We start from the raw sequence: 56460 nt of genomic DNA on the forward strand, positions 1-56460 counted from the left end.
AGTCACCAAGACCTACGACACCGCCGCGACCCCGCTGACCCGCCTCCTACGCGACCACCCCAACCTGGTCGACCCCCACGACGAGCGCGCCCTACACGCCGCGCTGAGCACCGCCAACCCGGCCCAGCTCCGACGCGACATCGACCTCATCCAAGCCAACCTGCTCGAGCTCGCCAAACGCCGAGGCATCGTCGCGACCCGACGCAAAGCCAACGCCACCTACCTCAACAAGACCAAGGTCAAAAGCACCCGACACACGCGGGCATTCACCGATGAGTCAACGACTCACCCCTCGCGGGCATCTTGACGTGAGTCAACATGAATCGAGGCCGGAGCGGGCGGCATACCCCCGCCCGTGGCGCGTCGCGCGCCACTCCCCCGCACACGACGACGCCCTCGCGGTCCGTGGTCCGCGAGGGCGTCGCCTCCTTGTCCGTATGCCGCGCGCGGCCTGGTCAGTGCGGCCCGCCGCCGAGGGCGCCGGCGTCGAACGCCTTGAGCACGGACGCCTTGTCCGCCGCGGTCAGGTCGCCGGAGGAGACGGCCTCGTCCAGGCGCTCGCTCAGCTCGGTCCTGCGCTCGGTCTCCCGGTCACCCCTGATCTCGTCGAGGGCGGTCGTCAGCTTCTCCTCGGAGACGTCGAGCTCCTTGGCGAGGGCCGTGGCGTATGCCGTCTGGCGCGCCTCGCGCTCGGCCGCGGTCGGCTTCTGGCCCTCGGTGGGCGGGGTGGCCGGCTTGGTCGCCGCGCGCACCTTCTCGATGGCGGCCTCGACCTTCGACTCGTCGAGGCCGAGCTTCTCGGCGAGGGCCTCGGCGTCCACGCCCGGGCCCCCGGGACCACGGCCGTGGTGGCCGCCGGGTGCGCCGGGTCCGTGCTCGTCGTCGGCGGACGGGGCGCTCTTGCCGGGGCTTGCGCCGCTGCCGCTCGTGCTGGGCGTCGCGGACGACGAGCTGCTCGACGTCGGCGTACTCGAGTCCGCGAACGCCTGGGAGGCGCCGAAGCCGGCGACGACGATCGCCGTCGCTCCGGCGACACCCGCGAGCGCGGAGGTGGTGGTGATCCTGGCCATGGTGGTTCCTCTCGTCCGCGCCCGCCCGGGTGGCCGGCGCCATGGAAGAAACAGTGCTGCGCTGCGCTGTCGCGACGCCGTGGCGACCCTGTCCCCCACCTGTCAGGTCAGGGCTCGGCCCGGATCTGCGGCGCTGACCCAGGTCTGCGCCGGTGGCGCGACCGGCGCAGAAGCTGACGAGCGGCGCCCCCATGGCGACGCCCCTGGTCCGGACCTGCGCCGGTGGCGCGAAGGGCGCAGGAACTGCGCGCCCTCAGACGTCCCCGAGGAGAGTCCGCTCGTCCCACCGGTCGAGCCCGTCACCGGGCTCCACGGCCTCGGCTCCCGGCACGTCGGCGAGCACTCGCTCGACGAGCTCACGACCGCCGCCCACCACCGTCGCGACGATGTCGGTGTCCGACCCGACGAGCCAACCCTGCGAGTCCGGCCAGAACAGGTCCGGTGGCATCGACCACAGAGGTTCGGCGGACAGCGGAGCGAGGTCGTCCAGGACGGCCTCAAAGAGGACGTACCCGCGATGCGGCAGCTCGAGGCGCGGGGCCTGCTCCACCTCGACCGAGAGCACTCGCGGCACCGGCCCACTCCCGCCGTCGTGGAGATCGAGGTACACCGCGCCCTGACCGAAGAGACCGCCGTAGCCCTCCCACAGCCCCGCGCGACAGGACCCGACCGGATCGAGGCCGGCCACCACCTCTCGCAGTGCGGCCAGCGGCCGCGTGCGCGGATCGTCGCTCGCGGCCGACCCACGCTCGGTCGACACCACGGGATCGGGAAGGACGGCATACGCCTCCCACGTGGCGCCGACGAGACCACCGGCCGTGCCGAACTCACCCAGGAGCGGGCGGATCCATGCCCCGTCCGTCGCCGGCGCGGGCGTGAGGTCAGCCCAGCCACGAGGTGTCACGCCCCCATTGGACCAGACGGTCGCCTCGCACCCGCCCGCCGCGACACAGGCGGGCGGACGGCATACCCCCGACGACGCGCGCACGGCATACGGAAGGGCCCCGCCTGCCGAAGCAGACGGGGCCCTTCTCGGGGCGTCAGTGACGCGACCGAAGCGTCAGATCACTTGGTGATCTTGGTGACGCGGCCGGCGCCGACGGTCCGGCCACCCTCGCGGATGGCGAACTTGAGGCCCTCCTCCATGGCGATCGGCTGGATGAGCTCGACCGACATCTCGGTGTTGTCGCCGGGCATGACCATCTCGGTGCCCTCGGGCAGCTTGACGACGCCGGTGACGTCCGTGGTGCGGAAGTAGAACTGCGGACGGTAGTTGTCGTAGAACGGCGTGTGCCGGCCACCCTCGTCCTTGGAGAGGATGTAGACGTTCGCGTCGAAGTTCGTGTGCGGCGTGATCGAGCCGGGCTTGACGACGACCTGACCGCGCTCGACGTCCTCGCGCTTGGTACCGCGCAGGAGCAGACCGACGTTCTCGCCCGCGCGACCCTCGTCGAGGAGCTTGCGGAACATCTCGATGCCGGTGACGGTGGTGCGCGCCGCCGGGCCCTCGTGGATGCCGACGATCTCGACGTCCTCGTTCACGTTGAGGACACCGCGCTCGATGCGGCCGGTGACGACGGTGCCACGACCGGTGATCGTGAAGACGTCCTCGACGGGCATGAGGAACGGCTTGTCGATCTCGCGCTCCGGCTCCGGGATGGACTCGTCGACGGCGTTCATGAGCTCGAGAACCGTCTCGCCCCACTCGGCGTCGCCCTCGAGGGCCTTGAGCGCCGAGACCTTGACGACGGGCAGGTCGTCACCGGGGAACTCGTAGTCGGACAGCAGCTCGCGGACCTCCATCTCGACGAGCTCGAGGATCTCCTCGTCGTCGACCATGTCGGCCTTGTTGAGCGCCACGACGATGTAGGGGACGCCGACCTGGCGGGCCAGGAGGACGTGCTCCTTCGTCTGCGGCATCGGGCCGTCGGTGGCGGCGACCACGAGGATCGCGCCGTCCATCTGCGCCGCACCCGTGATCATGTTCTTCACGTAGTCGGCGTGACCGGGGCAGTCGACGTGCGCGTAGTGACGCTTCTCGGTCTGGTACTCGATGTGCGCGATGGAGATGGTGATACCGCGCTGCTTCTCCTCGGGCGCCTTGTCGATGTCCTCGAACGCGAACTGCGGGTTCAGGTCCGGGTACTTGTCGTGCAGGACCTTGGAGATCGCAGCCGTCAGCGTCGTCTTACCGTGGTCGATGTGACCAATGGTGCCGATGTTGACGTGCGGCTTGGTCCGCTCGAACTTTGCCTTCGCCACTTGATGTCCTCCTCAGGACTCTTCTTGGTGTTACGCCGTACGACCGGGCAGGACGTGGCGCGTCTTGGGGGGTTGGTGTTGTTCTGGGGTTTCGGCGGTATGCCGTGTGCTCACCAGATCCGGACCAGCGACCAGTCTAGCGGTCACTCGCCTCGGGTCTTGGCGATGATCTCCTCGGCCACCGACTTGGGAACCTCGGCGTAGGAGTCGAACTCCATCGAGTAGTTCGCCCGGCCCTGGGTCTTCGACCGCAGGTCGCCGACGTAGCCGAACATCTCCGACAGCGGGACGAGGCCGCGGACGACCTTGGCACCGCTGATGTCCTCCATGGACTGGATCTGCCCACGGCGCGCGTTGATGTCGCCGATGACGTCACCCATGTAGTCCTCGGGGGTACGGACCTCGACGGCCATCATCGGCTCGAGGAGCACGGGGTCGGCCTTGCGGACCGACTCCTTGAGCGCCATCGAACCGGCGATCTTGAACGCCATCTCGGACGAGTCGACGTCGTGGTACGCACCGTCGAGGAGCGTCGCCTTGATGCCGACGAGCGGGTAGCCCGCGAGCACGCCGTACTGCATGGCGTCCTGGATACCGGCGTCGACCGACGGGATGTACTCGCGCGGGACGCGACCACCGGTGACGGCGTTCTCGAACTCGTACAGCTCACCGGACTCGGTGGTGTCGAGCGGCTCGAGACGGATCTGGATCTTGGCGAACTGGCCGGAGCCACCCGTCTGCTTCTTGTGGGTGTAGTCGTACTTGTCCACGGTGCGACGGATCGTCTCGCGGTAGGCAACCTGCGGCTTGCCGACGTTGGCCTCGACCTTGAACTCGCGCTTCATGCGGTCGACGAGGATGTCGAGGTGGAGCTCGCCCATGCCGGCGATGATCGTCTGGCCGGTCTCCTCGTCGAGGTGGACCTGGAAGGTCGGGTCCTCGGCGGAGAGCTTCTGGATGGCCGTCGACAGCTTCTCCTGGTCGCCCTTGGTCTTGGGCTCGATGGCCACCTGGATGACCGGCTCGGGGAAGGTCATCGACTCGAGCACGATCTGCTCGTTCGGGTCGCTCAGCGTGTCACCGGTCGTCGTGTCCTTCAGACCGATGGCGGCGTAGATGTGGCCGGCGAGAGCCTCCTCGACGGGGTTCTCCTTGTTGGCGTGCATCTGGAAGAGCTTGCCGATGCGCTCCTTCTTGCCCTTGGTCGTGTTGATGACCTGCGAGCCCGCGGCGACGCGGCCGGAGTAGACCCGGATGAAGGTGAGCGTGCCGAAGAACGGGTGCGCGGCCACCTTGAACGCGAGCGCGGAGAACGGGGCCTCCTTGCTCGGCTCACGGGTCATCTCCGTGCTCTCGTCACCCGGCTTGTGACCGACCATGGCGGCCACGTCGACCGGCGACGGGAGGTAGTCGACGACCGCGTCGAGCATCGGCTGGACGCCGCGGTTCTTGAACGCGGAGCCGCACAGCACCGGGTAGAGCTCGGAGTTGACGGTGAGCTTGCGGATGCCGGCCTTGAGCTCGGCGACCGTGAGGTCCTCGCCACCGAGGTACTTCTCCATGAGGTCGTCGTCGGACTCCGCGACGCGCTCGACGAGGGCGTTGCGGTACTCCTCGGCCTTGGCCTGGAGGTCGGCGGGGATCTCCTGGACCTCGTACTTGGCGCCCATGGTCACGTCGCCCTTGGCGTCGCCGGGCCACACGAGGGCACGCATCTCGAGGAGGTCGACGACCCCGATGAAGTCGTTCTCGGAACCGATCGGCAGCTGGAGCACGAGCGGCTCCGCGCCGAGGCGGTCCTTGATGGTGTCGACGGTGAAGTAGAAGTCCGCGCCGAGCTTGTCCATCTTGTTGACGAACGCGATGCGGGGGACGTCGTACTTGTCGGCCTGACGCCACACCGTCTCGGACTGGGGCTCGACGCCCTCCTTGCCGTCGAAGACGGCGACGGCGCCGTCGAGGACGCGCAGCGAGCGCTCGACCTCGACCGTGAAGTCGACGTGGCCGGGGGTGTCGATGATGTTGATCTGGGTGCCGTTCCAGAAGGAGGTGACGGCAGCGGAGGTGATGGTGATGCCCCGCTCCTTCTCCTGCTCCATCCAGTCGGTCGTCGACGCACCGTCGTGCGTCTCACCGATCTTGTGGTTGACACCGGTGTAGAAGAGGATGCGCTCCGTCGTCGTCGTCTTGCCGGCGTCGATGTGCGCCATGATGCCGATGTTGCGGACCTTCGTGAGGTCCGTCAGGACGTCGAGTGCCACTCGTGTATCTCGTCTCGCTCGTTGCGGATAGTGCTCTGGGGTAACGCTGTTCGTTCAACGCCAGGAGCCTGGTCGGTATGCCGGCCGCGCGAGGCGCGCGGCCGGCATACCGGAAGGTCACCAGCGGTAGTGCGCGAAGGCCCGGTTGGACTCGGCCATCTTGTGGGTGTCCTCGCGACGCTTCACCGCGGCGCCGAGGCCGTTGGACGCGTCGAGGATCTCGTTCATGAGGCGCTCGGTCATCGTCTTCTCACGACGCTGACGCGAGTAGCCGACGAGCCAGCGCAGCGACAGCGTCGTGGCGCGGTTCGGCTTGACCTCGATCGGGACCTGGTAGGTCGCGCCACCGACGCGGCGGGACTTGACCTCGAGCGTCGGCTTGATGTTGTCGAGCGCGCGCTTGAGGGTCTGCACGGGGTCGGTGCCGGTCTTCTCGCGGCAGCCCTCGAGGGCGCCGTAGACGATCGTCTCGGCGATGGACTTCTTGCCGTCGAGGAGGATCTTGTTGACCAGCTGCGTGACGAGCGGGCTCTGGTAGACCGGGTCGACGACGAGGGGGCGCTTCGGAGCGGGGCCCTTGCGAGGCATTACTTCTTCTCCTTCTTGGCGCCGTAGCGGCTGCGAGCCTGCTTGCGGTTCTTGACACCCTGGGTGTCGAGCGAGCCGCGGATGATCTTGTAGCGGACACCCGGGAGGTCCTTCACACGACCGCCACGGACGAGCACGATCGAGTGCTCCTGGAGGTTGTGGCCCTCACCGGGGATGTACGCGGTGACCTCGATGCCCGAGGTCAGCTTGACGCGCGCGACCTTGCGCAGCGCGGAGTTCGGCTTCTTCGGGGTGGTGGTGTACACACGCGTGCACACGCCACGGCGCTGCGGGGAGCCCTTGAGCGCAGGAGTGGAGACCTTGGTGGTCTTGTCCTGCCGGCCCTTGCGCACCAGCTGGTTGATGGTAGGCAACCTGGTTCCTGTTCTGTCTGGTCGATGTCGGCGGCGGGTGCCGCGCGACTCCTTGTGCTGACCGGCTCGACCCCCGCGCTCGGGTGTGTCGCACCGGTTGCTCTTCCCTGCACTCCCCGCTCACAGCCCGCATCGACGTGGTCGACGATGGTGTGGGTGGGGCGCCCGGCAAGAGGTGGGCGGCCGCGCGCTCCCGCGCGCAGCACATGTCGTCCGGTCCTAGCCAGACACGGTTCTCCACGATACCGGTATGCCGTGTGCGCACCAAATCGCGCGTGCTCGGCTTTCGTCCCCCGTCACACCTGCCTCAGCATTATCGGGTCACCCGATAATGCTCACCTCGACCCGAGAAGCCTTCTCGGGTCGAGCGGGACGAGCTCGCCGGGGTCAGGGCAGGGCCGGGGAATCCCTCGGCTCGTCGCAGAAGATCGGCTTCCAGGGGTGACAGCCGAGCGGCATGACCTCGCGATCCGCGGTCGCGGTGACGACGACGAGGTCGCCATCGGGCAGGGCGGCGCCCGCGGGACGTGGCTCGGTGCTGGCGGTGGCGCCGAACGCCCAGCGTGACGACGGCGTCCGCGGCGCCGGCCCGAGGTCGGCGCAGGCGTCACCGCTGCACTCCTGCACCTCGAGCACGACTGCGCTCTCCCGCGTCGGGTCGAGCCGCTCGGCCGTCGCGCTCGCGCGTTCGGCGAGGCCGGGAGCGGCACGATAGGCGTCGACGGCCGTGGTCTCGCACCGTTGCACCCAGTTCTGGACCATCCAGCCGGCGTCCTGGGAGGTCAGTTCGCACACGACCTGGGTCCACGACGCCACCGGCTCACCGAGGCCCGGTCGGACGGCGTCGCGGCGCTCGACCGCGGCGGCCGGGTCCTCGGCCATCCGGGCGACCCACTCCCGCGCTGCGTCCGCGTCACGCGAGTTCTGCACGCTCTTCCACGCCCCCATCGCGAGGTAGGCGAACAGGACAAGGGCCACGGCACCGACGACAAGGCGACCTAGCCACCGCAGGACGCGGCTGCCTGTCCCCTCGCGCGCCGTCATACGGACAGCGTGTCAGACCGGGCGCCCAGCCAGCGAGCCGCCGTGCGGACCGCGCGCCCGACGTCCTAGGTTGGCGGAACCGCAACCAACCTCGAAGGATCATCGATGCTCGTTCGACCACACCGTTCCCGAGCCGTGACTGCGGCCGTCGCCGCCGGCGCGGCAGCCCTCGTCGGCTTCTCCTCCCCGACCGCGACCGCGGCGCCCGTCCCCGGCACGACCGTTGCCACCACCACGACCGCGGTGGCCGCGCCGGTGACAGCCCAGGCCGACATCCTCGACCGCGTCCGGGCTGTTCCCGGCGTCACCAAGGTGACCGAGGCGACCGCCCCTGAGGGTTATCGCTTCTTCCTCATCGACTTCACGCAGTACCGCGACCAGCGGCACCCCAAGGAGGGCACGTTCACGCAGCGCCTCAGCCTGCTGCACAAGAGTGACGACCGCCCGATGGTGATGTACACGAGCGGCTACGGCCTCTCGACGCGCGCCAGCCGCAGCGAGCCGACCCAGATCGTCGACGGCAACCAGCTGAGCATGGAGTACCGCTTCTTCAACACCTCGATCCCGACGACGCCCGACTGGGACGAGGAGCTGACGATCTGGCAGGCGGCCACGGACCAGCACCGGATCATCGAGGCGTTCAAGAGCATCTACACCGAGAACTGGCTCACGACCGGCGGTTCCAAGGGCGGCATGACCGCGACCTACCACCGTCGCTTCTACCCCAAGGACGTCTCGGGGACGATCCCGTACGTCGCCCCGAACGACGTCGTGGATGGTCAGGACGTCTACGACGAGTTCCTCGCGAACGTCGGCAACGACGCCTCCTGCCGGGACGCCCTCACCGCCGTGCAGCGGCGCGCGCTCGGCACCGACCGGCAGTGGTTCCTCGACCGCCTGGCCCAGCTGACCAAGGAGGAGAAGCTCACCTGGACGATCACCGGCGGGATGGAGCAGGCCTTCGAGGCGGCCGTCGTCGACTACTACTTCGCGTTCTGGCAGTACTCGCTCCAGTCCGACTGCGCCGACGTCCCGGACGCCGCGACGGCGACGAACGAGCAGCTGTGGGAACACCTCGATGCCGTCGCGGGCATGAGCTTCTACGCCGACCAGACGCTGTCGAACTACGTGCCGTACTACTACCAGGCGGCCTACCAGATGGGCTCGCCCGAGCCCTACGAGGACCGGATCGCCGACCTGCTGAAGTACCCCGGTTTCAACACGGCCGAGAGCTTCGTGCCGTCGGCGCTGCGCCCCGTCGTCGACGACACCAAGGCCATGCCGGACGTCGACCGCTGGGTGCGCCTGCGCTCCACCGAGATGCTCTACGTCTACGGCAGCAACGACCCGTGGAGTGCGGAGCCGTTCACCTGCGGTCGCGAGGCGTCGGCGGAGCGCCGGGAGTGCTACCGGTTCTACGTCGATGGCGGCAACCATGGCGCGAAGATCGCGCAGCTGCCCGCCCCCGAGCGGACCTTCGCGACGCAGAAGGTGCTCGAGTGGGCCGGTCTGACCGACGCCGACCCGGTGGCGAAGAAGGTCAAGAAGAACGGCCGTTGGTCGACCAACAACCAGCTCGACCGTCCTGAGATCCGCGGCCGCGCACTGGGGCGCCGCTGACGCCCTGGGCTCGGACGCTCTGATCTTGCGTCGTCCTTCGGGCCACGGTGGCCCAGAGGACGACGCAAGATCAGAGCACGCAGGAGGGTCACTCGGCGTGCGGCTCGCTGAGCGTGCCCGCCCTTGCCGAACGCCGGATGCCGGCCGGCAGCCGCCAGCAGCCGCCGGCCGGCGAATCAATCCTCGAGGCGCTCGAAGGCCGGCGCATACCGGAACGCACCCGCCCGCTCCGGCCGCCAGGCACGCAGCGTCTTGACCTGGAAGTAGCGGTCCTCCCACGGCCCTGGCGACTCGATCCCCAACCCGGACGCGGGGACAAAGCCGAAGTGTCCGTAGTACTCGGGGTCGCCGAGCAGGACGATCTCGGCGTCCCCACGCTGGTCGGCCGAGGCGATGACCGAGGCCATGAGCGCAGCCCCGATCCCCTGCTGCTGTAGGTCGGATCGCACCGCGATCGGCCCGAGACCGACCGATGGCGCCTCCCCCAACGTCGCGCGCGAGCACGTCACCTGACCGACGATCTCACCGTCGAGCTCGGCGACGAAGCTCAGCTCGTCGATGACGTCGCCGTCCCCGCGCAGCTCGTCGACGAGGCCGGACTCCACCGAGCGGGCGGCCCCCTCGACCCGTGGGAACGCGTCGTCGATGACGGCCGCGATGGAGGCATGGTCCTCGGCGCGCTCGCGCCGGATGATGAGGTCGTCACGCATGCCGCCAGCCTCTCATCCGCGGGCAAGATACGACGAAGGGCGGGTATGCCGCGTGGTGACCACGCGGCATACCCGCCCTTGTCGTTCTGGCGGCTCAGCCCAGAGCGTCAGATCCGGTCGAGGCCGAGCTCGCTGTCGTCGAGGCGGACCGCCTCGCCGCTGCCGCCGCCGAAGGACGGGTAGTCGAACTCGTCGTACGTCGGCATGCTGTATGCCGCCGCCTTGGCCTCTTCGGTCGGCTCCACCGCGATGTTGCGGTAGCGCGTCAGGCCCGTCCCCGCGGGGATGAGCTTGCCGAGGATGACGTTCTCCTTGAGGCCGAGCAGCGGGTCGGACTTGCCCTCCATCGCGGCCTCGGTGAGGACGCGGGTCGTCTCCTGGAACGACGCGGCGGACAGCCACGACTCGGTCGCGAGCGACGCCTTGGTGATACCCATCAGCTCGGGACGACCCGAGGCCGGGGTGCCGCCCTCGGCGACGACGCGACGGTTCTCCTCCTCGAAGCGACCGCGCTCGGCGAGCATGCCCGGGAGCAGGTCCGCGTTGCCCGACTCGATGATCGTGATCCGGCGCAGCATCTGCCGGACGATGACCTCGATGTGCTTGTCGTGGATCGACACACCCTGCTGGCGGTAGACGTGCTGGACCTCGTCGACGAGGTGCTTCTGCGCGGCCCGCGGGCCGAGGATGCGGAGCACCTGCTTGGGGTCGATCGAGCCCTGGGTCAGCTGGGTGCCGACCTCGACGCTCTGGCCGTCGCTGACGAGCAGGCGGGCCCGCTTCGTCACCGGGTAGGCGTGCTCGTCGGAGCCGTCGTCCGGCGTGAGCAGGATGCGCCGCGCCTTGTCGGTCTCCTCGATGGTGATCCGGCCACTGGCCTCGGCGATCGGGGCGACACCCTTGGGGGTGCGCGCCTCGAAGAGCTCGACGACACGCGGCAGACCCTGCGTGATGTCGTCACCGGCCACACCACCGGTGTGGAAGGTCCGCATCGTCAGCTGGGTACCGGGCTCACCGATCGACTGGGCCGCGATGATGCCGACGGCCTCGCCGATGTCGACGAGCTTGCCGGTCGCGAGCGAACGGCCGTAGCACTTCGCGCACGTCCCGACCTTGCTGTCGCAGGTGAGGACCGACCGGACCTTCACCGAGTCGACACCGGCGGCGAAGAGCGCGCCGATGACGAGGTCACCGAGGTCGATACCGGCCTTCGCGAGGACCTCGCCGTCGACGACGACGTCCTCGGCCAGGGTGCGGGCGTAGACCGAGGTCTCGACGTCGTCGTGCACCGCACGGGTGCCGGTGCGCTCGTCGGTCGTGGCGATCGGCATCGTCAGGCCGCGGTCGGTGCCGCAGTCGTCCTCACGGATGATGACGTCCTGCGACACGTCGACGAGGCGACGCGTGAGGTAGCCCGAGTCGGCCGTCCGCAGAGCGGTGTCAGCCAGACCCTTGCGGGAGCCGTGCGTCGAGATGAAGAACTCGAGGACGGACAGACCCTCGCGGAAGTTCGCGCGGATCGGTCGCGGGATGATGTCGCCCTTCGGGTTCGACACGAGGCCTCGCATACCGGCGATCTGGCGCAGCTGCATCCAGTTACCACGAGCACCGGAGTTGACCATCCGGAAGATCGTGTTCGTCGCCGGGATGTTGGACTCCATCTCCTTGGCGACCTCGTTCGTCGCCTGGGTCCAGATCTCGATGAGCTCCTGACGGCGCTCGTCGTCGGTGATGAGACCACGCTCGTACTGCGTCTGGACCTTCGTCGCCTTCTCCTCGTAGCCCTCGAGGATCTCGCCCTTGCGGGGCGGGGTGACGACGTCCGAGATCGCGACGGTCGTGCCGGAGCGGGTGGCCCAGTGGAAGCCGTACTCCTTGAGCGCGTCGAGGCTCGCGGCGACCTGCACCTTGCTGTAGCGCTCGGCGAGGTCGTTGACGATCGTCGACAGGCGCTTCTTGTCGACCTGGTCGTTGACGTACGGGTAGTCCTCCGGGAGCGTCTCGTTGAAGAGCGCGCGACCAAGGGTCGTCTCCGGCGTCCACGTGGCGAGGAAGCCCTCGTCATCGACCTCGACACCCTCGGGCAGGTCGGTCCCCGGCGAGGGGACGACGTGCGTGAGGCGAATCCGGGCCGGCGTGCCGAGCTTGATCTCGCCCGCGTCGAAGGCCATGCGGGCCTCGGCGACGGTCGAGAACGTGCGCAGCCCGTCACCCTCGGAGTCGTCCTTCTTGGCCTTCTTGCCCTTGGGCTCGTCCGCCGCCACCTCGGTGGTGAGGTGGTAGAGGCCGATGATCATGTCCTGGGTGGGCATGGTCACGGGACGGCCGTCGGCCGGCTTGAGGATGTTGTTCGAGGACAGCATGAGGATGCGGGCCTCGGCCTGCGCCTCCGCGGACAGCGGCACGTGCACGGCCATCTGGTCACCGTCGAAGTCGGCGTTGAACGCCGTGCAGACGAGCGGGTGGATCTGGATGGCCTTGCCCTCGACGAGCTGCGGCTCGAAGGCCTGGATGCCGAGGCGGTGCAGCGTGGGTGCGCGGTTGAGCAGCACCGGGTGCTCGGTGATGACCTCTTCGAGGACGTCCCACACGACCGAGCGGTGACGCTCGACCATGCGCTTGGCCGACTTGATGTTCTGCGCGTGGTCGAGGTCGACGAGGCGCTTCATCACGAACGGCTTGAACAGCTCGAGGGCCATCTGCTTCGGCAGACCGCACTGGTGCAGCTTGAGCTGCGGGCCGACGACGATGACCGAACGGCCGGAGTAGTCGACGCGCTTGCCGAGCAGGTTCTGGCGGAACCGCCCCTGCTTGCCCTTGAGCATGTCGGACAGCGACTTCAGCGGACGGTTGCCGGGGCCCGTGACCGGGCGGCCGCGACGGCCGTTGTCGAAGAGGCTGTCGACGGCCTCCTGGAGCATCCGCTTCTCGTTGTTGACGATGATCTCGGGCGCGCCGAGGTCGAGCAGTCGCTTGAGGCGGTTGTTGCGGTTGATGACGCGACGGTAGAGGTCGTTGAGGTCCGACGTCGCGAACCGGCCACCGTCGAGCTGCACCATCGGGCGCAGGTCCGGCGGGATGACCGGGACGGCGTCGAGCACCATGCCGGCCGGCTTGTTGCTCGTCATCTGGAAGGCGTTGACGACCTTGAGGCGCTTGAGGGCGCGGGTCTTCTTCTGACCCTTGCCGGTCGCGATGATCTCGCGCAGCGCCTCGGCCTCGGCGTCGAGGTCGAAGGTCTCGAGACGCTTCTGGATCGCCGCGGCACCCATGCCGCCCTCGAAGTAGAGGCCGAACCGGTCCCGCATCTCGCGGTAGAGGATCTCGTCGCCCTCGAGGTCCTGGACCTTGAGGTTCTTGAAGCGGTCCCAGACCTGCTCGAGGCGCTCGACCTGCTGGTCGGCCCGCTTGCGGATCTGGTTCATCTCGCGCTCGGCCGAGTCGCGCACCTTGCGCTTCGCGTCGGACTTGGCACCCTCGGCCTCGAGGGCGGCGATGTCCTCCTCGAGCTTCTTGGCGCGGGTCTCGACGTCGGCGTCGCGACGGTTCTCGAGCTCCTTCTTCTCGGCACCGATCTGGGCCTCGAGCGAGGGCAGGTCGGCGTGCCGCTGCTCCTCGTCGACGCTCGTGATCATGTAGGCCGCGAAGTAGATGACCTTCTCGAGGTCCTTCGGCGCGAGGTCGAGCAGGTACCCGAGGCGCGACGGGACGCCCTTGAAGTACCAGATGTGGGTGACGGGGGCGGCGAGCTCGATGTGGCCCATCCGCTCACGACGCACCGCCGCACGGGTCACCTCGACGCCGCAGCGCTCACAGATGATGCCCTTGAAGCGGACGCGCTTGTACTTGCCGCAGGCGCACTCCCAGTCGCGGGTCGGGCCGAAGATCTTCTCGCAGAAGAGCCCGTCCTTCTCCGGCTTGAGGGTGCGGTAGTTGATGGTCTCGGGCTTCTTCACCTCGCCGTGGCTCCACTCGCGGATGTCCTCCGCGGTGGCCAGGCCGATACGCAGTTCGTCGAAGAAGTTGACGTCGAGCACGTGGTTCCTTCTCTCGTGTCTCTTGCTGTAAGTCGTGTCTGTGGGTCGTCAGGGGTTCGTGGTCTCGTATGCCGGCCGCGCGAGGCGCGCGGTCCGCGTCGGCGCGCGGCCGGCATACGGATCAGACCTCTTCGACCGAACTGGGCTCGCGGCGGGACAGGTCGATGCCGAGCTCCTCCGCGGCGCGGAAGACGTCGTCCTCGGCCTCACGCATCTCGATGGCCTGGCCGTCACTGGACAGGACCTCGACGTTGAGGCAGAGCGACTGCATCTCCTTGATGAGCACCTTGAAGGACTCGGGGATGCCCGGCTCCGGGATGTTGTCGCCCTTGACGATCGCCTCGTAGACCTTGACGCGGCCGTTGACGTCGTCGGACTTGATCGTGAGCAGCTCCTGCAGCGCGTAAGCGGCGCCGTACGCCTCGAGGGCCCAGACCTCCATCTCACCGAAGCGCTGGCCACCGAACTGGGCCTTACCGCCGAGCGGCTGCTGGGTGATCATCGAGTACGGACCCGTGCTGCGCGCGTGGATCTTGTCGTCCACGAGGTGGTGCAGCTTGAGGATGTACATGTAGCCCACCGACACCGGCTCCGGGTACGGCTCGCCGGAGCGGCCGTCGAAGAGCTGGGTCTTGCCGGAGCCGTCGATGAGACGGACACCGTCACGGGTCTCGCGGGTGCTGTCGAGCAGGCCGACGATCTCGTTCTCACGGACACCGTCGAACACCGGCGAGGCGACGCGGGTGCCCGGCTCGGCGCTGCGCGCGTCCGCCGGGATGAGCTCGGCCCACTCCGGGTTGCCCTCGATGTCCCAGCCGCGGCTCGCGGCCCAGCCGAGGTGCAGCTCGAGGATCTGGCCGATGTTCATACGACCGGGGACGCCGAGCGGGTTGAGCACGACGTCGACCGGCGTGCCGTCCTCGAGGAAGGGCATGTCCTCGACCGGAAGGATCTTGGAGATGACGCCCTTGTTGCCGTGGCGGCCGGCGAGCTTGTCGCCGTCGGTGATCTTGCGCTTGTTGGCGACGTAGACGCGCACGAGCTGGTTGACGCCCGGGGGCAGCTCGTCGCCGTCGTCCTTGTCGAAGACCTTGACCGCGATGACCGTGCCGGTCTCGCCGTGCGGCACCTTGAGGGAGGTGTCGCGGACCTCGCGCGCCTTCTCACCGAAGATCGCGCGGAGCAGACGCTCCTCCGGCGTCAGCTCGGTCTCACCCTTGGGCGTGACCTTGCCGACGAGGAGGTCGCCGTCGCGGACCTCGGCGCCGATACGGATGATCCCGCGCTCGTCGAGGTCGGCGAGGACCTCGTCGGAGACGTTGGGGATGTCGCGGGTGATCTCCTCGGGGCCGAGCTTGGTGTCGCGGGCGTCGACCTCGTGCTCCTCGATGTGGATCGAGGAGAGGACGTCGTCCTGGACGAGCCGCTGGCTGAGGATGATCGCGTCCTCGTAGTTGTGGCCCTCCCACGGCATGAACGCCACGAGGAGGTTGCGGCCCAGGGCCATCTCGCCACCGTCGGTCGCGGGACCGTCGGCGATGAGGGCGCCCTGCTCGACACGGTCACCCTCGGAGACCACGACGCGCTGGTTGTAGCTGTTGCCCTGGTTGGACCGGGTGAACTTGTCGATCCGGTAGGTGCGGCTCGTGCCGTCGTCACCGGCGACCGTGACGAGATCCGCGGAGACCTCGGTCACCACGCCGGCCTTCTCGGCCACGACGACGTCACCGGAGTCGACCGCCGCGCGGAACTCCATGCCGGTGCCGACGAGCGGGGCCTCGGCCTTGACCAGCGGCACCGCCTGACGCTGCATGTTCGAGCCCATGAGCGCACGGTTGGCGTCGTCGTGCTCGAGGAACGGGATGAGCGCGGTCGCGGCCGAGACCATCTGGCGCGCGGAGACGTCGATGTAGTCGACCTCCTCGGCCGGGACGTACTCGACCTCACCACCCTTGACGCGCACGAGGACGCGCTCGTGGGCGAAGCGCTCGCCGCTCTCGTCGAGGGTCGCGTTCGCCTGGGCGATGACGTGCTCGTCCTCCTCGTCCGCCGAGAGGTAGTGGACCTCGTCGGTGATGCGACCCTTGGTGACCTTGCGGTACGGGGTCTCGATGAAGCCGAACGCGTTGATGCGGCCGTAGGACGCGAGCGAACCGATGAGACCGATGTTCGGGCCTTCCGGCGTCTCGATCGGGCACATGCGGCCGTAGTGCGACGGGTGGACGTCACGGACCTCCATGCCGGCACGGTCACGGGAGAGACCACCCGGGCCCAGCGCGGACAGACGACGCTTGTGCGTCAGCCCCGAGAGCGGGTTGTTCTGGTCCATGAACTGCGACAGCTGCGAGGTGCCGAAGAACTCCTTGATCGACGCCACGACGGGGCGGATGTTGATCAGGGTCTGCGGCGTGATGGCCTCGACGTCCTGGGTCGTCATGCGCTCGCGGACGACGCGCTCCATCCGGGACAGGCCGGTGCGGACCTGGTTCTGGATGAGCTCGCCGACGTTGCGCAGGCGACGGTTGCCGAAGTGGTCGATGTCGTCGGTCTCGACGCGGATCTCGACCGGCTCGCCCTTGCGGGTGCCCGCGATCGTCTCGTCACCGTTGTGCAGGGCGACGAGGTACTTGATCGTCGCGACGATGTCGTCGATCGACAGGGTCGAGTTCGACAGCTCGCCGTCGATGCCGAGCTTCTTGCCCAGCTTGTAGCGGCCGACCTTGGCGAGGTCGTAGCGCTTGCCGTTGAAGTAGAGGTTGTCGAGCAGGTTCTGCGCGGCCTCACGGGTCGGCGGCTCGCCCGGGCGGAGCTTGCGGTAGATGTCGAGGAGGGCCTCGTCCTGGGTGGTCGGGCCGTCCTTCTCGAGGGTGAGCTCGATGGACTCGTAACCGGCGAACTCCTCGCGGATCTGCGCCTCGGTCATGCCGAGCGCCTTGAGGAGGATCGTCACGGACTGCTTGCGCTTGCGGTCGACGCGCACGCCGACCATGTCGCGCTTGTCGACCTCGAACTCGAGCCAGGCACCGCGGCTCGGGATGATTTTCGCGGTGTAGATGTCCTTGTCGGACGTCTTGTCGGGCGTGCGCTCGAAGTAGACGCCCGGGCTGCGGACGAGCTGCGAGACGACGACGCGCTCGGTGCCGTTGATGATGAAGGTGCCGCGCTCGGTCATGAGCGGGAAGTCGCCCATGAAGACGGTCTGGCTCTTGATCTCACCGGTGGTGTTGTTCATGAACTCCGCGGTGACGAACAGGGGCGCGGAGTAGGTCTGGTCGCGCTCCTTGCAGTCCTCGATGGAGTACTTGACGTCCTCGAAGCGGTGGTCGCGGAACGAGAGCGACATCGAGCCGCTGAAGTCCTCGATCGGGGAGATCTCCTCGAAGATCTCCTCGAGGCCGGACCGCTCCGGCACGTCGTCACGGCCGTCTTCGAGCGCCTCGGCGACGCGCTCCTGCCAGCGCTCGTTGCCGAGCAGCCAGTCGAAGCTCTCGGTCTGAAGGGCGAGGAGGTCAGGGACCTCCAGGGGCTCACGGATCTTGCCGAAGGAGAGACGGCCCGACGCCGTCTTTGCGGTGGTCACGGTCTTGGACGCGGTGCGCGAGGCAGCCAAGGATGGTCCTTCCACTGGCCATGTGTCGTAAACGGAGGTCGCACGGCCCATGCCGCCGCACGTGCTCGACGGACCAGCGGAGCATCGTGCAGGAGCCGGGATGCGGCGGGGACACGACAGAGAGCCACTGAGACGAGCAGACGACAGGACATGGACAGGGCAAAGCACAAGTCTAGGTCATGGAGGGCATGCCTGTCCAACCCTGTCCAATCGAAGGCGCTGGCCTCGATGCGGGTCCGGTCAGCCGTCGCATGCGGCAGGCACGCGGTGTGACCCGGAAAGGATGACTGGCGAGGGCGCCCACGTCAAGCGGGCGGACGGCATACGACGGCGTGTCGCGGTGCCGGAGCAGAGGAACGGGCGAGCCCGGCGCACTGCGGGGGCCGACGCGAACGGGCGGGGCGGACCGTGGTCCACCCCGCCCGATCGGCTGGGAATCACGCCCCTGACGGGGCGAGGCTCACTTGAGCTCGACGGTGGCGCCGGCGCCCTCGAGCTGCTCCTTGGCCTTCTCGGCCGCAGCCTTGTCGACCTTCTCGAGGACGGGCTTGGGGGCGCCGTCGACGAGGTCCTTGGCCTCCTTGAGGCCGAGGGAGGTCAGCGCGCGGACCTCCTTGATGACGGCGATCTTCTTGTCGCCGGCAGCGGTGAGGATGACGTCGAACTCGTCCTGCTCCTCCGCGCCGCCAGCGGCGTCGCCGCCACCGGCCGGGGCAGCGGCACCGGCGACCGCGACGGGCGCGGCGGCGGTGACGTTGAAGGTCTCCTCGAACTGCTTGACGAACTCGGAGAGCTCGATGAGGGTCATCTCCTTGAAGGCCTCAAGGAGCTCGTCGGTGCTGAGCTTGGCCATGATGGCGTCCTTTCGTGTTCTTTCGTATGCCGTGAGTGGCGGTGTGGTGGTGGAGCCGGGTCCGGGACGGACTCAGCTCTGCTCGTCGCCACCCGTGGCGACGTCTTCGGTGGCCTCGGCCGCGGGCGCGGCGTCGGCGGGGGCCTCCTCGGCAGCCGGCGTCTCGTCGGCAGCGGCCTCGGGGGCAGCGGCGACGGGGCCCTCGGCCTCGACCTTCGCACGCAGCGCGTCGACGACCCGAGCGGTCTGCGACAGCGGCGCGGCGAAGAGGTAGACGGCCTTGCTGAGCGAGGCGTTCATGGCGCCGGCCAGCTTGGCCAGGAGAACCTCGCGGGACTCGAGGTCCGCGAGCTTGGTGATCTCCTCGGCCGAGAGCGCCTTGCCGTCGAGCAGGCCGCTCTTGATCACGAGGAGGGGGTTTGCCTTGGCGAAGTCACGCAGGCCCTTGGCGGCCTCGACCGGGTCGCCGTCGACGAAGGCGATGGCGGACGGACCGACGAGCTGACCGTCGAAGGCCGTGACTCCGGCCTCCTTCGCGGCGAGCTCGGTCAGCGTGTTCTTGACCACGGCATAGGTCGCGTTGCCACGCAGGGCTCCACGAAGCTCGGTGATCTGGGCCACCGAGAGTCCGCGGTACTCCGTGAGAACGGTGGCGTTCGAGCTCTTGAACTTCTCGGCGAGCTCGGCGATCGCCGCCTGCTTGTCAGCACGGGACATTCGGACCTCCTTCTGCAGTCTGGGGACCTTCGGCGAAGGAGGCGGGAAAAGGAACGAGCCCCGGCGCAGGGCGCGGGGCTCGGGCGGGCGGCGGACGGCATCCGTCCACGTCGTGCTCGGTACTCACACCTGCGCAGGCCGTCCGTTCTCACGGAACCTTCGATCCGGTGCGGGTGCACCGGACAACCGGCGGTCTTCGGTCGGAGCAACGATAGACGCCCGGGGCGCCACCGACCAAATCGGTGACGCCCCGGGCGTTCCAGCGGGGAGCCGGTGGCGGTCAGCCGCCGGCGCCGGGGAAGCTCATCGGGCCGACCTGGTCGGCCGGGGGCGCCTGGATGTCGACCTTCTTGCCCCAGTCGCTGTAGCTCACCTTGCTGTCCCGGCCCATGACGGCCGCGGACATCGTCACCGGACGGTCGTCGCCGTCGAGGACGTAGGTGACGGCGACCTTCTGCGGGGAGGCGCTGGCGCTCGGGCTCGCTGACGGCGACGCGGACGGGCCACCCAGGAGCGTCGAGGGATCCACGGTCATCTCGTAGGTCGTGTTGCCGCCCTCGACCGACTTCACCGTCGCCTCGGAGCCCTTGAGCTTCTCGGCGAGCTTCGTCGGGCTGGTCAGGCCACCCTCGACCATGCCCTTGAACATCTGGCTCACGGGGTCGGAGGCGTTCGGGTCGATCTTGACCCACGGCTTGGACTGGCCGGGGATGCCCTTGAGGTAGATGAGCTTGTCGACGGAGATGACCTCCATCGACTGGCCGTCGACGGGCATCGACATCTTCTGCTCGAGGCGGCCGTCGACGAAGCGGAAGTCGCCGGTCGCCTTCTCGCCGGCGACCTCGATGGTCATGGCGCCGCTGCCGGCCTTCTCCATGGCGGCGATCATGCGCGAGGCGACCTCGCCACCGTCGACCTTGGCGCCGACCTTGACGTCAGCGGCCTGCGACTGGCTCGAGCCCTTGGAGCCCGCGTCGTCGGAGGAGCCGCAGGCGCCGAGCGCGAGCAGGCCCGCGAGGGCGAGGGCAGCACCGCTCGTGCGGCGCGCAGTGTGGTTCATGGTCATGGGTTTCCCTCCCTGGTTGGGGTTCGAGCCTAACGACGTGTGCTGGGAGTTGGCCGACCGGGGACGCGGGCGGGCGGTCGCGGCACGGTCAGTAGGCCTTGAGCTGGGAGACGAGCCACTTGTTGCCGACCTGGGTCAGCGTCGCGATGACGCGGTTCTGGTCGATGGCCGGCTCCTTCTGCCCCTCGCGGGTGCTCGCCTGGTTGACGAAGGCCTGGACGGTGACCGTGTCCTCGGTCTGTGACATGACGCCGACCTCGTAGACGCGGGCCTGGACGACGGTCTTCTCCTTCTGGGCGAGCGGGACGATGGTCTTGGTCATCGTCTGGCCGAACTCGTCCTTGAACTTCCCGGTGAGCAGGGCCTGGTTCGCCGGGAGCTGCTTGGTCATCGTCTCGAAGTTGTAGCTGAGGATCTGCTCGAGCGTGCCCTTGGCCGTGGCGGCGGCGGCGCTGGCCTCGCGTCCCCGCTCGGCCGGGTCCTGACGGGTCACGACGAGCACGGCGGAGAGCAGGGCGAGCGCGAGGACGAGGGCGGCGACCGGGACGAGCAGGGCGCGTCGTGGCCCCCGCTCCCCCATCGCTGCCGGTTCGCGGTCGCCGTCGTCACCGGACTCGGCGGGTCCGTCGGATGTGTCGGACCTGTCGGTGTGGCTGCCTTCGTCGACCGTGTCGGCCTCCGTCGGTTCGCCCACCTCTCCGGTGTCGGGGGTGTCGGCATCGAGGAGGTCGCGGTCCCCGTCGTCACCGGAGTCGGCGGGTTCAGTCGCCCCGGGGGCCGCCGTGGTCGGCTGATCGGGCGTGCCGCTGCTGCGCACCTCGTCCCGGGACGGGCGCGGGCGACGCCGCTCGCCGGCGACGCGGGGGCGGCGGTTAGCCGACGAACTCAAGACGCTCCACCTTCCATTCGTCGCCGACGAGCCGGAGCCCGAGCTTGGTGCGGTAGGTCTTGGTCTCCCCCTTGGGGACGACGGTGTTGGTCGTCGGGGCGACGATGCCGACGATGACCGTCGCGGAGTCGCGGTCGCCGGTGACGAGCCCGGCCTCCGCGCGCTCGACCTTGCTCACGGACTTGTTGTCGACGATGACCTTCTTCAGCTCCTCGAGCTGGCTCGTGTAGCTCGACAGGAACTCGCCGGTCGCGCCGTCCTTGACGCGGCTCGTGTCCTCGTCGACCTTGCGGTAGTCGATCGTCGCGAAGTTCACGGCGAGCTGCTTGCCGGCCGCGAGCGCGGCGTCCTGCGCCTGCTCGACCTGTCGAGCCTCCCACCAGTCGCGCCCACGGGTGGCGCCGAGAGCGATGGTCGCGGCGAGCACGACGACAGTGAGGGCCCACAGGATGCGGGCCGGGGTGAGCCACCTCATCGGGCCGCTTCCTCCATGATCCACGACCACGAGTCTGCACCGGAGGCGCCACCGGTCGGCGCGAGGGGGGTCGACACGAGTGGCATGCCCTCGCTCACGGCCTTGTTGCCGAGCGGCACCATCTGGCCGCCCATGGCCACGGGGTACGACGAGGCGACACCGCTGCGCGGCGCCGGCGCGTTCTGGGCGCCACGGACGTTGGACGCCGAGCCGCGCGGGAGGGTGCAGCCGGCCTTGGTGTTGAGCGGAGGCAGGTTCGTGGTCTGGTTGGGGTCGGTCTTCTTCGTGCCCTCGTAGCCCTTGGTGCACGTCGGCGGCTGCTCGGCGAGCTGCATGCCGAAGTGCGCCGTGCCGTCGCCGGGGACGACGGTGTACCCGCCGATGACGACCTCGGGGTAGGTGACGAGCATCTGCTCGATGCCGTCGATCCGAGAAGTCGTGACCTGGCCGATGGTGATGAGGTTCGCGATGAGCACTCCGAGGTTCTGCTGGTTCTCCTTGACAAGCGTCTCGAGCTCCTTCGAGGCCACGACGCCGCGATCGAGGATGAGCCGGAGGTCGGCATCGGAGGCCTGGAGTGTCTCGGAGAGGTTGGCGAAGTCGGTCGCGAAGTTCTTGATCTCCGGTGAGGTGGCGCGCTGGGTGTCGAGGACCGTCTTGCTCGCCCGGAGCAGGCCGATCGTCTCGGGCAGGGCGTCGATGGCGGCCTGGGTGAGCAGGTCGCCGTTGTCGATCAGCCGTGACAGGTCGGGACCCGCGCCGTCGAAGGCCGTGCCGAGCTCGTCGACGACGGTGCGCAGGTCGTCCTTGTCGACGGAGGCGACGGTGCGGTCGAGGTCGAGGAGCAGCTGGTCGACGCGCAGGGGGTATGCCGTGTCCTTGCGCGAGATGGTGTCGCCGGACGCGAGGACGGGGCCGCCGAACGAGCGGGGCTGGAGGTCGAGGTACTGCTCACCGACGGCGGAGCGGTTCTCGACGACGGCGCGCGTGTCCTTGGGGACCTTCGTGCCCCGGTCGAGCAGGGCCTCGACGAGGACGCCGTCCTTCTCGAGCTCGAGCCCGGTCACCCGGCCGACCTTGACCCCGCGGTAGGTGACCTCGGAGCCGACGAAGATGCCGCCGGACTGCGCGAAGCTCGCCTTGATCCGTGGGCCGCCACCGAGCAGCCTCTCGGTGAGGCCGACGTAGTTCGCCGAGAGGATGGACACGCCGACGATGGTGATGATGGCGAAGGCCGCGAGCTGGGCCTTGGTGAGCGCGCGGATCATGCGCCACCACCGCCGTAGAGCGTCGTCCAGGAGGTGTCGCGTCCCGTCGAGTCACTCGCACAGAGCGGCGGGCACAGCGGGTTGGCGGGCGCCGTCGGCGCCGGCACGGGCAGCGACGGCGTGACGCCGGGCAGCCGGGGCGCCGCGCCGCCGCTCGGCACCGGCACGGGCAGGCCCGGGATGGCCAGGTCGGGCAGCGGCGCGCCACCGGGGAGCCCGTTCTCGAGGATCTTGATCTGCGAGAGGTCGAGGTCCATGGTGATCGCGAGGTTCGCGTAGTCGCCCTTGACGACGTCGAGGACGCCGTCGGGGAACGGGTAGGTGAGCAGCAGCTCGAGGGACTTGGGCAGGTTGTCGCCCGCCTTGTTGAGCTGGGTGAGGATCGGCGCGAGGGCCTTGAGGTTCGCGAGCGTGTCCTCCTTGGAGCCCTGGATGACCTTGGTGCCGACCGCACCGAGGCGGCTCAGCGCCTGCAGCATCTGGGTCAGCTGGATCCGCTGGTCGGCGAGGACCTTCAGTCCCTTGGGCATCTCCTGGAGCGTCTTCGCGATGAGATCCTTCTGCGCGGCGAGCCGGGCGGAGAGGACGTCGACCATGTCGATGGCCCGGACGATCTCGGCCTTCTGGGCCTCGAGCCCACCGATGAAGGTGTTGAGCTGTCCGATGAGGCTCTTGATCTCGTCGGTGTTGCCGCGCAGGGCATTGTTGAGCTCGCGCTCGATGATGCCGAGCTGGGCGATGCCGCCACCGTTGAGGAGCAGCGACATGGCCGAGAGGACCTCTTCAACCTCGGGGTTGCGGTTGGTCCGGTCGATGGGGATGAGGTCGCCGTCGGAGAGCTGGCCGACACTCTCCCCTTGGAGCGGACCGGACAGGGCGACGTACTTCTCGCCGAGGAGGCTGGACTGTTTGAGCTCGGCGGTGGCGTTGTCGGGCAGCTTGGTCGACTTCGGGATCGAGAGGGTGACCCGGGCGGTCCAGCCGTTGAGCTCAATCTCCTCGACCTGCCCGACGGCAAGATCGTTGATCTTCACCGCGGACTTGGGCACGAGGTCGAGGACGTCGGCGAAGTCGACCTTGATCCGCATCGACGGGCCGTCGCCCTTCGCCCCGCCGGGCAGGGGCAGGTCGTAGGCGCCCTTGCACGACGACAGGGTGAGGACGGCGACGACCGCGAGAGCGACGACACGAAGGGCGCGCGACACCCACGTACGGGACGGGACGGCATACGTCATGGCGTGTCCTTGGGCAGGAGACCACCGAGGGTGGGGTCGGCGCCACGGATGGTGACCGTGGCGTCCGTCGCCGACGGCTTCTCGGCCGTGGCAGGAGCGGTGGACTTGGCTGGCGCCGCGGCCGTGGCGGGGGCTGTCGACGGCGCGGTCTTGGCGGCCGCAGCGGCCTGGGTGTAGGCCTGCGGCACGGCGGACAGCCCGGGCAGGTTGATCAGGCCCGGCAGCAGTCCGCCCTCGGGGATGAGCTGCTGGAGGGTGCTGCAGAGGCCGGTGTTGCCCGTGTTCGTGGCCCCGGTGATGAGCGAGCAGAGCAGCAGTGCCGGGTCCGAGAGCGGACCGAGGATGTTGGCGCGGGTGTCGAGCGTGCCCGACGCGGGGTTGTAGGCGAGCTGGAGGTTCGACAGGGCGACGGGGGCGTTGTCGAGGGTCTCAGCGAGGGTGTCGCGTTTCGCCGCGACCGCGCTCGTGAGCTTGGTCAGCTTGTCGATGTCCTCGGTGAGGACCGTGCGGTTGTCCTTGACGAAGGTCGAGATCTCGTTGAGTGCGACGGCGAGGTTCTTCAACGCCGCCGAGAGGTCGTCGCGCTCACCGTCGAGCTGGTCGGACACCTTGGACAGGTCGACGTTGAGGCGGCGCACCTGCGCGTCGTTCTTGGCGAGCATGCCGGTGAACGTCTCGAGGTTCTTCACGGTCTCGAAGAGGTCGCCGCGGCCCTCGGCGAAGGTCTGCACGGCCTGCGAGAGGCTGCGGTTCATCTCATGGAGGTTGGCGCCGTTGCCCTCGAGGTTGCGGGCGCTCGTGTCGAGCACGCGGGTCAGCGCACCCTCCTTGTTGGCGCCTTCGGGGCCGAGCGCGACGAGGAGGTCGTCGAGGGTCTGCGAGATCCGGTCGAGCTCGACCGGGACCGCGGTGCGCTCCTTGGGGATCGTCGCCCCGTCGCGCATCACCGGACCGGAGGTGTATGCCGGCAGCAGCTGCACATAGCGGTCGCTCACCAGCGACGGCGCGACGATCGCGGCCTTGGCCTGCGCGGGCACCTTGACGTCGGGATCGACCTCGAAGGTGACCCGGACGGTCTGACCGCGAGGTTCGACGCGGGTGACCTCACCGACCCGGACACCGAGGACCCGCACGTCGCTGCCGGCATACAGGCCGACGGCGCGGGTGAAGTCGCTCGTCACGGTGACCCCGTCGGGACGGGGCCACCACAGGTAGGCGCCCGCGGCGAGCGCGAGGACCGCCATCGCGGCGACGATCTTGTTGAGGACGGCGTTGGTCATCGGCCCGGCACCCCGATCGGGACGGTGAGGTTCTGGATGTAGGTGTCGAACCAGTGGCCGGTGCCGAGCGCGCTGGCGAAGACCCGGGTGAACGGCGCCATGGCATCGATCGTCTGGGTCAGCGCCTCCTCGTGCTTGCGGAGGGTGTCGAGCACCCCGCGCAGCTGGGTCAGGGCCGGGCCGAGGGCGGCCCGGTTGTCACGCACGAGCCCGGTCAACTGGACGGCCATGGCGCTGGTGTTCGTGAAGAGCGTGTGGATGGCGTCGCGGCGCTCGTAGAGCTCCTGGAGCAACAGGTCGGCGTCCTGGATGATCTTCTCCACGACCTTGTTCTGGTCGGCGAGCGTGGCGGAGACCGAGTTGCTCGCCCGCAGCAGCGCCTTGAGCTCGGCGTCGCGGCTCGCCACGGTCTTCGACAGGCGGGTGAGGCCGTCGAGGGCGGTGCGGACGTTCTCGGGAGTGTTCTTGAACTCGGCCGCGATCGTGTCCAGCGACGTCGCGAGCTGCTTGGTGTCGATGCGTTCGGTCGTCTCGGTGAGGTCGGAGAAGGCGTTGATGATGTCGTAGCTCGACACCGTGCGGGACGTCGGGATCGTCGTCCCCTCGGGCATCTGCCCCCGCCCCCGCGGCTCGAGCGAGAGGAACTTCTGCCCCAGCAGGGTGCGCATGCGGATCGACGCGCCGGACTCGGGGCCGAAGGCGACGTCCTCGGTGATCCGGAAGTCGACGTTGACCTTGTTGCCGTCGAGGGTGATGTCGGTGACCTTGCCGACGCGCACGCCGGCGATGCGGACCTCGTCACCGGAACGCAGGCCACCGGCTTCGGTGAAGTCCGCGGCGTAGTTCTGGCCGCCACCGATGATCGGCAGGCTCGCGGCGTTGAAGGCGCCCAGCAGCACCAGGGCGATGGCGGCCAGACCCGCGATGCCGATCGGCAGCGGGTTCCGGGCACGGAACGGAGTGCTCATCCCTTGCCACACCTCGCCGACGAGACGTTGTAGCCGAGGCCCCCGGGCAGGGGCCCGGTGGGCAGGATCAGGTTCTCCACGTCGAAGCGGCAGAGATAGAAGTTGAACCACGAGCCATAGGTGGCCGTGCGCGTGATCGTGTTGATCTTGTTCGGCGCACCGGTGATGAACTGCTCGTAGCGCTGGGTGTTCTCGGGCTTGTTGAGGTTCTTGGCGAGCTGGCCGAGCTGGGCGACGTCGGTCTTGATGTCCGGGCGCCCGGCCGCGAGCAGCTGGGCGGTCTCGTCCGCGAGGGAGTTGATGTTGGTCAGCGAGGCGCCGATGGCCTTGCGGTCGGCGGCGAGGCCGGAGACGAAGCGCTGCAGCTGGATGAGCAGCTCGCCGAGCGCGGTGTCGTTCTGCTCGACCGTCGTGAGGATGGTCGTGAGGTTGGTGATGACGCGACCGATGACCTTGTCGCGGTCGGCGATGGAGCTCGTCAGCGAGGCGGTCTGGCCGAGGAGGGAGTTGATGTTGCCGCCCTCCCCCTGGAGCACCGAGATGATGAGCTGGGAGAGCTCGTTGACGTCCTTGGGTGACAGCGCGGCGAAGAGCGGCTTGAACCCGTTGAAGAGGACGGTCAGGTCGAGGGCCGGCTTGGTGCGCTCGAGCGGGATCGTCGCCCCGTCCTTGAGCGGCGTCGCCTTGCCGGGCCCCTGGGTCAGGGAGATGTAGCGCTCTCCGACGAGGTTGCGGTACTTGATCGTCGCGATCGTCCCCTCGGTTAGGACGCTCGTGTCGAGGACGTCGAACTCGACGTTGGCACTCGTGCGGTCCTTGGCGACCGCGATCTTCTTGACCGTGCCGACGCGCACCCCGGCGATGCGGACCTCATGGCCCTTGGCGAGACCGGTGACGTCCTTGAAGATCCCGGTGTAGGTGTTGCGGTCACCGGGCTGGATGTTGGCGATCGTCGCCGCGAGCGTCGCGGTCGCCAGCACTGTGACGACGGCGAAGGCGATGAACTTCACGAGGCTGGCCGAGGTCTTCACTGGTTCACCACCGTCCCACGCATCATCGGGCCCGCGAGGAGCGTCGCGAGGCCGGGGTCGCGGTCGGCCGGCAGGCCGACGAGGGCGCCGACGAGCTGCTGCTCCTCGGCGGTCCCGGCGAGACCGGCCTCCACCGACGGGATCCGCGCCCCCTCTGGCGAGGTGAAGATCGACGGCAGGCTCGAGAAGGTCGCATAGGTCGGCGCGCCATCGGTGCCGTCGTCGAACTTGGACCCGGCCCGGGGGTTGTCCTGGGTGCTCGCGCTCGTGTCCGGGAGGCCCTTGCAGTCGGGGGCCCGCTTGTCCCGCCACTGCGGTTCCTCGCCCGGGTGGTAGGGCTTGGTCTGCGGGGGCAGCTCGAGCGTGATGTGGAAGTTTCCGGTGGCGACGACGCCCTTGACGCGCGGCAGCCAGTTGACGAGGCCCTCGGTGAAGCACGGGTAGATCGGCGAGTGCTTGGCCAGCACCGCCAGGGTGGGACGCTGGACGCGACCGACCTGGATGATCCGGTTCTGGTGGGTCTCGAGGAAACCTGCCGTGGTGTTCGCGAATCCCGCTGTCCCGGCAAGGAACCCGGCGAGCTCCTTCTGCTTCTCGACGATCGTCGTGTTCGTCGTGAGCAGCGCCTTGGCGGCGCGCAACAGCTCTGGCGCGGCCACGGCATACGTGCTCGCGAAGTCGGCGAAGCCGGAGATGTCGGCCTGGATGAGGGGCACGTAGGGGTTGATCTTGGTGAAGTACTCGTTGACGAGCACGAGGTTCTTGCCGAGCTTCTCGCCGCGGCCGTCGAGGGTCGTCGCGAGCGCGTTGAGGGTGGCCGAGAGCTTCGCGGGATCGACGGCGCGCAGCAACGGCAGGAGGTCCTCGAAGACCTGCTCCAGCTCGATGGCCACGCTCGTGCGGTCCTGCGGGATGACGTCGCCGGCCTTGATCGCGGGGCCGGCGTCGCCCTCCGGGGGCACGAGGTCGACGTAACGCTCACCAAAGAGGGTCTTGGGCAGCAGCCGGGCGCTGACCTTGGCCGGGATGAGCGAGACCATCTCGGGCTTGAGCGCCAGGGTCAGGGTGGCGCCCTCGAGGTCGGCATCGATCGTGCGCACCTCGCCGACGATGAGACCGCGGATCTTGACGTCGGCGGCCTCCTGCATCTGGCTGCCGATGCGGTTCGTCTTCAGGGTCACCTCCACGACGTCGGTGAAGACCTTCTTGAACGACGCGATGGAGAGCGACAGCAGCAGCGCGACGACGAGGATGAACGCCACGCCGTAGGTGCGGTGTCCGAGTCGCGACATGGTGGATCCGGCCATGGCTATCCCGCGATCCTCACCGTCGTCGTGGCACCCCACACGGCGAGCGAGAAGAAGAAGTCGACGAGGTTGACCGCGACGATCGAGGTGCGCACGGCCCGGCCCACCGCGACGCCGACCCCGGCCGGACCGCCGCTCGCGGTGTACCCGTAGTAGCAGTGGATCAGGATGACGATCACCGCGAAGACGAGGACCTTGAGGAACGAGTAGAGGATGTCCATCGGCGGTAAGAACAGATGGAAGTAGTGGTCGTAGGTGCCCTTGGACTGCCCGAAGTAGTCGGTCACGATGAACCGCGTCGCGGCATACGACGACAACAGCCCGAGGACGTAGAGCGGGATGACCGCGACGAAACCGGCGATCATCCGCGTCGTCACGAGGAACGGCAGCGACGGGATGCCCATCACCTCGAGCGCGTCGACCTCCTCGGAGATCCGCATCGCACCGAGCTGGGCGGTGAAGCCGCAGCCGACGGTCGCCGCGAGCGCGAGACCGGCGACGAGCGGCGCGATCTCACGGGTGTTGAGGTAGGCCGCGAGGAACCCGGCGAAGGCGCCCGTGCCGAGCTGGTTGAGTGAGGAGTAGCCCTGCAGGCCGACCTGGCTGCCGGTGAAGAACGCCATGAAGGTGAGGACGCCGACGGTGCCGCCGATGACGGAGAGGGCGCCGGTCCCGAGGGACACCTCGGCGAGGAGGCGCATCACCTCCTTCTTGTAGCGGCGCAGGGTGCGTCCGCTCCACGCGAGCGAGCGCACGTAGAAGTGCATCTGGTCGCTCAGGCCGTCGAGGACCTCGCCGGGCTTGGCGGCCAGCGTGCGGGTGCGGCTCATCGTCGGTTCACCTCCTCACACCTTCTGCGGGACGACCTGGAAGTAGATCGCGGAGACGACGAAGTTGATGACGAACAGGAGCATGAAGGTGATGACGACGCTCTGGTTCACCGCGTCGCCGACGCCCTTCGGCCCACCGCCGGCGGTGAGTCCCTTGTATGACGCGACGACGGCCGCGACGAGACCGAACAGCAGCGCCTTGATCTCGGAGGTCCACAGGTCGGCGAGCTGCGCGAGCGCGGTGAACGAGGCGAGGTAGGCACCGGGTGTGCCGCCCTGGATGACGACGTTGAAGAAGTACCCGCCCGCGACGCCGACGACGGAGACGAGTCCGTTGAGGAGCACGGCGACGAGCATGCAGGCGAGGACCCGGGGCACGACGAGGCGCTGGATCGGGCTGATGCCGAGCACCTCCATCGCGTCGATCTCCTCGCGGATCTTGCGGGAGCCGAGGTCGGCGCAGATGGCCGAGCCGCCGGCACCGGCGACGAGGAGGGCGGTGACGATCGGCGACGCCTCACGCACGACGGCGAGCACGCTCGCCGCGCCCGTGAAGGACTGGGCGCCGAGCTGGCGGGTCAACGTGCCGAGCTGGAGCGCGATGACCGCGCCGAAGGGGATCGACACGAGCGCGGTCGGGACGATCGTCACCGACGCGATGAACCAGCACTGCTGGATGAACTCCTTGGTCTGGAACGGCCGCTTCGGCAGGGCCCGCATGACGTCGAGGAAGAGCGCGAAGAACGCGCCGGCCTGCTTGAGGGGGCTGACGAGGACGTTCATGACGCCGCACCGTGGTCGAGGCTGGCGCCGACGTCGAGCTCGGGACGCTGGTCGAGGGTGCGCTCGGGCACCTGGACCGAGGTGTGCGGCCCCTGGAAGGAACCGGGCGGCGGGATGACGCCGTTGGCGCGGCACCACTCCCCCGCGGGTCGCTCACCGCGACGGGGCTCACCGTTGCTCGTGCCGAGCTGCGGCGCGATCGGCGGGAGTGGCGGCAGCTGCTGCCCGGAGGCCGCCTCGGCGGCGAGCTCGTCGGCGTCCTTCTCCTCGGACATGCCGATGGGCCCGACGGTCTGGGCGTTGAGGAACTGGCGCACGACCGGCTCCTCCGAGCTCAGCAGCATCTCGCGGGGCCCGAACATGGCGAGGTGCTTGTGGTAGAGCAGGCCGATGTTGTCCGGCACGGTGCGGGCGGTGTTGATGTCGTGCGTGACGATGAGAAACGTCGCGTCGATCTGCGCGTTGAGGTCGATGAAGAGCTGGTTGATGTAGGAGGTGCGCACCGGGTCGAGGCCGGAGTCCGGCTCGTCGATGAGCAGGATCTCGGGGTCGAGGACGAGCGCGCGGGCGAGGCCGGCACGCTTGCGCATGCCACCGGAGATCTCGCCGGGCAGCTTGTCCTCGGCGCCCTGGAGACCGACGAGCTCCATCTTCTCGAGGGAGATCTTGCGGATCTCGGACTCGGTCTTCTTCGTGTGCTCGCGCAGCGGGAAGGCGACGTTGTCGAAGAGGTTCATCGACCCGAAGAGGGCGCCGTCCTGGAAGAGGACGCCGAAGAGCTTGCGCACCTCGTAGAGGTCGTGCTCCTTGAGCGTGACGAGGTCGGCGCCGTTGATGACGATGGAGCCCTTGTCCGGCTTGAGCAGGCCCACGAGGGTCTTGAGGAACACGGACTTGCCCGTACCCGACGGGCCGAGCATGACCGAGATCTCTCCGGCCGGGAGAGTCAGCGTGACGTCGTTCCAGATGAGCTGGGACCCGAAGGACTTGGTCAGTCCCTGGACGTCGATCGCGACACCCATGCAGCACCCTCACTCTCACCGGCCCGGTCGCGCGGCAGGGGGGACATCACCACGGCAGGGGGCCGGTAGCGACGGTGCGACAGGGCTTCAGCGAAGTTACCTCCCAGTCAAACAAGACACAAGCGCGCCAGCCCATGAAGACGTGCAGGTCACATTCTGGGCAGGTCAGCGGCACTACCCGGTATGCCGCCTCTCGGGTATGGCGTCCCCTCACTCGTGCGTATGCCGTCCCCTCACTCGTGGGTAAGTCGTCCCCCCGCCTCGCGGGCAGGCGCGCCTGCGTTCGGGCGTTCCGGACATGCGACGCGGCCCCCGCCTCGCGAAGGAGGCGGGGGCCGCGTCGGTGCCGTGGTGAGGCGCGCCGGCTCAGGCGTCGGCGTCAGCCTCGGCCGCGTCGGCCTTGGCCACCGGGGAGGAGTCCTCCTCGGTGAGGCCCTTGGTGCGGGTGAAGTCGAGCGGGACGCCCGGGCCCATCGTCGTCGACAGGGTCGCCTTGGAGATGTAGCGGCCCTTCGAGCTGGCCGGCTTCAGGCGCAGGATCTCCTCGAGCGCCGCGGCGTAGTTCTCGACGAGCTGCTTCTCGTCGAAGGACGCCTTGCCGATGATGAAGTGGAGGTTCGCGTGCTTGTCGACGCGGAACTCGATCTTGCCGCCCTTGATGTCGGAGACGGCCTTGGCGGTGTCCATGGTGACGGTGCCGGTCTTCGGGTTCGGCATGAGGCCGCGCGGACCGAGGACCTTGCCGAGGCGACCGACCTTGCCCATCATGTCGGGCGTCGCGACGATCGCGTCGAAGTCGAGCCAGCCACCGGCGACCTTCTCGAGGAGGTCGTCGGAACCGACGTAGTCGGCACCGGCGGCCTTGGCGGCCTCGGCCTTGTCGCCGTTGGCGAAGACGAGGACGCGGGCGGTCTTGCCCGTGCCGTGCGGCAGGTTGACGGTGCCGCGGACCATCTGGTCGGCCTTGCGCGGGTCGACACCGAGGCGCATCGCGACCTCGACGGTCTCGTCGTACTTGGCCTTGGCGCCCGACTTCGCGAGGCGGACGGCCTCGAGCGGGCTGTAGGCCTTGCCGTCCTGGATCTTCTCCGCTGCGGCGCGGTAGTTCTTGCTGCGCTTCATGTGCTGCTCCTGGTGTTCTTCGGTGGAGGTGTGGTGCGGGCCAGCGCGGGCCCTCCCACGCACCTCACGGTCGTGAGGTGTCGTTCTGTGCCGGTATGCCGTCCGCGCGCCGCGCGCGGTCCGCCGCGGCGAGCGGACGGCATACCGAAATCGTGTGGTCCCGTCTCACCACTGCTGCCCCGGAAGGCGTTCAATTGGTGACTTTTTCACGGGCCCCAGTTCCGCTCAGTCGAGCTTGGTCTCGATGCCCATCTGGCGGGCGGTGCCGGCGATGATCTTCATCGCGGCGTCGATGTCGTTGGCGTTGAGGTCCGGCATCTTCGTCTCGGCGATCTCGCGCACCTGGTCCTTGGTCAGCGTGGCGACCTTGGTCTTGTGCGGCTCGCCGGAGCCCTTCTGGACGCCCGCGGCCTTCTTGATCAGCTCCGACGCCGGCGGCGTCTTCGTGATGAAGGTGAAGGAGCGGTCTTCGTAGACGGTGATGACGACGGGGATGATGTTGCCCCGCTGGGCCTCCGTCGCAGCGTTGTACGCCTTGACGAACTCCATGATGTTGACGCCGTGCTGACCGAGGGCGGGGCCCACGGGGGGAGCCGGGGTGGCGGCACCTGCCTGGATCTGCAGGTTGATGTAGCCGGCGACCTTCTTCTTGGGAGGCATTGCTGTGGTGGTTCCTTATCTGGTGGTGGGCCCACGCCGTGGGCGATGACCCGGTTGCAGTGCTGGCGCGCTCAGATCTTGGCGACCTGGGTGAACGACAGCTCGACCGGGGTCTCCCGGCCGAAGATGGAGACGAGCACCTTGAGCTTCTGGCTCTCGGCGTTGATCTCGGAGATCGTCGCCGGCAGGGTCTCGAATGGACCGTCCATGACGGTGACCGACTCGCCGACCTCGAAGTCGACGACGGCGGGCTCGGGGGTCGCGCCGGCACCCGCGGCCGCGCCACCGGCGGCCGTCGCCGCGGCGGGCGTCTCGAGGTCGGCCGGCTTGATCATCGTGTAGACCTCGTCGAGACTCAGCGGCACCGGCTGGTGCGCGTTGCCGACGAAGCCGGTGACACCGGGCGTGTGGCGCACAGCGCCCCACGACTCGTCGGTGAGATCCATGCGGACGAGGACGTACCCGGGCATCCGGACACGGCGGACGAGCTTGCGCTGACCGCTCTTGATCTCGGTGACCTCTTCCATCGGGACCTGCACCTCGAAGATGTAGTCCTCCATGTTGAGGGACTGGGTGCGGTTCTCGAGGTTGGCCTTCACGCGGTTCTCGTAGCCGGCGTAGGAGTGGATGACGTACCAGTCGCCGAACTTGCTCGCGAGGTCGTCCTTGAACGCCTGGACCGGGTCGACGTCGGTGGGGAGGACGTCGCCGTCCTCGTCGACCTCGCCCGCCGGAGCCGCGGCGGCATCCGTGTCGGCGCCGGTCGAGGTGTCGGCGTCGCTGAACGCGGCAGTGGCGTCCTGCTCGGCGACCGCGTCGGAGTCACCGGCGGCGACGACCTCCTCGTCGGACTCGACACCGTCCGCGGTGTCCTCGAGCTCCTGGTCGACCTCGACGGTCTCGGGCTGCTCGACCTCGCCACCGAACGCGGCGGCGGCGTCGTCCTCGGCGCGCTGGTGCACGTCACCCTCGGGGGTGACCTCACCCTCGACAACCGGGCCGCGGCCTTCGTCGACGATCGCCTCGTCGACGACGAGCGTCTCGGGCTGCTCGACCTCGCCACCGAACGCGGCGGCGGCGTCGTCCTCGGCGCGCTGACCGGTCTCGCCCGCGGGCGTGACCTCCTCCTGCGACTCGACGCCGTCCGGGGTGTCGACGAGGACCTGGTCGACGTCGACGGCCTCGGGCTGCTGGGCCTCGGGGTCGACGGAGCTCGACTCGGCGTCCTGGGACGTCCACTGGTCGGACACGTGCTGACCTACTTCCTGTACCGCGTTCGTTGGGTTCACCTGGCTGCGGGCGCGCTCGGCCCGGCCGGTGTCACTCGCCGTTGCCGAAGACGAGGCCGACAAGCTTGCTGAAGCCGAAGTCCATGCCCGACACCAGCGCCATCATCACCGTGACGAAGACGATGACGACGAGCGTGTAGTTCCACAGCTCGGAGCGCGTCGGCCGGACGACCTTGCGCAGCTCGTCGAGGATCTGGCTGATGAACAGGCTCAGCCGGGACAGGGGGTTGCCCTTGTCCGACCGCTTGTTCGTCGGCCGCGAGTCGCGGGACGCGCCCACTTCCGTCACGATTCCTCTTCTCGCTGGTTGATCCGTCGCCGGTGATCGCTCACCAGCGCGACGTCACTGTCGAACGTGCAGGGCAGGAGGGACTCGAACCCCCAACCGCCGGTTTTGGAGACCGGTGCTCTACCAATTGAGCCACTGCCCTAGGAACGCACCTGTTGGGGTGGTGGTTCCGGAGGTGGTCACAGGCATGACGAATCATGGTGCAATCACCGAAGGATCAGCATACGGGACGCCCCCGGCCGACGCGAAACCGCCGGGAGGCCATGCACGCCGTCAGCGGGGGCGCAGCTCGACGATGGGGATCTGCCGGGTCGTGCGCTTCTGGTATGCCGTGTAGCGGTTCGCGTTGACGCCGTTGACGATCTCCCAGCGGCGCGCGTAGTCGGGGTCGTCCGGCAGGGTCACGCGGGCACGGACCGGGGTGCGGCGCGGGCCGACGTTGATGTCGGCGTCCGGGTTCGCCCGCAGGTTGTGCAGCCAGGCGGGAGCCTTGGGAGCGCCGCCGTTCGAGGCGACGACGAGCCAGGCGTCGCCGTCGCGGCCGTAGGTGAGGGCGTTGGTCCGCTGCTGCCCGGTCCTGGCGCCCACCGTGTGGAGCAGGAGGGTCGGGTTGCCGAACAGCAACTTGTGCCCGACCTTGCCGCCGGTCTTCTCGTAGAGCCATTGGTGCCCCTTGAGGACCTGGAGGCCGACCTGCTCGATCCGCGAGAGAGCCATGGCCCCGACGCTACGAAGGTTCTACGTCTGTAGCAATAGGGCGGCGGTGGTGGTGCGCGTGATGTCGGTCATCGTCCGGGCGTCGGCGCAGGCTCACGCTCGACCCGGTCGAGCCAGTCGGTGAGCAACGCCTCGGTCAGCTCGAGCCGCTCGTACTGGGCGTTGTGCCCGGCCCGGTCGAGGACCGCGAACGTCGCCCTGGGGTAGTGCTCGAGCAGCTCCCACTGGTCGCGGTAGCCGACCGCGGAGTCCTGCCGACCGAGCAGCCACAGGGTGGGCCGGTCGTACGTGCGGCCCTCCTCGGGCAGCCGGCCCAGGTCCCAGCGGCGATGGATCCGGGCCATCCCCTCGGCATCCGCGGCCGCAAGGCCGGGTGCGACGTCACGCGCGAACGCGGCATACGTCTCCTCGGTCTGGACGACGGCGCCGTCCTCGAACTCCGCCCGCAACTGCGGGTCGAGGGTGTCGAGGAACGCCTCGTCACGCTCGAGCACGACCTCGGGCGGGCGGGTCCGCGCGGTCTTGGCGACGACCGGGCCGATCGGGCAGATGAGGGCGAGCCCCACCACCTGGCCGGGGCGGCGTCGCACCAGCTCGCGGGCGACGTACCCACCGTAGGACTCCCCCACGAGCAGGAACGGCTCGTCCGCGATGCGCTCACCGACGAGCCGTTCGACGCGGTCGACGACGTCGGAGGTCGAGGCGGCGTCGCCCACCGGCGACTGTCCCATGCCGGGCAGGTCGGGGTAGATGCGGCGGTATGCCGCACCCGCTGCGGGTCTCGTCGGGTCGCCTCCGAGGACGGGCTCGAGGATGCCCGTCATGAGCCGGTGGTCGGGGCTCCAGCCGTGGATCGCGAGCACCGGGATGCCGTCCTCTGGCCCGTGCTCGACGACGTGGAGTTCACTCGCTGACATGGGTCGATCGTGGCATGCCGGGTCTGGGACGATGAGGGGCGTGACCGAGCAGACTCTTACCCGGCCCCTGACGTCCCTCCCGCCCGCGGACCTCGAGACGTTCCTCGAGACGCAGCGCATGGCATACGAGGATCTCAAGGCACGAGGGCTGAAGCTCGATCTCACCCGCGGCAAGCCGTCGGTGGAGCAGCTCGACCTCAGCAACGAACTGCTGAGCCTGCCGCGGGGCCACAAGGACGGCTCGGGCACCGACGTCCGCAACTACGGCGGGCTCGAGGGGCTGCCCGAGCTGCGCGCGATCTTCGCCGACCTGCTGTGGGTCGAGCCGGCGCAGGTCGTCGCCGGCGGCAACGCGAGCCTGACGATGATGCACGACTGCCTCGTCCAGCTGCTGCTGCACGGCGGGCCGGACTCGCCGCGGCCGTGGTCGCAGGAGGAGAGCGTGAAGTTCGTCTGCCCCGTGCCGGGCTACGACCGTCACTTCACGATGCTCGCCAGCTACGGGATCGAGATGCTCACGGTGCCGATGCACGACGACGGCCCGGACGTGGCTGCGGTGCGCGAGCTCGTGCGCGACCCCGCGGTCAAGGGCATGTGGATCGTGCCGACGTACGCCAACCCGTCGGGCTCGGTCGTGACCCAAGAGATCGCGAGTGCCCTGGCGTCGATGGACACGGCCGCGCCGGACTTCCGGATCTTCTGGGACAACGCGTATGCGTTCCACCACCTCACCGAGGACGAGGCCAAGAGCGCCGACATCATCACACTCGCGTCGGCCGCGGGGCACCCGAACCGGCCGCTGATGTTCGCGTCGACGTCGAAGATCACCTTCGCGGGGGCCGGGGTGGCGTTCCTGGCCGCGTCGGAGGCGAACGTGAAGTGGTACCTGTCGCACCAGAAGTTCGCGTCGATCGGTCCGGACAAGGTCAACCAGCTGCGGCACGTGCAGTTCTTCGGGTCCGCGGCGGGGGTGCGCGAGCACATGGCGCGCCACCGCGAGATCCTCGCCCCGAAGTTCGCGGCGGTCGACGCGGCGCTGTCGTCGGCGCTGGACGGGCGCGAGGTGGCGACGTGGTCGAAGCCGTCGGGCGGGTACTTCGTCAACCTCGACGTGCTGGACGGGACGGCGACGCGGGTCGTCGAGCTGGCCCGCGAGGCCGGGATCGTCCTGACGCCGGCGGGTGCGTCCTTCCCCCACGGCGTGGACCCGCGCGACCGGAACATCCGGTTGGCGCCGTCGTTCCCGACGCTGGACGAGGTCGAGACGGCGATGGCCGGGGTCGCGACGTGCGTGCTGCTCGCCGCGGCGGAGAAGCTCGCCGCTGGTTCGGGCGCCGGCTCCGCCGCCACGGACCCCGACACGGACCGCGACGGCGTGCAAGGCTGAGCCCATGAGCGACATGAACGACCAGAACCTCGGCGACACCGGCTCCGACGACAACCTGGACTTCGAGGATCTCGGTCGGGACCGCACGATCGACGAGCTCGAGGACACGGACGTGCCGGCGAGCGACCTCGACTCGATCGACTCCGAGCGCGACCTCGAGCTGACCGAGCAGGAGCTCGGCGGTCTCGACTCCGACGTCGACCGTGACGGCGAGGAGCTCGAGGAGGTGTCGCTGGACGAGGAGGCCGACCAGGCCGACGACTACCTCGACGACTCGAGCGAGACTGACGACCTGCCGGTGACGCCGGCGGAGTCGCGGCCGATCAACGCCGAGATCGCCTTCGACAGCCCCGACGGGGACACGGAGGAGACGATCGACCAGCGGATCAACCAGGAGGAGCCGGAAGCCGGGTCGGCCTACGGCAAGCCCGAGGACGGTGTCGACGACCGGCGCGAGAAGTACGGCCTCGGGGACCCGGATGACGAGGACGTGGACGAGCCCGCCGAGGAAGCGGCGCTGCACGTCGAGGAATGAGCCTCGAGCCGGCGGCTGCCGGTTCCGATCGGGCGACGGCAGACCTGCCGAAGGCGCACCTGCACCTGCACTTCACCGGCTCGATGCGGATCGGGACCGTGCGGGAGATGTCGGCCGCGCACGGGCTGCGGCTGCCCTCGGCGCTCGAGGGCGACTGGCCGGTGACGTTCGAGACCCGCGACGAGCGCGGGTGGTTCCGGTTCCAGAGCCTGTATGACGCCGCGCGTGCCTGTGTGCGCTCGGAGGCGGACATGCGGCGCATCGTGCGCGAGGCGGCATTGGACGACGGGGCCGAGGGGTCGCGGTGGCTGGAGCTGCAGGTCGACCCGACGTCGTATGCGCCGCACGTCGGCGGGATCACGCCGGCGCTCGAGATCGTGCTGGACGAGGCTGCGGCGGTGTCGCGGGAGCCGGGGGCGGCGCAGGTGGGGATCGTCGTCGCGGCCTCACGGATGCGACACGAGCTCGAGGCGCGGACGCTGGCGCGCTTGGCGGCGCGGTATGCCGGCGAGGGGCCGGGTGCGGTCGTCGGGTTCGGGCTGAGCAACGACGAGCGGCGTGGGGACACGGGGGCTTTTGCGCCGGCGTTCCGGATCGCGCGACGGGCGGGGTTGGCCCTGGTGCCGCACGCCGGTGAGCTGTTGGGGCCGGCTGCGGTGGAGCGGACCTTGGATGCCATCGAGCCGGACCGGCTGGGGCACGGGGTGCGGTCGGTGGAGGACCCGCGGGTGCTGGAGCGGGTGGTGTCCGAGGGCGTGGCGCTCGAGGTGTGCCCGGGCAGCAACATCTCGCTCGGGGTCTATGACGAGATCGACGACGTGCCGCTGCGTCGGCTCGTCGACGCCGGGGCGACGGTGGCGCTGGGGGCCGACGACCCGCTCATCTTCGGGTCGCGACTGGTCGAGCAGTACGAGGTCGCCCGGCTGCTCGACTTCTCCGACGCCGATCTCGCGGAGCTGGCGCGAGGCTCGGTGCGCGCCTCTCGCGCGCCCGCCGACGTGCGCAGCCAAGCCCTCGCCGACATCGACAGCTGGCTCGAGTCCCCGCCGGAGGGCTGACCGAGCGACGTCCGGCCACCCCGAACCACCCCGCTCCGAAGAGTGCCTTTGCTCCAAGCAGCCGGAGCACTGGCGTGAGTTGCGTCGACAGGGTGAAGCACAGGAACGTCTCGTGGCGGTGATGGTTGCCAGCGAGCACGGGCGGCTGTCCACACCCGACGTTCGCGGGGTCGGTTGTCCACAGATGCTCCGCACCCACTGGCGCCCTCCCACAGCGACATTCATCGTCGGTTCATGAATCCAGACCAACTCAACGACAAGATCACCGCCGAGCTCGAGCAAGCCGCGAGTCGCCTCACGGTCGCCGACGCCGTCGGACTCGCCCTGCGCGACCATCGGCGCCGGCTCGGGTTGTCCCAGCGCGCCTACGCAGCCATGCGACATCTCGGCGCCTCGACCGTGGCCCGACTCGAGACCATGGCCGGAGTCTTCCGGCTCGACACCGTCGTCGGCGCCCTCGACGGCACCGGCTACTCCCTCGCCGTCGTCCGCCTCGGTGAGGGCGAGTCGGGTGAGCTGGCCGCCGTCGTCCAGCCGACCGACTGGTCGACCACCGAGCTACTCGCTCGGGTGCGCGGAGACTCACGCCGCTTCCCCGCACATCACGAGACGATGCCGGTGACGTTCCCGCCACGCTGGTGGTGGCACCGCGAGTTCTTCACCAACGCCGGGCCGGAACCTCGGTGGTACGCCCCTCGACCCCCGCGCACGAGCCTGCCGACGGCACAGCCCGACGAGGACGAAGCCTCACCCGCCGCGTGAGAGGCCCCCTCAGAGCTCGTGACCCACGAAGACCGGCTCGTTGACGAGAGTGACCCCGAACCGGTCACGCACCCCGTCCCGAACCTCCCGCGCCAGCGCCACCACGTCCGCCGCCGTGGCACTCCCCCGGTTCGTCACCGCGAGGGTGTGCTTCGTCGACAAGGCGGCCGGGCCCGGCATACCGAAACCCTTGCCGAAGCCGGCCCTGTCGATGAGCCAGGCAGCGCTCGTCTTGACGTCACCGCTCGCGTCCGCGAACCGCGGCGGAGCGAGATCCTCCCCGAGCGCGTCCCCCACCCGCCCCTCGAGCTCGGCGAAGCGCGCCGCCGACATGATCGGGTTCGTGAAGAACGACCCGCAGCTCCACGTGTCGTGGTCAGCCGGATCCAGCACCATTCCCCGCCGGCGCCGCTGCTCCAGCACCGCCTCCCGCGCGTCGGCCAGCGGCACTCGCGCCCCCACCTCGACGCCCAGACCGCGGGCAAGATCGGCATACGCGATCGGCTGCGACCGATCCGACAGCGCGAGCTGGAAGAGCACGTCGAGGACGACGTAGCGCGTCGACGCCTTGAAGACCGAGTGCCGATAGGTGAACCCGCACTCCGACGCGGCGAGCGTGCGCACCTCCTGGGTCTCCCGGTCGAAGACCCGCACCCGCGCGATGGTCTGCGCGACCTCCTGACCGTAGGCCCCGACGTTCTGCACCGGCGTCGCACCCGCCGACCCCGGGATTCCCGACAGCGCCTCGACCCCGGACCACCCCTCGTCGACGGCACGACGCACGACGTCGTCCCACACCTCCCCGGCGGCCACCCGCACCATCGCGCCACCGCACGAGTCGGCCGACTCGACCTCGACACCCGAGGTCGCCACGCGCACCACGGTGCCGGCAAACCCTGCGTCGGCGATGACGAGGTTCGACCCGCCACCGACGACGAGCAGCGGCTCGTCCGCATCGTCGACCTCACGGATGGTGTCGACGAGCTCGTCGATCGTCTCGGCGACGACGAGCCGGCGCGCGGGTCCTCCCACCCGCATGGTCGTCAGCTCGGCGAGCGGGGCGTCGTGGAGCTCCTGCATCAGTCGAGCTGCACGACGGCGGTGCAGCGACCGAGGACCTTCGCACCGGCCGAGCTCGCCGTGATCTCGACGGTCGCGCGTCGCGACTCGGCATCCACAGCCGTGACTCGCCCGTCGACGAGCAGCTCGGCGCCCGCGGCCGGCACGACGACGGGCTTGGTGAAGCGCGTCCCGAACTCGACGACCCGGCCAGCCTCACCCACCCACTCGGCGACGACGGCACCGGCGGCACCCATCGTCCACATGCCGTGGGCGATGACGTCGGGCAGTCCGACCTGCTTCGCGAACTCCTCGTCCTGGTGGATGGGGTTCTGGTCACCGGACGCGGCGGCGTACGCCACCAGCGTCTCGCGGGTGACCGGGATCGTCTTCGGGCCGACGAGGTCACCGACCACGGTCTCGGCTGCGGTACGGACGGTCATCAGTCCTCCCCTCCCCGGACGACGATGGTGCTCGTCGACGTGCAGACCGGCTCGGCGCCGGCAGTGAGCTCCGTGCGGGTCGTGATCATCGCGTGGCCGCCGGCCATGCGGATCGAGTCGACGGTCAGCTCACCCGTCAGTTCATCGCCCGCCGTGATGGGGCGGTGGTGGACGAACCGCTGCTCGCCGTGGACGACCCGGCTGTAGTCGATCCCGGACTCGGGGTCCATGACGTAGGCGCGATCACACTGCTGCGCGATCGTCACCGCGAACGTCGGCGGCGCGATGACATCGGCGTGCCCCGCAGCCCGCGCGACCTCGGCGTCTCGGTGCACCGGGTCGTCGGCGCCCACCGCGTCGGCGAACGCGGCAATCTCAGCCGCGCTCACGGCATACGGACCGCTGGGCGGATAGGTCCGCCCGACGAAGTCTTGGTTCACGCCCTCACTCATGGCGACCACTCTAGAGACCCCGCCGCTGCGGCTGCGCTCCCCGCTCGCCCCGGGAACGACGAAGCCGCCCGGCACCGAGCGGTGGGGCGGCTTCGTCAGACGCGAGTGCGTCGCGGACGCGGAGGTCAGCGGGTCTCGCGGTGCTCCGTGTGCTTCTTGCAGCGCGGGCAGAACTTCGCAAGCTCCAGGCGGTCCGGGTCGTTGCGACGGTTCTTCTTGGTGATGTAGTTGCGCTCCTTGCACACCGTGCACGCCATGGTGATCTTGGGGCGGACGTCAGTGGCCTTGGCCATCGGGGCAACCTGCTCTCGGAAAGTCGTACGTGGTGGTGACGTGTAGGCGTCGCGCCGGTCTCGCAGCAACGCGGGCCGCGGGCGCGCGACGGTCGACACAACAGGGTACGCGACCTCGGGTATTCCCCGAAATCGCGTCCTTGTAGCGGGAGCGGGGCTCGATCCCGCGACCTCACGATTATGAGTCGTGCGCTCTAACCAGCTGAGCTACCCCGCCTTGGGGGTCGTGGGCCGCCACCTGTCGGTGATGGCCCGGACCTGAGCCCCCTGTCGGAATCGAACCGACGACCTTTTCCTTACCATGGAAACGCTCTGCCGACTGAGCTAAGGGGGCGTCCTCGGCGCCGGGTCGAGGTCTCTCGAGCTCCGGGCTGAGTGCGTCGGAGAGACTACACGGGGACCCGTCCGCCGACGAAATCCGGTGACGTCCGCTCGAGCGGGCGCGTTCGCGTGTCCGTGTCGTATGCCGTGTCGTATGCCGTTCGCGCACCTCACCCGTGACGCGCGGGTCTCGCTGCGGGAGGCTGGGAACGAGGAGGAACCCATGACATCGACACCGTTCGGCGTGGCAGGAGTCGCGCTCGCGGCCCTGGTCGCCCTCACCGCGTGCTCCTCGCCGTCGCCGACCGGTCGAGCAACGCCGACGGGCGACCGCTCCGCCTCCGAGGACCGTTCGCGCAGCGGCGGGCCCGCGACGAGCGGTGACCAATCGCTCGACCAGCAGCTGCGGGACGCCGCGTGGAAGAACGGCGTCGCGACGGCGACCCGTCTCATCGAGAAGGGCGCGGACGTCAACGCCAAGGACGAGACGCAGCAGTCGGCCTACCTCATCGCGACGAGCGAGGGCCACCTCGACCTGTTGCGGCTCACCCTCGCGAACGGCGCGAAGGTCGACGACAAGGACAGCTGGAACGGCACCGGCCTCATCCGTGCCGCCGAGCGGGGACACGCGCTCGTCGTCGGCGAGCTGCTGCGGGCCGGGATCGCGAAGGACCACGTCAACCGCATCGGCTACCAGGCGATCCACGAGGCGATCTGGCTCGGTGAGGACACCGATGCCTACGCCGACACGGTGCGGGTGCTCGTCGCCGGCGGCGTGCAGCTCGACAAGAAGTCCGGACAGGAGGGGCTGACACCGCTCGAGATGGTGCGCGAGCGCGGGTATGGCCGCGTGCGTCCGGTTCTGGAGAAGGTCGCCTCGGGTGGGGCGCCGGCTGCCGCTGATGCGAATTCGGCTCTGCTGCAGGCGGTTTCGGCCGGTGACGCAGACATGGTCGCCCTGGCTCTGCGGGCGGGGGCAGACCTCGAGACGCGGGACTCGAGCGACCGGACGGCGCTGCTGCTCGCCGCCACGGAAGACCGCGTCGACGTCGCGCGACTCCTCGTCGCGATGGGCGCCGACCCCGACGCCCGTGACAACCGACAGGACACTCCCTGGCTCGTCACCGGCGTGACCGGCAGCGTGGCGATGCTCGAAGCGCTGCTGCCCGCACGACCGGACCTGACCCTGCGCAACCGCTACGGCGGGGTGTCGGTCATCCCGGCGAGCGAGCGCGGCCACGTCGACTATGTGAGGCGGGTCGTGCAGACCGGGATCGACGTCAACCACGTCAACGACTTGGGCTGGACGGCTCTTCTGGAGGCGGTCATCCTCGGCGACGGTGGCCCGCGGCACCAGGAGATCGTGCGGATCCTGCTCGAGGCGGGGGCCGACGCCGGCATCGCGGACAAGGACGGCGTCACTGCGCTGGAGCACGCCCGCGCCAAGGGACAGGACGCGATCGTGAGGATCCTCGAGGCCGCCGAGGACTGACGACCCCCGCGCGGCTGGCCGCTGGGGAACGGCCGGATCGAGCGACAGCTCTCAGGCTCCCGTGGCAGGGTGGCTGGATGAGCGACGACATGGCGGTCGAGAGCCCTGAGGACGAGCGGGTTCGCACCTTCTGGGACATCGCGCGAGCGCAGGCGCGGCTCAACGCCGTCCCGGCGTACTTCGGGCCGAACGCGCTCGACTCGGTCCCGCCGCCGGCATGGTCGTTCGGCGCCACCGACGCCCAGGCGGACGAGCTGCTCGCCCTCGTGCTGACCGGCGCGAAGACGGCCACCGCCGGGGCCCTGTGGGACTACGAGGCCGAGGGCGAGGCCCTGCCGTCACGCGGCGCTCTGGCGATCGTCGTCGACGGGTCGGGCCGTCCGCGTGCCCTCATCGAGACGACGTCGGTGGAGATCGTGCCGTTCGACGAGGTGTCCGCGGAGCATGCGCGGCTCGAGGGTGAGGGCGACCTGTCGCTCGAGCATTGGCGCGAGGTGCACGAGCGGTTCTTCACGCAGAACGCGACCCACGACCGCGGGTTCGCGCGGGACATGCCGGTCGCGCTCGAGCGCTTCCGCGTCCTCTACGCCGACTGACCGGGGTCCCGATCTCACCCCATTGGACGCTTCGGGACTCTCGTCACCGGTCGATGGTGTCGCGCGCGGTCACGAGTGATGGGCCGTACCACGTGATGAGCCGACCGCTCACGAGCCGGGTTCCGATGTGCGAGAACGCCTCCGGCCCATCGTCGGCGGTGAAGACGTAGGGCTCGTCGGGCAGCAGCGCGACGTCGGCGAGAGCCGTGTCATCGAGGTCGGCGAGGTCCGCGTGCGGATAGCGGCCCTCGGCACCGGAAGGTGCGCGGACGGCATACCCGAGACGCGCGAGCAGGTCGGCCGTGAAGGTGGGCTGCGCGACGACCATCCACGGGTCGCGCCAGATCGGCACGACGACACGGGTGTGGGGCTTCGGGACGGGGCCGGACCAGAGGCGGTCCGCGTCGTCGAGCCACGCCGGCGCGGGCCAGCCGCACGCGTCGACGAGCAGGCGGCGCATCGAGGTGAGCGCCTGCGGCACCGTCTCGATGTCGGTGACCGAGACCGGTATGCCGTCCGCGCGCAGGCGTTCGACGTCCAGCTCGCGGTTCTCCTCCTTGTTCGCGATGACGAGGTCGGGGGTGAGGTCGGCGATGGCGCGGCGGTCGGGGTTCTTGGTGCCGCGGACGCGGGGCACGTCGAGGTCGGCGGGGTGGGTGCACCAGTCGGTCGCGCCGACGAGGGCGTCGCGATGCGTCGCGGCGACGGCCTCGGTGAGCGAGGGCACGAGTGAGACGACACGGGCGACGGGCCCCTCGGGCAGGTTGACCTCGTGGCCGAGGTCGTCCGCGAGGGTGCGGGCCATCATGGTGACCTCAGGCCCGACCGACGGCGAGGAACATCGAGAAGGTCCCTCGACCTTGGTCGTCGCCGCCGAGCTCCTTCTCGACCGAGCCGGCGTCGGTCAGGGTGACATCGCGGAATCCGTTGGCGCGCAGGCGTTCTGCGAAGCTGTCTCGGTCGAAGCCGTGGTGGCCGTCGAAGTCATCATGATGCGCGTGGAAGGCCCCGGCACGGTCGTCGTCGAGCTCGACGACGGCGAACCAACCGCCCGGCTCGAGGGTGTCGTGGACGCGGGCGAGCAGGTCGTCGATGCCGCGGACGTGGTGCAGGGCAAGCTGGGACCAGACACCGTCGAAGGAGTCGGCCGGCGGCTCGTCGCTGAGGAGGTCGAGCCGCTGGGCGACGAGGCGGTCGGTGAGGCCGGCGCGCTCGATGTTGGCGCGGGCGACCTCGACCATCCCGGCGGAGGCATCGGTGACGAGGACGGAGCCGACGCGGTCGGCCAGCGCAAGGCTCAGCTGGCCGGTGCCGCCGCCGATCTCGAGGACACGCTCGGTGCCCTGCAGGTCGAGGGCGTCGGCGAGGAGTGCCGCGGTGGAGCGGGCGCGTTCGACCTTGGCCGGGTCGTCATCCCACGTCGCCGCCGCCTCGTCGAAGTGGCTGTGGCCGCGCCCATTGGGGTGGTCGACGTGGTCGTGGTCGTGGTCAGGGTGGCTCATCGCTCCAGCCTGTCACCCGGCGCGCGCCCGCGTCAGCGGGGCGACATGCGGAGGGCGCCGTCCATGCGGATCGTCTCGCCGTTGAGGTAGTCGTGGTCGACGATCGCGAGGGCGAGCTTGGCGTACTCCTCGGGCTTGGCGAGGCGCTGCGGGAACGGCACGCCCGCGGCGAGGCCGGCGCGGAACTCTTCGGAGACGGTCGCGAGCATTGGGGTCTCGACGATGCCGGGGGCGATGGTGCAGACGCGGATGCCGTACTGCGCGAGGTCGCGCGCGGCGGGGAGGGTGAGGCCGACGATGCCGCCCTTGGACGAGCTGTATGCCGCCTGGCCCACCTGGCCGTCGAAGGCGGCGATGCTCGCGGTGTTGATGACGACGCCGCGCTGCCCGTTCTCGTCGGGCTCGGTCTGGGCGATGGCCTCCGCGGCGACGGTGAGGACGGTGAAGGAGCCGACGAGGTTGACCTCGATGATCTTGCGGTAGAGCGAAAGGTCGTGCGTGCCCTTCTTGCCGAGGATGCGGGCGCTCGGTCCGATACCGGCGCAGTTGACGACGATCCGGAGGGGGGCGCTGGCGTCGCCGCTCGCCTCGGTGACGGCGTCGCGAACTTGCTGCTCGTCGGTGACGTCGGTCGCGACGTAGGTGACCCCGTCGACGGCGGGGGCCTGCTCGATGCTCTGGGCGAGGTCGAGCGCGTAGACGCTGGCACCCTGCGCGGCGAGGGCGGCGGCGGTGGCGGCGCCGAGGCCGGAGGCTCCGCCGGTGACGATGGCTGAGGTCGAGTCGATCTGCATGGGCGTCATCTTGTCATCGCACCCGATGCACTCGGTCCTGGGTAGCGGACCTACTCCTCTGCACGCGCCGGCGACACGTTCCGCAGCCCTTCAATGGCACGGCGTCGGGCTCACCCACGGCGCGCTCGGGCAGCGAAGGCATCCAGTGCCTCGACAACGTCCGTGGCCACATAGACGACATTGCGTCGGGCGTCACCGCTCCTCTGCAGGATGCGGGCATCCACCAGCTGCCGGAGGGCGTTGTCAGCCGTGGGCTGAGAGATGCCCGCGCGCTCCTGGAGCGTCGCCGACGTGAGGGCCGGCTGGCTCAGCAACAGCGGCAGGACTCGCCAGACGGACGCGTGACGGCGCGCACTCACGCGACCGGACCACGCGGCATACACGGTCTCGAGATCACGCGCCAGGCGCCGACCGTTGTCGACGGCGGCGAATGCCGCGTGGGTGAACTGCGCGACGATCGGTCCCGGATCGCCCAGGCGATAGGCGGTGAGCGCGTCGAAGTACGCGTCCGTGTCCTTCAGCAGCCCCGCTGACACGGGCAGCGTCGTCCGGGTGGTGGCACCTCCTGCCTTCAGCAGCGCGTGCATGAGGGCCCGTCCCGTCCTGCCGTTGCCGTCGTTGAAGGGGTGGATCGTCTCGAACTGGGCGTGGGCAATCGCGACGTGCGTCAGGAGGGGAAGGTCGGTTCGTTCCGTGAAGACGCACAGGTCATCGATGCCTGCCGCGACCCGGTCATGGTGCGGGGGGACGAAGAGTGCGCCATGGGGGGTCGGAGACGGCCCGATCCAGACCTGCTCGTCGCGAAACCGGCCGGGGCGCGCGTAGTCCTCATCGCGCATGAGTGCCTCGTGGATGTCGAGGATCGCCTGAGGAGTGACGCGGTCGGCCAGGGCCACGGCGCGGTTCATCGCGTCGACATTGGCCGCGACGAGTGAGGCGTTGCTGCCGTATCTGGCCGCACCGATCTCGGCAAGGGCAAGGGCTCGCGCGCCCGTCGTGATGTTCTCGATCTGCGAGGACGACGCCGACTCGGTGCGCAGCAGGACCGAGGACAACGGCGCGAACTCGCTCGGGAACATCGCCGACAGCTCGGTGTCGAAGCGAGCGATCGCGTCTCGCGCGTCGTCGGCCTCGGCCGCCACGACGGAGTCGATGGCGAACTCCATGGTGGCGATGTCGGCCGGCACGGCAGCGGCATACGTCGGCTGGATCCTGGCTCGCTGAGCTCGCGACAGCGGCTGCTCGGACGTCGGCTCCCAGCGGATCTCTTCCCACCGGAGCGCCAGTGCAGCGGCATCAGCCACGACGCCACCTCTCAGACGAGGGAGTTACATAGGGTTTCTCAAGTAAACCCATTTAACGCCGTCACGGCAAGTGACTTCGGGAGAGGACGGTGCCGGGCTCAGACGTTGCGGCGGTACTGGCCGCCGACCTCGAAGAACGCGTCCGTCACCTGCTGCAGGGTGCACACCCGCGCGGCATCCATGAGCACCGCGAACACGTTGTCGCCGTTCATCGCGGCCTCGCGCAGCCGCTGCAGCGCCGCTTCGGCCTCTTCGCGGTGCTCCTCGCGATAGGCCCGGACGCGCGTCAGCTGCGACTCCTTCTCGGCCTCCGACGCCCGCGCCAGCTCGATGTGCTGCGGGGTGCCGCCGTCGTCACCCGACGGCTTGCGGAAGGTGTTGACGCCGATGATCGGCAGCGACCCGTCGTGCTTGCGGTGCTCGTAGAGCAGCGACTCGTCCTGGATCTTGCCGCGCTGGTAGCCGGTCTCCATCGCGCCGAGCACTCCCCCGCGCTCGTTGATCCGGTCGAACTCCTCGAGGACGGCCGCCTCGACGAGGTCGGTGAGCTCGTCGATGACATAGGACCCCTGCAGCGGGTTCTCGTTCATCGCCAGCCCCCACTCACGGTTGATGATGAGCTGGATCGCCAGCGCCCGCCGCACAGAGTCGGCGCTCGGCGTCGTCACGGCCTCGTCGAAAGCGTTGGTGTGCAACGAGTTCGCGTTGTCGTAGATCGCGATGAGCGCCTGCAGCGTCGTGCGGATGTCGTTGAAGTCCATCTCCTGCGCGTGCAGGCTCCGGCCACTCGTCTGCACGTGGTACTTGAGCTTCTGCGACCGCTCGTTCGCGCCGTACTTCTCCTTCATCGCGACCGCCCAGATGCGGCGCGCGACCCGGCCGATGACCGAGTACTCCGGGTCCATCCCGTTGGAGAAGAAGAACGACAGGTTCGGCGCGAAGTCGTTGATGTCCATCCCGCGCGCGAGATACGCCTCGACGTAGGTGAACCCGTTCGCGAGGGTGAACGCGAGCTGGCTGATGGGGTTCGCCCCGGCCTCGGCGATGTGGTAGCCGCTGATCGACACCGAGTAGAAGTTGCGCACCTTCTGCTCGATGAACCACTCCTGGATGTCGGCCATCATCCGCAGCGAGAACTCCGTCGAGAACAGGCACGTGTTCTGCCCCTGGTCCTCCTTGAGGATGTCCGCCTGCACGGTGCCGCGCACCGTCGACAGCGCCTGTGCCCGTATGCCGTCCGCCTCCTCGGCGTTCGGCTCGCGCCCCTCGCGCTCGCTGAACTTCGCGACCTCGGCGTCGATGACGGTGTTGAGGAAGAAGGCGAGGATCGTCGGAGCCGGGCCGTTGATCGTCATCGACACACTCGTCGACGGCGACGTGAGGTCGAACCCGTCGTAGAGCGCCTTCATGTCGTCGAGCGTCGCCACGGACACGCCGGAGGTGCCGACCTTGCCGTAGATGTCCGGACGCGGGTCGGGGTCGCGCCCGTAGAGCGTCACGGAGTCGAACGCCGTCGACAGGCGCGTCGCCGGCTGGCCCTCGGAGAGCAGCTTGAACCGCCGGTTCGTCCGGAACGGGTCGCCCTCCCCGGCGAACATGCGCGCCGGGTCCTCGTTGTCCCGCTTGAACGGGAAGACCCCCGCCGTGAACGGGAAGTACCCGGGCAGGTTCTCACGGCGGAGGAAGGTCACGAGGTCGCCGTTGTCGGCGAACGTCGGCACCGACACGCGGCGAATCTTGTTGCCGGACAACGACTCCTTGACCAGCGACGTGTGGAGCTCCTTGTCGCGGATCTTCACGACCTGCTCGTCACCCGAGTATGCCTCCACGACTCCCGGCCAGCGCTCGATCGCCTCACCGACCTCGGTCGGCAGCTCCTTGCGTGCCTCCGCCAGCAGCCCGTCCACCGCATGGTCCTCGTACCCCGCGGCAGCCAGCTCGTCGTCCACGAACTCGAGCCGCTGCACGCGACGCGCCTGCGCGGCATACCTCTCGGTCTGCTCGTGGTAGCCGCGGACGGTGTCGGCGATCTCGGAGAGGTAGCGCACCCGCGAGGTCGGGACGACCTGGCGGATCGTCGACGAGTGCCGCACGTCGACCGTGGGCAGCACACCCTCGGCGAACTCAAGCCCCTTCTCCGACAACAGGTTTCGCAGCTCCTGGTAGAGCGCGGTCACTCCGTCGTCGTTGAACGTCGCGGCCGAGGTGCCGAAGACCGGCATGTCCTCGGGCTTCTTGCCGAACGCCTCCCGGTTGCGCACGAGCTGGCGCCCGACGTCGCGCAGCGCGTCCATCGCGCCGCGACGCTCGAACTTGTTGATGGCGACGACGTCGGCGAAGTCGAGCATGTCGATCTTCTCGAGCTGGCTCTGTGCGCCGAACTCCGGCGTCATGACATACATCGACACGTCCGCGAACGGCACGATCGCGGCGTCGCCCTGACCGATGCCGGGGGTCTCGATGATGATGAGGTCGTATGCCGCGACCTTGAGGATCGTGATGACGTCCTCGAGCGCTTCGGGCACCTCGCGGCCACCGCGGGTCGCGAGCGAGCGGAAGAAGATCCGGTCCCCGTCGAGGGAGTTCATCCGGATCCGGTCACCGAGGAGGGCTCCACCACCGCGGCGCCGGGTCGGGTCGACGGCGACGACCGCGACGCGCAGCTTGTCCTGCTGGTCGACGCGCAGCCGGCGGACGAGCTCGTCCGTGAGGCTGGACTTGCCCGAACCGCCGGTGCCGGTGATGCCAAGGACGGGGACGTGCCGGCCCTCGGCGGCCTTCGTCAGCTCGGCCCGGTCGGCCTCCGAGAGCTTGCCCGTCTCAGCGCCGGTGATGGCCCGGGCCACGGCGGTGCGGTCCCCGGAAAGAACGGCGGACACGTCCGCCGCGCGGACGGCATACAGGTCGGTGTCGGCATCCTTGACGACCTGGTTGATCATGCCGACGAGGCCCATCCGCTGGCCGTCCTCGGGACTGAAGATCGTGACCCCGGCGTCGCGCAGGCGGGCGATCTCGTCGGCGACGATGACACCGCCGCCACCGCCGACGACCTTGACGTGGCTCGCGCCGGCCTCGCGGAGGAGCTCGACGAGGTACTCGAAGTACTCGACGTGCCCGCCCTGGTACGACGAGACGGCGACCGCCTGCACGTCCTCCTCGATCGCCGCGTCGACGACCTCCTGCACGGAGCGGTTGTGGCCGAGGTGGATGACCTCGGCGCCCTGGCTCTGCATGATGCGCCGCATGATGTTGATCGACGCGTCGTGGCCGTCGAAGAGGCTCGAGGCGGTGACGATGCGCACCGGGTTCGTGGGCACGTGCAGCTCGGGGGACGTCGCAGTCATACCCAAAATAGTAGGACGTCCAACTAATACTGGGAAGTCACCAGCAACGCGACGCCGCGGGCGCCTGTCAGATGCCGCCGCCCCAGTGCTTGTCCCGTACCGCCTGGCCCCGAGCGATGGCGCTCTCGACGGTGTCAGTGGAGGGGCTACCGCTCACGCCGGTGCTGCCGCGTCGACCCAGCCACCAGGCCGTCACGGCGATGAGGACGACGATGCCCAAGACGATCCACCACATGGGGTCAGGCGCCTCCGCCGCCGCCCAACCAGTTCTGCTGCTGGTGCGGACTGCGGCCGAGCTCGCCGGCCTCCGTGTCCGAGTGACCGCTCGAGCCGAGCCCACCCGAGCCGCGGCGCCACAGGATGATGGCGAGCACGGCGACGATGACGACCAGTGCGATGAGGACCTTCATGACGTACTCCCCTGCTCGGCGACCCAGCTGATGGCCTCAGCGTAGCCCTGCACGCCCCGGCCGATGATCTGTTCGTCGGTCACGGCGGTGAGGTAGCTGTGCCGCCGGAACTCCTCGCGCGCGTGGATGTCGCTGATGTGCACCTCGACCCGCGGCACGGTCACCGCCGCCAGCGCGTCGTGCAGCGCCACCGAGGTGTGCGTGTAGCCGGCCGCGTTGATGACGATGCCCGCGATGCCACGGCGCCCCTCCTGCACCCAGTCGACGAGCGTGCCCTCGTGGTTGCTCTGCCGGAAGTCGAGCGTCAGCCCGGCCACCTCGCACGCCGCGCGGCACAGCTCCTCGACGTCGGCGAGGGTGTCGCTGCCGTAGACCTCGGGCTGCCGCTCACCGAGGAGGTTGAGGTTCGGGCCGTTGAGGACGAGCACGGTCGTCGAGTCCATGCGGTGAGTATGCCGTCCGCTCGCCGAGTAGGCCGTCCGCTCGCCGTCGCCGTTCGCGCCGCTCCCGTTCAATTGGTGAGTTTTTCCCGCGAGCAGCGCGTATGCCGGTCAGTCACCTTGCGGGGCCGCGACCGGGACGTAGCCGGTCCCGAAGGTCGAGCAGAAGGCCGGATCCGGAGCGACGGTCAGCCCCTCGACGGCGTTGCGGGCCTGCGTCCGGCCGACACTCCACGAGAAGACGTCGTCACCTTCCGCAACCCTCGTCATGGCGCGCCCACCGAGGACGCAGGCCGCCTGCTGCTCGGACAGGCCGTCGACGATCGCCGGGGTGGCGTCCGGGCTGAGCCCGGCGAGGTAGTGCGTGTCGAGCTTGCCCGTCTCGTGGAACCGCTCGATGTTGCGGGCGGCGACCCAGCCGTCGGGGTTCATCACCGCGAACCCGAGGAAGAACAGCGCGCCGGTGACGAGGGCCGCCCGCGGCAGCCACGAACCGTTGAGCCGGACGACGGCGACGATCATGAGGACGAGCAGCAGTCCCAGCCACAGCTCGAACCCGTCGACGAAGACGCGCACGACCGTGTAGCCGTAGGCCTCCTGGTAGAGGCTCATCCGGTAGAGCGCCGACGCGACGACGGCCAGCGTCAGCACACACAGCGTGATGAGCGACGCGCGGAGCCACAGCCGGTCCGAGGCCGTCTCCTGAGGAGCCTTGCGGGTGGCCAGCCCGATGACGACGAAGGTGAAGAAGGTCGCCACGGTGAGCTGGCCGAAGCCCTGGTGGACGTACTCGGCATACGTGAGACCCGTTGTCTCCCTGAGGTATTCGTGGCCTCCCCACATCGCCGTGGCCTGGGCGACGAGGAACATGGCGAACAGGGCGGTGACGACGCCGAGCGGCACGAGCCACTCCCAGCGGTGCCGGACCGGCGCACCGCGCGGCACGTCGAGGTCGGCGATGCGCGGCGGGTTGAGCGCGAGGTACGACCCGGCCAGTGCGACACCGGCGACGAAGACGAAGACGAAGATCCGCGCGATGATCGAGTCCCACCGCAGGTCGGGCACGAGCGAGCTCGCCCACGACCCGAAGAGCGCGTCACCGGAGGCGAACAGGCCACCGAAGAGGACGAGCCCGACGAGTGCGATCGCCGCCGTCCGCAGCACCGGCCAGAGCAACGACATGCGGCTCGTCGCGGTGAGCGTCCGCCCGAGCAGCGGCAGCCCGCGCAGGCCCGCGAGCACCCAGGACATCGCGGACAGCGGGATGCTGAGGACTGACCTGGCGCCGGTCACCGCGGCAGCCAGCAACAGTGCGGCGAGCATGGTGCCGAGCACGGCGACCCACTCGGCCGCCCGGATCGCGGTCATCGCGGTCAGAGCCACCCCGAGCCCCACGGCGAGGACACGCCACAAGCTTCGCCGCTCAGTGGACGCGGAAAGGATGAGCGCGGCGGCGAGCATCGCGACGAGCCCGGCCGCGATGCCGATGCGCCGCTCCGGCAGGGTGAGCGCTCCGAGCAGCCCGATGCCCAGCGCACCGAGGAGGAGCCGTGGCTGCGGGCCGAGGCTGGACTCGGGCCAGAAGCGACCGAAGAGCTGGTCGGTCCATGGTTCCGGCGTCGGTCGAGCGGAGCCCTTGGCCGGCTGCGTCGAGGGTCGAGACGGTGGCGTGGTCGCAGAGGGCGGGACGGCCTTGGTCATGGTTTCCTCCTGTGCCACAAGGGCATTCGTCGATCCTGAGCTGTGGGTGATCGCGACGGCGGGCGTCGCGGCGGTGACGGTTGCGTGAGCGGTCGTATGCCGCGGCAGGACCGCGCGCAGCCGCGCGCCTCGTCCGCCGGGCGGAGTCGGGACGACGGCGATCGAGCCGCCGTGGAGCTCGGCCACCCATGAGGCGATGGCCAGGCCGAGACCGGTGCCACCGCCGGAGTCGTCGCCGGTGCCGAAGCGGCGGAAGACGTCGGCGGCCTTCTCTGCCGGGATGCCCGGGCCCTCGTCGACGAACTCGAGGGACCACGTCCGGTCGTCGAGAACCGTTGCCACGAGTGCGATCTCGCCACCGGCGGGCGAGTGGCGGGCGGCGTTGTCGAGCAGGTTCGCCACGAGCTGCGCGAGCCGCGCGGGGTCGGCGGTGACCGAGAACTCCTCGGGGAGCACCCGGCATACGAAACGGACGTCGCGCGAGCCGAGCTCGGCCTCGCTGACCGCTGCACGCAGCAGGTCACCCACGCGCACCTCGCCGAGGCGCAGGGGCGCGACGCCGGCATCGATGCGGGAGAGGTCGAGCAGGTCGCCGACGAGGTCGCTGAGGCGCTCGGACTGGGTGAGCGCGCCACGCAGCGCGGCGTCGTCGGGCTGGACGACGCCGTCGACGAGGTTCTCGAGGAGGGCGCGCTGGGCGGTGAGGGGCGTGCGGAGCTCGTGCGACACGGTGGCGATGAGCTGGCGGCGCTGCTGGTCGGAGTCGGCGAGGTCGGCGGCCATGGCATTGAAGGCGCGCGACAGCTGGCCCACCTCGTCGGTCGACGCGGTCGAGACGCGCTGGGCGTAGTCCCCCGCAGCCATCGAGCTCGCGGCGCGGGTCATCTCACGCAGCGGCGCGGTCATGCCTCGCGCGAGCCACTGGACGACCGCGAGCGCGACGGCGACGGTCACGGGCAGGGTGACCCAGAGCGGCATACCCGCCCGGTCCCCGATCGTCGCGAACAGCGCGGCCACGACGACGCTCGCGCCGACGAGGACGCCGAGCTTGACCTTGATCGAGCCGACCCGTTCGAGCGGCTCGCGCGGGGCGCCGCCGGGGCTCACGCGGTCTCCAGGGCGTAGCCGACGCCGTGGACGGTGCGGACGCGGGCGGCACCGATCTTGGCGCGCAGGGACTTGACGTGGCTGTCGAGCGTGCGGGTGCCGGACGCGTCGGACCAGCCCCAGACCTCGCTCATGAGGTCCTCACGGGAGCGGACCGTGCCGGGGCGGGCGGCGAGCGCGGCGAGGAGGTCGAACTCGAGCGGGGTGAGGTGGACGTCGGTGCCGTCGACGGTGACGCGGCGGGCCGGGCCGTCGATCTCGAGCCCGCCGAACGTCGACGTCGGCGCGGGCGTGGCAGCCAGCTCGGCGGCGCGTTCGACGCGGCGCAGGAGGGCGTGGGTGCGGGCGACGACCTCGCGCATGCGGAACGGCTTGGTGACGTAGTCGTCGGCGCCGACGCCGAGCCCGACGAGGATGTCCGTCTCGTCGTCGCGGGCGGTGAGCATGAGGACGGGCACGGGGCGGACGGCCTGGATGCGGCGGCACACCTCGAGCCCGTCGAAGCCGGGGAGCATGACGTCGAGGACGACGAGGTCGGGTTCGTGCGTCTCGAACGCCGTGACCGCCCCGGGCCCGTCGTGCGCCTGGTGGACCTCGTAGCCCTCGGCCCGGAGCCGGTCGGTGACGGCCTGGTTGATCGTCGGCTCGTCCTCGACCACGAGAACCGTCGCACCCTTGTCGCTCATGGGAACGACAGTAGGAGTCCCCGCGTGGCGTGCGCGGGCACGACCTGTGCAGATCGTGTGAAGAACCGCGCCTCCAGGGTCAGGCGGTGGCGCGGTGGCGGGTGCGGAACACCGTCGGTGTCAGGCCGGTGCACTTGGTGAAGTGGTGGCGGAGCAGCGCGGCCGTGCCGAACCCGACCTCACGCGCGATCTGCTCGACGGGCAGGTCGGTCTCCTCGAGCATCTCGCGGGCACGCAGCACCCGCTGGTCGACGAGCCACTGGTGCGGGGTCGTGCCGGTCTCGGCCCCGAACCGGCGCGCGAACGTCCGCGGCGACATCGCGGCATACTGCGCGAGCTCGGCGACGGTGTGCGTCTCGGCGAGGTTCTCGAGCATGAACGCGAGCACCGGCCCGAGGCTGTCGGCGTCGGTCACCGGCACCGGCCGGTCGATGAACTGGCGCTGCCCGCCGTCGCGGTGGGGCGAGACGACCATCCGCC

At 69.4% G+C, this 56460-nt stretch carries 53 protein-coding genes and 3 tRNA genes (1 of these 56 only partly in view); 8 read left to right on the plus strand and 48 right to left on the minus strand.

All coding sequences use genetic code 11. The features are described from left to right. A partial coding sequence (locus BCF74_RS17335) for a hypothetical protein (protein ID WP_218279241.1) occupies nucleotides 1-307 on the plus strand: 307 nt, incomplete at its 5' end. 148 nt (nucleotides 308-455) lie between these two features. On the opposite strand, the gene BCF74_RS09930 is transcribed toward BCF74_RS17335, so the two are convergent. The 7 genes from BCF74_RS09930 to BCF74_RS09960 form a co-directional block, all read right to left on the minus strand. Continuing rightward, complete coding sequence (locus tag BCF74_RS09930; RefSeq protein ID WP_106297806.1) at nucleotides 456-1070, minus strand: hypothetical protein; 615 nt, start codon at nucleotides 1068-1070, stop codon at nucleotides 456-458. 253 nt (nucleotides 1071-1323) lie between these two features. Beyond that, nucleotides 1324-1974 carry a hypothetical protein gene (locus BCF74_RS09935; RefSeq protein ID WP_106297807.1) on the minus strand — a complete coding sequence of 217 codons (651 nt, stop codon included), beginning with the start codon at nucleotides 1972-1974 and terminating at the stop codon, nucleotides 1324-1326. A 161-nt stretch (nucleotides 1975-2135) separates the two neighbouring features. Then, nucleotides 2136-3332: an elongation factor Tu gene (gene tuf, locus BCF74_RS09940; protein ID WP_106297808.1), complete on the minus strand. Its 1197-nt coding sequence runs from the start codon at nucleotides 3330-3332 to the stop codon at nucleotides 2136-2138. A 143-nt stretch (nucleotides 3333-3475) separates the two neighbouring features. After that, the gene (gene fusA / locus BCF74_RS09945) at nucleotides 3476-5593 is read right to left on the minus strand and encodes an elongation factor G (RefSeq protein WP_106297809.1); all 2118 of its coding nucleotides are present in this window, start codon (nucleotides 5591-5593) and stop codon (nucleotides 3476-3478) included. Between the two features lie 117 nt (nucleotides 5594-5710). Beyond that, entirely contained in the window at nucleotides 5711-6181 is a 471-nt protein-coding gene (gene rpsG, locus BCF74_RS09950; protein WP_106297810.1) for a 30S ribosomal protein S7, read from the minus strand. Beyond that, entirely contained in the window at nucleotides 6181-6555 is a 375-nt protein-coding gene (rpsL, locus tag BCF74_RS09955; protein WP_106297811.1) for a 30S ribosomal protein S12, read from the minus strand. Before rpsL ends, rpsG begins: the two co-directional genes overlap by 1 nt. Nucleotides 6556-6942: 387 nt before the next feature. Beyond that, complete coding sequence (locus tag BCF74_RS09960; protein ID WP_146132924.1) at nucleotides 6943-7599, minus strand: hypothetical protein; 657 nt, start codon at nucleotides 7597-7599, stop codon at nucleotides 6943-6945. 135 nt (nucleotides 7600-7734) lie between these two features. Between BCF74_RS09960 and BCF74_RS09965 the strand changes: the two genes are divergently transcribed. Further along, nucleotides 7735-9219 carry a S28 family serine protease gene (locus tag BCF74_RS09965; protein WP_245889296.1) on the plus strand — a complete coding sequence of 495 codons (1485 nt, stop codon included), beginning with the start codon at nucleotides 7735-7737 and terminating at the stop codon, nucleotides 9217-9219. A gap of 176 nt (nucleotides 9220-9395) precedes the next feature. Here BCF74_RS09965 and BCF74_RS09970 read toward each other — a convergent pair whose 3' ends face one another. The 24 genes from BCF74_RS09970 to BCF74_RS10090 all read right to left on the minus strand — a co-directional run bounded on the left by BCF74_RS09970 (nucleotide 9396) and on the right by BCF74_RS10090 (nucleotide 36294). Continuing rightward, the gene (locus BCF74_RS09970) at nucleotides 9396-9929 is read right to left on the minus strand and encodes a GNAT family N-acetyltransferase (protein WP_106297814.1); all 534 of its coding nucleotides are present in this window, start codon (nucleotides 9927-9929) and stop codon (nucleotides 9396-9398) included. A gap of 107 nt (nucleotides 9930-10036) precedes the next feature. After that, nucleotides 10037-13966 carry a DNA-directed RNA polymerase subunit beta' gene (locus BCF74_RS09975; protein WP_106297815.1) on the minus strand — a complete coding sequence of 1310 codons (3930 nt, stop codon included), beginning with the start codon at nucleotides 13964-13966 and terminating at the stop codon, nucleotides 10037-10039. A gap of 121 nt (nucleotides 13967-14087) precedes the next feature. After that, nucleotides 14088-17576 (minus strand): DNA-directed RNA polymerase subunit beta, encoded by a 3489-nt coding sequence (gene rpoB, locus BCF74_RS09980; protein ID WP_106297816.1) that lies wholly within the window; start codon nucleotides 17574-17576, stop codon nucleotides 14088-14090. Nucleotides 17577-18036: 460 nt separating this feature from the next. Next, nucleotides 18037-18429: a 50S ribosomal protein L7/L12 gene (gene rplL / locus BCF74_RS09985; protein WP_106297817.1), complete on the minus strand. Its 393-nt coding sequence runs from the start codon at nucleotides 18427-18429 to the stop codon at nucleotides 18037-18039. Between the two features lie 72 nt (nucleotides 18430-18501). Then, nucleotides 18502-19146 carry a 50S ribosomal protein L10 gene (rplJ, locus tag BCF74_RS09990; RefSeq protein ID WP_106297818.1) on the minus strand — a complete coding sequence of 215 codons (645 nt, stop codon included), beginning with the start codon at nucleotides 19144-19146 and terminating at the stop codon, nucleotides 18502-18504. A 280-nt stretch (nucleotides 19147-19426) separates the two neighbouring features. Then, complete coding sequence (locus tag BCF74_RS09995) at nucleotides 19427-20212, minus strand: SCO4651 family lipoprotein (protein WP_106297819.1); 786 nt, start codon at nucleotides 20210-20212, stop codon at nucleotides 19427-19429. An 88-nt stretch (nucleotides 20213-20300) separates the two neighbouring features. Beyond that, nucleotides 20301-21101, minus strand: a complete 801-nt coding sequence (locus BCF74_RS10000) for a hypothetical protein (RefSeq protein WP_146132925.1) — start codon at nucleotides 21099-21101, stop codon at nucleotides 20301-20303. Next, nucleotides 21085-21576 carry a hypothetical protein gene (locus tag BCF74_RS10005; protein WP_106297821.1) on the minus strand — a complete coding sequence of 164 codons (492 nt, stop codon included), beginning with the start codon at nucleotides 21574-21576 and terminating at the stop codon, nucleotides 21085-21087. The genes BCF74_RS10000 and BCF74_RS10005 overlap by 17 nt, the downstream gene beginning before the upstream one ends. Further along, nucleotides 21573-22844 (minus strand): MCE family protein, encoded by a 1272-nt coding sequence (locus tag BCF74_RS10010; protein WP_106297822.1) that lies wholly within the window; start codon nucleotides 22842-22844, stop codon nucleotides 21573-21575. The genes BCF74_RS10005 and BCF74_RS10010 overlap by 4 nt, the downstream gene beginning before the upstream one ends. Continuing rightward, complete coding sequence (locus tag BCF74_RS10015) at nucleotides 22841-24079, minus strand: MCE family protein (RefSeq protein ID WP_106297823.1); 1239 nt, start codon at nucleotides 24077-24079, stop codon at nucleotides 22841-22843. The genes BCF74_RS10010 and BCF74_RS10015 overlap by 4 nt, the downstream gene beginning before the upstream one ends. Then, a complete protein-coding gene (locus BCF74_RS10020) occupies nucleotides 24076-25359 on the minus strand; it encodes an MCE family protein (protein ID WP_106297824.1) in 1284 nt (427 codons plus the stop codon). The genes BCF74_RS10015 and BCF74_RS10020 overlap by 4 nt, the downstream gene beginning before the upstream one ends. Continuing rightward, the gene (locus tag BCF74_RS10025) at nucleotides 25356-26327 is read right to left on the minus strand and encodes an MCE family protein (protein WP_106297825.1); all 972 of its coding nucleotides are present in this window, start codon (nucleotides 26325-26327) and stop codon (nucleotides 25356-25358) included. The genes BCF74_RS10020 and BCF74_RS10025 overlap by 4 nt, the downstream gene beginning before the upstream one ends. Beyond that, on the minus strand, nucleotides 26324-27358 hold the full coding sequence (locus BCF74_RS10030) for an MCE family protein (RefSeq protein ID WP_106297826.1): 1035 nt from the start codon (nucleotides 27356-27358) through the stop codon (nucleotides 26324-26326). The genes BCF74_RS10025 and BCF74_RS10030 overlap by 4 nt, the downstream gene beginning before the upstream one ends. Beyond that, on the minus strand, nucleotides 27355-28665 hold the full coding sequence (locus BCF74_RS10035) for an MCE family protein (RefSeq protein WP_106297827.1): 1311 nt from the start codon (nucleotides 28663-28665) through the stop codon (nucleotides 27355-27357). The genes BCF74_RS10030 and BCF74_RS10035 overlap by 4 nt, the downstream gene beginning before the upstream one ends. A gap of 2 nt (nucleotides 28666-28667) precedes the next feature. Next, the gene (locus BCF74_RS10040) at nucleotides 28668-29495 is read right to left on the minus strand and encodes an MlaE family ABC transporter permease (protein ID WP_106297828.1); all 828 of its coding nucleotides are present in this window, start codon (nucleotides 29493-29495) and stop codon (nucleotides 28668-28670) included. 15 nt (nucleotides 29496-29510) lie between these two features. Further along, nucleotides 29511-30278: an MlaE family ABC transporter permease gene (locus BCF74_RS10045; protein WP_106297829.1), complete on the minus strand. Its 768-nt coding sequence runs from the start codon at nucleotides 30276-30278 to the stop codon at nucleotides 29511-29513. Beyond that, the gene (locus BCF74_RS10050) at nucleotides 30275-31300 is read right to left on the minus strand and encodes an ABC transporter ATP-binding protein (protein ID WP_106297830.1); all 1026 of its coding nucleotides are present in this window, start codon (nucleotides 31298-31300) and stop codon (nucleotides 30275-30277) included. The genes BCF74_RS10045 and BCF74_RS10050 overlap by 4 nt, the downstream gene beginning before the upstream one ends. A gap of 366 nt (nucleotides 31301-31666) precedes the next feature. Then, nucleotides 31667-32422: a 50S ribosomal protein L1 gene (gene rplA, locus BCF74_RS10055; protein WP_106297831.1), complete on the minus strand. Its 756-nt coding sequence runs from the start codon at nucleotides 32420-32422 to the stop codon at nucleotides 31667-31669. Nucleotides 32423-32647: 225 nt separating this feature from the next. Next, on the minus strand, nucleotides 32648-33082 hold the full coding sequence (gene rplK / locus BCF74_RS10060) for a 50S ribosomal protein L11 (RefSeq protein WP_106297832.1): 435 nt from the start codon (nucleotides 33080-33082) through the stop codon (nucleotides 32648-32650). 71 nt (nucleotides 33083-33153) lie between these two features. Further along, nucleotides 33154-34044: a transcription termination/antitermination protein NusG gene (gene nusG / locus BCF74_RS10065; RefSeq protein WP_106297879.1), complete on the minus strand. Its 891-nt coding sequence runs from the start codon at nucleotides 34042-34044 to the stop codon at nucleotides 33154-33156. Nucleotides 34045-34402: 358 nt separating this feature from the next. Then, nucleotides 34403-34660: a preprotein translocase subunit SecE gene (secE, locus tag BCF74_RS10075; protein WP_106297833.1), complete on the minus strand. Its 258-nt coding sequence runs from the start codon at nucleotides 34658-34660 to the stop codon at nucleotides 34403-34405. A gap of 69 nt (nucleotides 34661-34729) precedes the next feature. Then, a tRNA-Trp gene (locus BCF74_RS10080) sits at nucleotides 34730-34802 on the minus strand. A 131-nt stretch (nucleotides 34803-34933) separates the two neighbouring features. Continuing rightward, complete coding sequence (locus tag BCF74_RS10085) at nucleotides 34934-35377, minus strand: nitroreductase family deazaflavin-dependent oxidoreductase (protein ID WP_106297834.1); 444 nt, start codon at nucleotides 35375-35377, stop codon at nucleotides 34934-34936. A gap of 68 nt (nucleotides 35378-35445) precedes the next feature. Next, nucleotides 35446-36294 (minus strand): alpha/beta fold hydrolase, encoded by an 849-nt coding sequence (locus BCF74_RS10090; protein WP_106297835.1) that lies wholly within the window; start codon nucleotides 36292-36294, stop codon nucleotides 35446-35448. 31 nt (nucleotides 36295-36325) lie between these two features. Between BCF74_RS10090 and BCF74_RS10095 the strand changes: the two genes are divergently transcribed. The 4 genes from BCF74_RS10095 to BCF74_RS10110 all read left to right on the plus strand — a co-directional run bounded on the left by BCF74_RS10095 (nucleotide 36326) and on the right by BCF74_RS10110 (nucleotide 40036). Next, nucleotides 36326-37681, plus strand: a complete 1356-nt coding sequence (locus BCF74_RS10095) for an aspartate aminotransferase type Ic (RefSeq protein WP_106297836.1) — start codon at nucleotides 36326-36328, stop codon at nucleotides 37679-37681. A gap of 4 nt (nucleotides 37682-37685) precedes the next feature. Continuing rightward, entirely contained in the window at nucleotides 37686-38216 is a 531-nt protein-coding gene (locus BCF74_RS10100; RefSeq protein ID WP_146132926.1) for a hypothetical protein, read from the plus strand. Next, entirely contained in the window at nucleotides 38213-39274 is a 1062-nt protein-coding gene (locus tag BCF74_RS10105; RefSeq protein WP_106297838.1) for an adenosine deaminase, read from the plus strand. Before BCF74_RS10100 ends, BCF74_RS10105 begins: the two co-directional genes overlap by 4 nt. A gap of 234 nt (nucleotides 39275-39508) precedes the next feature. Next, nucleotides 39509-40036 (plus strand): helix-turn-helix domain-containing protein, encoded by a 528-nt coding sequence (locus BCF74_RS10110; protein WP_106297839.1) that lies wholly within the window; start codon nucleotides 39509-39511, stop codon nucleotides 40034-40036. Nucleotides 40037-40045: 9 nt separating this feature from the next. Here the strand turns inward: BCF74_RS10110 and BCF74_RS10115 are convergent, their stop codons facing one another. The 6 genes from BCF74_RS10115 to BCF74_RS10140 form a co-directional block, all read right to left on the minus strand. Beyond that, nucleotides 40046-41116 (minus strand): UDP-N-acetylmuramate dehydrogenase, encoded by a 1071-nt coding sequence (locus BCF74_RS10115; RefSeq protein ID WP_106297840.1) that lies wholly within the window; start codon nucleotides 41114-41116, stop codon nucleotides 40046-40048. Further along, nucleotides 41116-41538, minus strand: a complete 423-nt coding sequence (locus BCF74_RS10120) for a MaoC/PaaZ C-terminal domain-containing protein (RefSeq protein ID WP_106297841.1) — start codon at nucleotides 41536-41538, stop codon at nucleotides 41116-41118. Before BCF74_RS10120 ends, BCF74_RS10115 begins: the two co-directional genes overlap by 1 nt. Continuing rightward, nucleotides 41538-41990 (minus strand): FAS1-like dehydratase domain-containing protein, encoded by a 453-nt coding sequence (locus BCF74_RS10125; RefSeq protein ID WP_106297880.1) that lies wholly within the window; start codon nucleotides 41988-41990, stop codon nucleotides 41538-41540. Before BCF74_RS10125 ends, BCF74_RS10120 begins: the two co-directional genes overlap by 1 nt. 125 nt (nucleotides 41991-42115) lie before the next feature. Further along, nucleotides 42116-42283 (minus strand): 50S ribosomal protein L33, encoded by a 168-nt coding sequence (gene rpmG / locus BCF74_RS10130; protein ID WP_106297842.1) that lies wholly within the window; start codon nucleotides 42281-42283, stop codon nucleotides 42116-42118. A 143-nt stretch (nucleotides 42284-42426) separates the two neighbouring features. Next, nucleotides 42427-42500, minus strand: a tRNA-Met gene (locus BCF74_RS10135). A 44-nt stretch (nucleotides 42501-42544) separates the two neighbouring features. Next, nucleotides 42545-42617 (minus strand) — tRNA-Thr (locus BCF74_RS10140). A 210-nt stretch (nucleotides 42618-42827) separates the two neighbouring features. Here BCF74_RS10140 and BCF74_RS10145 point away from each other — a divergent pair. Both BCF74_RS10145 and BCF74_RS10150 read left to right on the plus strand, forming a co-directional pair. Continuing rightward, a complete protein-coding gene (locus tag BCF74_RS10145) occupies nucleotides 42828-44096 on the plus strand; it encodes an ankyrin repeat domain-containing protein (protein WP_106297881.1) in 1269 nt (422 codons plus the stop codon). A gap of 77 nt (nucleotides 44097-44173) precedes the next feature. Continuing rightward, the gene (locus tag BCF74_RS10150) at nucleotides 44174-44692 is read left to right on the plus strand and encodes an ASCH domain-containing protein (RefSeq protein WP_106297843.1); all 519 of its coding nucleotides are present in this window, start codon (nucleotides 44174-44176) and stop codon (nucleotides 44690-44692) included. Between the two features lie 43 nt (nucleotides 44693-44735). Here BCF74_RS10150 and BCF74_RS10155 read toward each other — a convergent pair whose 3' ends face one another. The 11 genes from BCF74_RS10155 to BCF74_RS10195 form a co-directional block, all read right to left on the minus strand. Next, entirely contained in the window at nucleotides 44736-45497 is a 762-nt protein-coding gene (locus tag BCF74_RS10155) for a helical backbone metal receptor (RefSeq protein ID WP_106297844.1), read from the minus strand. Between the two features lie 10 nt (nucleotides 45498-45507). After that, the gene (locus BCF74_RS10160; RefSeq protein ID WP_106297845.1) at nucleotides 45508-46194 is read right to left on the minus strand and encodes a class I SAM-dependent methyltransferase; all 687 of its coding nucleotides are present in this window, start codon (nucleotides 46192-46194) and stop codon (nucleotides 45508-45510) included. A gap of 32 nt (nucleotides 46195-46226) precedes the next feature. Continuing rightward, nucleotides 46227-46988: an SDR family NAD(P)-dependent oxidoreductase gene (locus BCF74_RS10165; RefSeq protein WP_106297882.1), complete on the minus strand. Its 762-nt coding sequence runs from the start codon at nucleotides 46986-46988 to the stop codon at nucleotides 46227-46229. Between the two features lie 110 nt (nucleotides 46989-47098). Continuing rightward, on the minus strand, nucleotides 47099-48292 hold the full coding sequence (locus tag BCF74_RS10170; RefSeq protein WP_106297846.1) for a Fic family protein: 1194 nt from the start codon (nucleotides 48290-48292) through the stop codon (nucleotides 47099-47101). 98 nt (nucleotides 48293-48390) lie between these two features. Next, entirely contained in the window at nucleotides 48391-51636 is a 3246-nt protein-coding gene (gene icmF, locus BCF74_RS10175; RefSeq protein ID WP_106297847.1) for a fused isobutyryl-CoA mutase/GTPase IcmF, read from the minus strand. Between the two features lie 67 nt (nucleotides 51637-51703). Continuing rightward, complete coding sequence (locus BCF74_RS17340) at nucleotides 51704-51871, minus strand: hypothetical protein (RefSeq protein WP_170070206.1); 168 nt, start codon at nucleotides 51869-51871, stop codon at nucleotides 51704-51706. A 4-nt stretch (nucleotides 51872-51875) separates the two neighbouring features. Next, nucleotides 51876-52046, minus strand: coding sequence for a hypothetical protein (locus BCF74_RS17345; RefSeq protein WP_170070207.1), 171 nt, complete (start codon nucleotides 52044-52046; stop codon nucleotides 51876-51878). Continuing rightward, nucleotides 52043-52489, minus strand: coding sequence for a type II 3-dehydroquinate dehydratase (gene aroQ / locus BCF74_RS10180; RefSeq protein WP_106297848.1), 447 nt, complete (start codon nucleotides 52487-52489; stop codon nucleotides 52043-52045). Before aroQ ends, BCF74_RS17345 begins: the two co-directional genes overlap by 4 nt. Nucleotides 52490-52597: 108 nt before the next feature. After that, the gene (locus BCF74_RS10185) at nucleotides 52598-55294 is read right to left on the minus strand and encodes a DUF4153 domain-containing protein (protein WP_106297849.1); all 2697 of its coding nucleotides are present in this window, start codon (nucleotides 55292-55294) and stop codon (nucleotides 52598-52600) included. Further along, on the minus strand, nucleotides 55291-55980 hold the full coding sequence (locus BCF74_RS10190; RefSeq protein WP_106297850.1) for a response regulator transcription factor: 690 nt from the start codon (nucleotides 55978-55980) through the stop codon (nucleotides 55291-55293). Before BCF74_RS10190 ends, BCF74_RS10185 begins: the two co-directional genes overlap by 4 nt. A 79-nt stretch (nucleotides 55981-56059) precedes the next feature. Continuing rightward, nucleotides 56060-56460 carry the end of a GlxA family transcriptional regulator gene (locus BCF74_RS10195; protein WP_106297851.1) on the minus strand. Its footprint extends 556 nt past the window's final position, so the window shows 401 of its 957 coding nt (coding positions 557-957); its start codon lies off the right edge, out of view; its stop codon occupies nucleotides 56060-56062.

The organism is Knoellia remsis (assembly GCF_003002895.1).
GTDB classification, from domain to species: Bacteria; Actinomycetota; Actinomycetes; order Actinomycetales; family Dermatophilaceae; genus Knoellia; species Knoellia remsis.

What these genes read in the sequence shown, in the direction of transcription:
- rplK (WP_106297832.1), bottom strand. Translation starts at nt 33,082, where the DNA reads ATGCCTCCCAAGAAGAAGGTCGCCGGCTACATCAACCTGCAGATCCAG.
- BCF74_RS09960 (WP_146132924.1), bottom strand. Translation starts at nt 7,599, where the DNA reads ATGACGGCGCGCGAGGGGACAGGCAGCCGCGTCCTGCGGTGGCTAGGT.
- BCF74_RS10020 (WP_106297824.1), bottom strand. Translation starts at nt 25,359, where the DNA reads ATGACCAACGCCGTCCTCAACAAGATCGTCGCCGCGATGGCGGTCCTC.
- BCF74_RS10050 (WP_106297830.1), bottom strand. Translation starts at nt 31,300, where the DNA reads ATGGGTGTCGCGATCGACGTCCAGGGACTGACCAAGTCCTTCGGGTCC.
- BCF74_RS10040 (WP_106297828.1), bottom strand. Translation starts at nt 29,495, where the DNA reads ATGAGCCGCACCCGCACGCTGGCCGCCAAGCCCGGCGAGGTCCTCGAC.
- rplJ (WP_106297818.1), bottom strand. Translation starts at nt 19,146, where the DNA reads ATGTCCCGTGCTGACAAGCAGGCGGCGATCGCCGAGCTCGCCGAGAAG.
- BCF74_RS10105 (WP_106297838.1), top strand. Translation starts at nt 38,213, where the DNA reads ATGAGCCTCGAGCCGGCGGCTGCCGGTTCCGATCGGGCGACGGCAGAC.
- BCF74_RS10025 (WP_106297825.1), bottom strand. Translation starts at nt 26,327, where the DNA reads ATGAGCACTCCGTTCCGTGCCCGGAACCCGCTGCCGATCGGCATCGCG.
- BCF74_RS10100 (WP_146132926.1), top strand. Translation starts at nt 37,686, where the DNA reads ATGAGCGACATGAACGACCAGAACCTCGGCGACACCGGCTCCGACGAC.
- BCF74_RS10085 (WP_106297834.1), bottom strand. Translation starts at nt 35,377, where the DNA reads ATGGCTCTCTCGCGGATCGAGCAGGTCGGCCTCCAGGTCCTCAAGGGG.
- BCF74_RS10120 (WP_106297841.1), bottom strand. Translation starts at nt 41,538, where the DNA reads ATGACCGTCCGTACCGCAGCCGAGACCGTGGTCGGTGACCTCGTCGGC.
- BCF74_RS10005 (WP_106297821.1), bottom strand. Translation starts at nt 21,576, where the DNA reads ATGAGGTGGCTCACCCCGGCCCGCATCCTGTGGGCCCTCACTGTCGTC.
- aroQ (WP_106297848.1), bottom strand. Translation starts at nt 52,489, where the DNA reads ATGGACTCGACGACCGTGCTCGTCCTCAACGGCCCGAACCTCAACCTC.
- BCF74_RS10125 (WP_106297880.1), bottom strand. Translation starts at nt 41,990, where the DNA reads ATGAGTGAGGGCGTGAACCAAGACTTCGTCGGGCGGACCTATCCGCCC.
- BCF74_RS10115 (WP_106297840.1), bottom strand. Translation starts at nt 41,116, where the DNA reads ATGCAGGAGCTCCACGACGCCCCGCTCGCCGAGCTGACGACCATGCGG.
- rpmG (WP_106297842.1), bottom strand. Translation starts at nt 42,283, where the DNA reads ATGGCCAAGGCCACTGACGTCCGCCCCAAGATCACCATGGCGTGCACG.
- BCF74_RS10160 (WP_106297845.1), bottom strand. Translation starts at nt 46,194, where the DNA reads ATGAGCCACCCTGACCACGACCACGACCACGTCGACCACCCCAATGGG.
- BCF74_RS10150 (WP_106297843.1), top strand. Translation starts at nt 44,174, where the DNA reads ATGAGCGACGACATGGCGGTCGAGAGCCCTGAGGACGAGCGGGTTCGC.
- BCF74_RS10090 (WP_106297835.1), bottom strand. Translation starts at nt 36,294, where the DNA reads ATGTCAGCGAGTGAACTCCACGTCGTCGAGCACGGGCCAGAGGACGGC.
- BCF74_RS10035 (WP_106297827.1), bottom strand. Translation starts at nt 28,665, where the DNA reads ATGGCCGGATCCACCATGTCGCGACTCGGACACCGCACCTACGGCGTG.
- BCF74_RS10190 (WP_106297850.1), bottom strand. Translation starts at nt 55,980, where the DNA reads ATGAGCGACAAGGGTGCGACGGTTCTCGTGGTCGAGGACGAGCCGACG.
- BCF74_RS10045 (WP_106297829.1), bottom strand. Translation starts at nt 30,278, where the DNA reads ATGAACGTCCTCGTCAGCCCCCTCAAGCAGGCCGGCGCGTTCTTCGCG.
- BCF74_RS10155 (WP_106297844.1), bottom strand. Translation starts at nt 45,497, where the DNA reads ATGGCCCGCACCCTCGCGGACGACCTCGGCCACGAGGTCAACCTGCCC.
- BCF74_RS10015 (WP_106297823.1), bottom strand. Translation starts at nt 24,079, where the DNA reads ATGACGTATGCCGTCCCGTCCCGTACGTGGGTGTCGCGCGCCCTTCGT.
- BCF74_RS17340 (WP_170070206.1), bottom strand. Translation starts at nt 51,871, where the DNA reads ATGTGGTGGATCGTCTTGGGCATCGTCGTCCTCATCGCCGTGACGGCC.
- BCF74_RS10145 (WP_106297881.1), top strand. Translation starts at nt 42,828, where the DNA reads ATGACATCGACACCGTTCGGCGTGGCAGGAGTCGCGCTCGCGGCCCTG.
- rplL (WP_106297817.1), bottom strand. Translation starts at nt 18,429, where the DNA reads ATGGCCAAGCTCAGCACCGACGAGCTCCTTGAGGCCTTCAAGGAGATG.
- rpsG (WP_106297810.1), bottom strand. Translation starts at nt 6,181, where the DNA reads ATGCCTCGCAAGGGCCCCGCTCCGAAGCGCCCCCTCGTCGTCGACCCG.
- BCF74_RS10010 (WP_106297822.1), bottom strand. Translation starts at nt 22,844, where the DNA reads ATGATCCGCGCGCTCACCAAGGCCCAGCTCGCGGCCTTCGCCATCATC.
- icmF (WP_106297847.1), bottom strand. Translation starts at nt 51,636, where the DNA reads ATGACTGCGACGTCCCCCGAGCTGCACGTGCCCACGAACCCGGTGCGC.
- BCF74_RS10095 (WP_106297836.1), top strand. Translation starts at nt 36,326, where the DNA reads ATGAGGGGCGTGACCGAGCAGACTCTTACCCGGCCCCTGACGTCCCTC.
- BCF74_RS10165 (WP_106297882.1), bottom strand. Translation starts at nt 46,988, where the DNA reads ATGCAGATCGACTCGACCTCAGCCATCGTCACCGGCGGAGCCTCCGGC.
- BCF74_RS10110 (WP_106297839.1), top strand. Translation starts at nt 39,509, where the DNA reads ATGAATCCAGACCAACTCAACGACAAGATCACCGCCGAGCTCGAGCAA.
- BCF74_RS09930 (WP_106297806.1), bottom strand. Translation starts at nt 1,070, where the DNA reads ATGGCCAGGATCACCACCACCTCCGCGCTCGCGGGTGTCGCCGGAGCG.
- rplA (WP_106297831.1), bottom strand. Translation starts at nt 32,422, where the DNA reads ATGAAGCGCAGCAAGAACTACCGCGCCGCAGCGGAGAAGATCCAGGAC.
- BCF74_RS17345 (WP_170070207.1), bottom strand. Translation starts at nt 52,046, where the DNA reads ATGAAGGTCCTCATCGCACTGGTCGTCATCGTCGCCGTGCTCGCCATC.
- BCF74_RS09970 (WP_106297814.1), bottom strand. Translation starts at nt 9,929, where the DNA reads ATGCGTGACGACCTCATCATCCGGCGCGAGCGCGCCGAGGACCATGCC.
- BCF74_RS09995 (WP_106297819.1), bottom strand. Translation starts at nt 20,212, where the DNA reads ATGACCATGAACCACACTGCGCGCCGCACGAGCGGTGCTGCCCTCGCC.